At 45.9% G+C, this 46,615-nt stretch carries 50 protein-coding genes, 2 pseudogenes and 1 CRISPR repeat array; of the genes and pseudogenes, 24 read left to right on the top strand and 28 right to left on the bottom strand.

Going from position 1 to position 46,615, the window contains the following annotated elements:
• Nucleotides 1-334: 334 nt before the first annotated feature.
• From cas2 to PMG71_RS05785, 3 genes and pseudogenes are all read right to left on the bottom strand, one after another.
• Nucleotides 335-445 (bottom strand): annotated as a pseudogene (gene cas2 / locus PMG71_RS23835) (CRISPR-associated endonuclease Cas2); the annotation flags it as partial.
• 66 nt (nucleotides 446-511) lie between these two features.
• Entirely contained in the window at nucleotides 512-1,600 is a 1,089-nt protein-coding gene (gene cas1, locus PMG71_RS05790; protein ID WP_283752704.1) for a CRISPR-associated endonuclease Cas1, read from the bottom strand.
• Between the two features lie 5 nt (nucleotides 1,601-1,605).
• Nucleotides 1,606-2,601, bottom strand: a complete 996-nt coding sequence (locus PMG71_RS05785; RefSeq protein ID WP_283752703.1) for a reverse transcriptase domain-containing protein — start codon at nucleotides 2,599-2,601, stop codon at nucleotides 1,606-1,608.
• A 103-nt stretch (nucleotides 2,602-2,704) separates the two neighbouring features.
• Between PMG71_RS05785 and PMG71_RS05780 the strand changes: the two genes are divergently transcribed.
• Nucleotides 2,705-4,075 (top strand): CRISPR-associated protein Csx3, encoded by a 1,371-nt coding sequence (locus PMG71_RS05780; protein WP_283752702.1) that lies wholly within the window; start codon nucleotides 2,705-2,707, stop codon nucleotides 4,073-4,075.
• Nucleotides 4,076-4,115: 40 nt separating this feature from the next.
• On the opposite strand, the gene PMG71_RS05775 is transcribed toward PMG71_RS05780, so the two are convergent.
• The 8 genes from PMG71_RS05775 to PMG71_RS05740 all read right to left on the bottom strand — a co-directional run bounded on the left by PMG71_RS05775 (nucleotide 4,116) and on the right by PMG71_RS05740 (nucleotide 9,306).
• On the bottom strand, nucleotides 4,116-5,297 hold the full coding sequence (locus PMG71_RS05775; RefSeq protein WP_283752701.1) for a glycosyl hydrolase 108 family protein: 1,182 nt from the start codon (nucleotides 5,295-5,297) through the stop codon (nucleotides 4,116-4,118).
• A gap of 102 nt (nucleotides 5,298-5,399) precedes the next feature.
• Nucleotides 5,400-5,966 carry a hypothetical protein gene (locus PMG71_RS05770; protein WP_283752700.1) on the bottom strand — a complete coding sequence of 189 codons (567 nt, stop codon included), beginning with the start codon at nucleotides 5,964-5,966 and terminating at the stop codon, nucleotides 5,400-5,402.
• A 166-nt stretch (nucleotides 5,967-6,132) separates the two neighbouring features.
• A complete protein-coding gene (locus PMG71_RS05765) occupies nucleotides 6,133-7,431 on the bottom strand; it encodes a type IV secretory system conjugative DNA transfer family protein (protein WP_283752699.1) in 1,299 nt (432 codons plus the stop codon).
• The gene (locus tag PMG71_RS05760) at nucleotides 7,428-8,063 is read right to left on the bottom strand and encodes a hypothetical protein (protein WP_283752698.1); all 636 of its coding nucleotides are present in this window, start codon (nucleotides 8,061-8,063) and stop codon (nucleotides 7,428-7,430) included. Before PMG71_RS05760 ends, PMG71_RS05765 begins: the two co-directional genes overlap by 4 nt.
• A gap of 83 nt (nucleotides 8,064-8,146) precedes the next feature.
• Entirely contained in the window at nucleotides 8,147-8,332 is a 186-nt protein-coding gene (locus tag PMG71_RS05755) for a hypothetical protein (RefSeq protein WP_283752697.1), read from the bottom strand.
• A gap of 5 nt (nucleotides 8,333-8,337) precedes the next feature.
• On the bottom strand, nucleotides 8,338-8,505 hold the full coding sequence (locus PMG71_RS05750; protein WP_283752696.1) for a hypothetical protein: 168 nt from the start codon (nucleotides 8,503-8,505) through the stop codon (nucleotides 8,338-8,340).
• Nucleotides 8,502-8,771 carry a hypothetical protein gene (locus tag PMG71_RS05745; protein ID WP_283752695.1) on the bottom strand — a complete coding sequence of 90 codons (270 nt, stop codon included), beginning with the start codon at nucleotides 8,769-8,771 and terminating at the stop codon, nucleotides 8,502-8,504. The genes PMG71_RS05750 and PMG71_RS05745 overlap by 4 nt, the downstream gene beginning before the upstream one ends.
• A 145-nt stretch (nucleotides 8,772-8,916) precedes the next feature.
• Nucleotides 8,917-9,306, bottom strand: a complete 390-nt coding sequence (locus tag PMG71_RS05740; RefSeq protein ID WP_283752694.1) for a hypothetical protein — start codon at nucleotides 9,304-9,306, stop codon at nucleotides 8,917-8,919.
• A 474-nt stretch (nucleotides 9,307-9,780) separates the two neighbouring features.
• Between PMG71_RS05740 and PMG71_RS05735 the strand changes: the two genes are divergently transcribed.
• From PMG71_RS05735 to PMG71_RS05690, 11 genes and pseudogenes are all read left to right on the top strand, one after another.
• Entirely contained in the window at nucleotides 9,781-10,011 is a 231-nt protein-coding gene (locus PMG71_RS05735; RefSeq protein ID WP_283752693.1) for a hypothetical protein, read from the top strand.
• On the top strand, nucleotides 10,001-10,390 hold the full coding sequence (locus tag PMG71_RS05730) for a hypothetical protein (protein ID WP_283752692.1): 390 nt from the start codon (nucleotides 10,001-10,003) through the stop codon (nucleotides 10,388-10,390). Before PMG71_RS05735 ends, PMG71_RS05730 begins: the two co-directional genes overlap by 11 nt.
• Nucleotides 10,371-10,835, top strand: a complete 465-nt coding sequence (locus tag PMG71_RS05725) for a hypothetical protein (protein ID WP_283752691.1) — start codon at nucleotides 10,371-10,373, stop codon at nucleotides 10,833-10,835. Before PMG71_RS05730 ends, PMG71_RS05725 begins: the two co-directional genes overlap by 20 nt.
• The gene (locus PMG71_RS05720) at nucleotides 10,825-11,022 is read left to right on the top strand and encodes a hypothetical protein (protein ID WP_283752690.1); all 198 of its coding nucleotides are present in this window, start codon (nucleotides 10,825-10,827) and stop codon (nucleotides 11,020-11,022) included. The genes PMG71_RS05725 and PMG71_RS05720 overlap by 11 nt, the downstream gene beginning before the upstream one ends.
• 580 nt (nucleotides 11,023-11,602) lie before the next feature.
• A complete protein-coding gene (locus PMG71_RS05715) occupies nucleotides 11,603-14,446 on the top strand; it encodes an AAA family ATPase (protein WP_283752689.1) in 2,844 nt (947 codons plus the stop codon).
• Nucleotides 14,443-15,300, top strand: a complete 858-nt coding sequence (locus PMG71_RS05710) for a hypothetical protein (protein ID WP_283752688.1) — start codon at nucleotides 14,443-14,445, stop codon at nucleotides 15,298-15,300. Before PMG71_RS05715 ends, PMG71_RS05710 begins: the two co-directional genes overlap by 4 nt.
• Before the next feature lie 121 nt (nucleotides 15,301-15,421).
• Nucleotides 15,422-17,335 carry a UvrD-helicase domain-containing protein gene (locus PMG71_RS05705; RefSeq protein WP_283752687.1) on the top strand — a complete coding sequence of 638 codons (1,914 nt, stop codon included), beginning with the start codon at nucleotides 15,422-15,424 and terminating at the stop codon, nucleotides 17,333-17,335.
• A gap of 42 nt (nucleotides 17,336-17,377) precedes the next feature.
• Nucleotides 17,378-17,626 carry a hypothetical protein gene (locus PMG71_RS05700; RefSeq protein WP_283752686.1) on the top strand — a complete coding sequence of 83 codons (249 nt, stop codon included), beginning with the start codon at nucleotides 17,378-17,380 and terminating at the stop codon, nucleotides 17,624-17,626.
• Between the two features lie 330 nt (nucleotides 17,627-17,956).
• Nucleotides 17,957-18,487, top strand: a complete 531-nt coding sequence (locus tag PMG71_RS05695) for a hypothetical protein (protein WP_283752685.1) — start codon at nucleotides 17,957-17,959, stop codon at nucleotides 18,485-18,487.
• A 251-nt stretch (nucleotides 18,488-18,738) separates the two neighbouring features.
• Nucleotides 18,739-18,888 (top strand): annotated as a pseudogene (locus tag PMG71_RS24285) (competence protein CoiA family protein); the annotation flags it as partial.
• Nucleotides 18,889-18,930: 42 nt separating this feature from the next.
• Entirely contained in the window at nucleotides 18,931-19,845 is a 915-nt protein-coding gene (locus PMG71_RS05690) for a hypothetical protein (protein WP_283752684.1), read from the top strand.
• Here the strand turns inward: PMG71_RS05690 and PMG71_RS05685 are convergent.
• The gene (locus PMG71_RS05685; protein WP_283752683.1) at nucleotides 19,777-20,439 is read right to left on the bottom strand and encodes a tyrosine-type recombinase/integrase; all 663 of its coding nucleotides are present in this window, start codon (nucleotides 20,437-20,439) and stop codon (nucleotides 19,777-19,779) included. The two genes, PMG71_RS05690 and PMG71_RS05685, sit on opposite strands and share 69 nt — an antisense overlap.
• A gap of 69 nt (nucleotides 20,440-20,508) precedes the next feature.
• Between PMG71_RS05685 and PMG71_RS05680 the strand changes: the two genes are divergently transcribed.
• The 4 genes from PMG71_RS05680 (at nucleotide 20,509) to PMG71_RS05665 (ending at nucleotide 22,240) form a co-directional block, all read left to right on the top strand.
• The gene (locus tag PMG71_RS05680; protein ID WP_283752682.1) at nucleotides 20,509-20,979 is read left to right on the top strand and encodes a helix-turn-helix domain-containing protein; all 471 of its coding nucleotides are present in this window, start codon (nucleotides 20,509-20,511) and stop codon (nucleotides 20,977-20,979) included.
• Nucleotides 20,979-21,536 (top strand): PIN domain-containing protein, encoded by a 558-nt coding sequence (locus PMG71_RS05675; protein WP_283752681.1) that lies wholly within the window; start codon nucleotides 20,979-20,981, stop codon nucleotides 21,534-21,536. The genes PMG71_RS05680 and PMG71_RS05675 overlap by 1 nt, the downstream gene beginning before the upstream one ends.
• A 97-nt stretch (nucleotides 21,537-21,633) precedes the next feature.
• Nucleotides 21,634-21,933: a type II toxin-antitoxin system Phd/YefM family antitoxin gene (locus PMG71_RS05670; RefSeq protein WP_283752680.1), complete on the top strand. Its 300-nt coding sequence runs from the start codon at nucleotides 21,634-21,636 to the stop codon at nucleotides 21,931-21,933.
• Nucleotides 21,908-22,240 carry a type II toxin-antitoxin system RelE/ParE family toxin gene (locus PMG71_RS05665; protein ID WP_283752679.1) on the top strand — a complete coding sequence of 111 codons (333 nt, stop codon included), beginning with the start codon at nucleotides 21,908-21,910 and terminating at the stop codon, nucleotides 22,238-22,240. The genes PMG71_RS05670 and PMG71_RS05665 overlap by 26 nt, the downstream gene beginning before the upstream one ends.
• A 104-nt stretch (nucleotides 22,241-22,344) precedes the next feature.
• Here the strand turns inward: PMG71_RS05665 and PMG71_RS05660 are convergent, their stop codons facing one another.
• Nucleotides 22,345-22,659 carry a hypothetical protein gene (locus PMG71_RS05660; RefSeq protein WP_283752678.1) on the bottom strand — a complete coding sequence of 105 codons (315 nt, stop codon included), beginning with the start codon at nucleotides 22,657-22,659 and terminating at the stop codon, nucleotides 22,345-22,347.
• 151 nt (nucleotides 22,660-22,810) lie between these two features.
• Here PMG71_RS05660 and PMG71_RS05655 point away from each other — a divergent pair, with 151 nt between their 5' ends.
• From PMG71_RS05655 to PMG71_RS05635, 6 genes are all read left to right on the top strand, one after another.
• Nucleotides 22,811-23,473, top strand: coding sequence for an AAA family ATPase (locus PMG71_RS05655; protein WP_283752677.1), 663 nt, complete (start codon nucleotides 22,811-22,813; stop codon nucleotides 23,471-23,473).
• Nucleotides 23,460-24,392, top strand: a complete 933-nt coding sequence (locus tag PMG71_RS05650) for a ParB/RepB/Spo0J family partition protein (RefSeq protein WP_283752676.1) — start codon at nucleotides 23,460-23,462, stop codon at nucleotides 24,390-24,392. Before PMG71_RS05655 ends, PMG71_RS05650 begins: the two co-directional genes overlap by 14 nt.
• Before the next feature lie 649 nt (nucleotides 24,393-25,041).
• Nucleotides 25,042-25,263 (top strand): hypothetical protein, encoded by a 222-nt coding sequence (locus PMG71_RS05645; RefSeq protein WP_283752675.1) that lies wholly within the window; start codon nucleotides 25,042-25,044, stop codon nucleotides 25,261-25,263.
• Nucleotides 25,264-25,280: 17 nt separating this feature from the next.
• Nucleotides 25,281-25,769 (top strand): sigma factor-like helix-turn-helix DNA-binding protein, encoded by a 489-nt coding sequence (locus tag PMG71_RS24085; protein ID WP_430540997.1) that lies wholly within the window; start codon nucleotides 25,281-25,283, stop codon nucleotides 25,767-25,769.
• Nucleotides 25,770-25,771: 2 nt separating this feature from the next.
• The gene (locus PMG71_RS05640; RefSeq protein ID WP_283752674.1) at nucleotides 25,772-29,056 is read left to right on the top strand and encodes a helicase-related protein; all 3,285 of its coding nucleotides are present in this window, start codon (nucleotides 25,772-25,774) and stop codon (nucleotides 29,054-29,056) included.
• Between the two features lie 75 nt (nucleotides 29,057-29,131).
• Nucleotides 29,132-29,491, top strand: coding sequence for a hypothetical protein (locus PMG71_RS05635; RefSeq protein WP_283752673.1), 360 nt, complete (start codon nucleotides 29,132-29,134; stop codon nucleotides 29,489-29,491).
• Between the two features lie 118 nt (nucleotides 29,492-29,609).
• On the opposite strand, the gene PMG71_RS05630 is transcribed toward PMG71_RS05635, so the two are convergent.
• Together PMG71_RS05630 and PMG71_RS05625 are read right to left on the bottom strand one after the other, a co-directional pair.
• Complete coding sequence (locus PMG71_RS05630) at nucleotides 29,610-29,999, bottom strand: hypothetical protein (RefSeq protein ID WP_283752672.1); 390 nt, start codon at nucleotides 29,997-29,999, stop codon at nucleotides 29,610-29,612.
• A 139-nt stretch (nucleotides 30,000-30,138) separates the two neighbouring features.
• Complete coding sequence (locus PMG71_RS05625; RefSeq protein WP_283752671.1) at nucleotides 30,139-30,450, bottom strand: DUF2513 domain-containing protein; 312 nt, start codon at nucleotides 30,448-30,450, stop codon at nucleotides 30,139-30,141.
• 468 nt (nucleotides 30,451-30,918) lie between these two features.
• Between PMG71_RS05625 and PMG71_RS05620 the strand changes: the two genes are divergently transcribed.
• Nucleotides 30,919-31,089 (top strand): hypothetical protein, encoded by a 171-nt coding sequence (locus PMG71_RS05620; RefSeq protein WP_283752670.1) that lies wholly within the window; start codon nucleotides 30,919-30,921, stop codon nucleotides 31,087-31,089.
• Nucleotides 31,090-31,136: 47 nt separating this feature from the next.
• Here PMG71_RS05620 and PMG71_RS05615 read toward each other — a convergent pair whose 3' ends face one another.
• From PMG71_RS05615 to PMG71_RS05570, 10 genes are all read right to left on the bottom strand, one after another.
• Nucleotides 31,137-31,352, bottom strand: coding sequence for a putative peptidoglycan-binding domain-containing protein (locus PMG71_RS05615; RefSeq protein ID WP_283752669.1), 216 nt, complete (start codon nucleotides 31,350-31,352; stop codon nucleotides 31,137-31,139).
• 557 nt (nucleotides 31,353-31,909) lie between these two features.
• Nucleotides 31,910-33,130, bottom strand: a complete 1,221-nt coding sequence (locus PMG71_RS05610; RefSeq protein WP_283752668.1) for a putative CRISPR-associated protein — start codon at nucleotides 33,128-33,130, stop codon at nucleotides 31,910-31,912.
• Between the two features lie 9 nt (nucleotides 33,131-33,139).
• Nucleotides 33,140-34,387, bottom strand: a complete 1,248-nt coding sequence (gene csx2, locus PMG71_RS05605) for a TIGR02221 family CRISPR-associated protein (RefSeq protein ID WP_283752667.1) — start codon at nucleotides 34,385-34,387, stop codon at nucleotides 33,140-33,142.
• A 54-nt stretch (nucleotides 34,388-34,441) separates the two neighbouring features.
• Entirely contained in the window at nucleotides 34,442-36,118 is a 1,677-nt protein-coding gene (locus tag PMG71_RS05600) for a hypothetical protein (protein ID WP_283752666.1), read from the bottom strand.
• 58 nt (nucleotides 36,119-36,176) lie between these two features.
• On the bottom strand, nucleotides 36,177-37,784 hold the full coding sequence (locus tag PMG71_RS05595; RefSeq protein WP_283752665.1) for an RAMP superfamily CRISPR-associated protein: 1,608 nt from the start codon (nucleotides 37,782-37,784) through the stop codon (nucleotides 36,177-36,179).
• Between the two features lie 12 nt (nucleotides 37,785-37,796).
• Nucleotides 37,797-38,039 (bottom strand): hypothetical protein, encoded by a 243-nt coding sequence (locus PMG71_RS05590; protein WP_283752664.1) that lies wholly within the window; start codon nucleotides 38,037-38,039, stop codon nucleotides 37,797-37,799.
• A gap of 34 nt (nucleotides 38,040-38,073) precedes the next feature.
• Nucleotides 38,074-38,493, bottom strand: coding sequence for a hypothetical protein (locus PMG71_RS05585; protein ID WP_283752663.1), 420 nt, complete (start codon nucleotides 38,491-38,493; stop codon nucleotides 38,074-38,076).
• A 47-nt stretch (nucleotides 38,494-38,540) separates the two neighbouring features.
• A complete protein-coding gene (locus PMG71_RS05580) occupies nucleotides 38,541-39,359 on the bottom strand; it encodes an RAMP superfamily CRISPR-associated protein (RefSeq protein ID WP_283752662.1) in 819 nt (272 codons plus the stop codon).
• 76 nt (nucleotides 39,360-39,435) lie between these two features.
• The gene (locus PMG71_RS05575) at nucleotides 39,436-40,611 is read right to left on the bottom strand and encodes a type III-B CRISPR module-associated Cmr3 family protein (protein ID WP_283752661.1); all 1,176 of its coding nucleotides are present in this window, start codon (nucleotides 40,609-40,611) and stop codon (nucleotides 39,436-39,438) included.
• Entirely contained in the window at nucleotides 40,590-42,275 is a 1,686-nt protein-coding gene (locus PMG71_RS05570; RefSeq protein ID WP_283752660.1) for a Cas10/Cmr2 second palm domain-containing protein, read from the bottom strand. The genes PMG71_RS05575 and PMG71_RS05570 overlap by 22 nt, the downstream gene beginning before the upstream one ends.
• Nucleotides 42,276-42,510: 235 nt before the next feature.
• Here PMG71_RS05570 and PMG71_RS05565 point away from each other — a divergent pair, with 235 nt between their 5' ends.
• Complete coding sequence (locus tag PMG71_RS05565) at nucleotides 42,511-42,942, top strand: hypothetical protein (protein ID WP_283752659.1); 432 nt, start codon at nucleotides 42,511-42,513, stop codon at nucleotides 42,940-42,942.
• Here PMG71_RS05565 and PMG71_RS05560 read toward each other — a convergent pair.
• From PMG71_RS05560 to PMG71_RS05550, 3 genes are all read right to left on the bottom strand, one after another.
• Nucleotides 42,872-43,282, bottom strand: coding sequence for a hypothetical protein (locus PMG71_RS05560; protein ID WP_283752658.1), 411 nt, complete (start codon nucleotides 43,280-43,282; stop codon nucleotides 42,872-42,874). The genes PMG71_RS05565 and PMG71_RS05560 overlap by 71 nt on opposite strands.
• A gap of 71 nt (nucleotides 43,283-43,353) precedes the next feature.
• Nucleotides 43,354-43,926: a LabA-like NYN domain-containing protein gene (locus PMG71_RS05555; RefSeq protein ID WP_283752657.1), complete on the bottom strand. Its 573-nt coding sequence runs from the start codon at nucleotides 43,924-43,926 to the stop codon at nucleotides 43,354-43,356.
• Between the two features lie 155 nt (nucleotides 43,927-44,081).
• Nucleotides 44,082-45,936: direct repeats of the CRISPR family, unit length 36 nt; unit sequence GTTTCCAACTAATCCGATTTAAGCCAATCGGTAAGC.
• 335 nt (nucleotides 45,937-46,271) lie between these two features.
• Nucleotides 46,272-46,615, bottom strand: a 344-nt coding sequence (locus PMG71_RS05550; protein WP_283752656.1) for a CRISPR-associated endonuclease Cas2, incomplete at its 5' end; no start/stop codon positions are given.

Genomic DNA, 46,615 nt, shown 5'->3' with positions numbered 1-46,615 from the left:
GGAGATATCCACCGTTGGACATTGCTCGAACCACAACTCCCAGTACCGTTTTTAGTCGAATACCAGTGTTGCGCGATAGGGGATGCCAATTCCCACTACTCTGTCCGGTGTTGCCACCATTCAGGCTACTTGTAAGTATTTGCTTCACTCGCTCAAAGTCTTTGCTTGTGGGGGCTGTGTTCAGAGTGTTTCCACCAAGCTAACCATTTCGGTTAGCCGTCTTTTAACTGAGTGTCCCACCACTGGGAGTTTCACCCACCTTTAAGGTCAATGTGGCTCCCCTATCTTAACATAAAGCCGTCCTAAAAGGACGGGGTTTCTACTCACATTTTTCGATGAAACACTCAAACACAGAATACTGCACTCGCCGGCCATAACCTTCAAGAAACTTCGCCAGTTTCGTCCGCCGCTTATCGTCAGGAATATCATAAACGACTATTACCATTCTTAGGTGTTACACCTCGCGCCGATACAGATTCATGTAAATACATGCCAAGCAAAGCGTTAGAGATCATCCCTGCCTCAAAAACGGCTCGTAGACTGTCCCATGAACGAGACTGCGTTTATAGCGCCGCACCTGCAATTGAATCGCTTGTCGGTAAGTGACCGGAGATTGTAAATCCGGGTGAGAAATGGCTTCATTCATCCGCTTTTCAAGCTGCTCTAAAAACCTGCGTCGTCCTAATTGATTCAGGTAAATTCCGCCAATATTCCGAATTGGCTCAAAATCTTTTGAGTTGAAACTCTCATTATTAATCACTCTCAACACCAAACTATCAACAATGGGCGAACGAAACTCTTCGATTAAATCAAATGCCAGATAGGGTTTACGGTCTTCTCCATAGTGAAGATTACCAAAATAAGGCGATAAGCCTTCAGCGATAATCAAACTCAGGACATTATTGTGCAAAATTGTATAGCCAAAACTCAACAAGGCATTCACCGGATCTGTTGGCGGGTGGCGCACGCGCTTATTGAAGCTAAATTCTGAATTGGTAATCAACTCACCCCAAGCGGGAAAATACCGCGCTGCACCAATGCCCTCATATCCACGCAATTGGTCGATGTGTTGCACCCGTTCTAAAGAGGCTAAATCAGCACTGATTCCTTCTATAGCTTGGCTCACTTGTTCGACTTTACGCTTCCGATTCAATCGCAACAGCAACTGTTTAGAGTTCAACAGCTTACCCCGAATAATGCTCCGGCAGGTTTCTCGCTGAAAGGGTTCATCCTTATGCTTTTGAATCTGAATGATTTCACTCTCCAGATGCAAGGGATTTAAGCTGCACAAATGCCCGCGATAGTACCCGGACTGGCTCAAAAACAAGACCGGAATGCCCTCTTGCAAACAGGCTCCCATCACTTGAGTGGTGAGTTGAATATTGCCAAACACCAAAATACGCTCGATTTCGCGAATGGGAATTTCTAGTTTGCCACCGGGAGCCATACCGACGACAAATCGCAGATGTTCTTTGTAAACGGTTGTGCCTTGGTCGGTTAAATATAAGGTGGCCATGTCTCGATTCCAAATTTGGTTCCAATGTTGATAAATGGCTTGGGCGCTGAGGTTATTGTCCGATGTTGGGTTTGCCCAGTCCAAAAAGCCTAGAAGATTTTCCAGGGCTGATTTCGGCGCGTTGACCTCTTTTTTTTTTGCGAGTTTCTGGATGGACGGGGAGATTTTTTCTCTTCTTTCTCCTTGGGGGGATCGGCGGGAAAAATGGCGTTTTCTAAAAAACCATGACCGAGAAAACGAAAGCCGCGATTAAAGTTAGTAATTTGGGTTTTCTTGGGGTGCAGCTCTAAGCCAATTTCAGCCAAGTATTGCTGCACTTCAGATAAAGTGGTGACAATGCGATCGCGAGTGGCAGCTAAAATGACGAAATCATCGGCATAGCGCACCAGTCTAATCTCGGAAGCGGAGAACCGGCAATCGAACTCATGCAGGTATAGGTTCGCCAATAAGGGGGAGATGACTGCTCCTTGGGGAATGCCGCGATCTCGATTAACTATGCCTTCCGGAGTAGAAACACCCACAGAAATCAGAGATTTTATCAAACACAAAACTCCCGAATTGTCAATATGTTTTCTCAATTCTTGCAGTAATCTTTGCTGGTCAATACTGTTAAAATAGCGAGCAATATCAGCATCAAGAACCCAGGTATATCCCAAATCGCGCCAACAGGCGACTTTATCGACGGCATTGAGATAGGATAAATTGGGGCGGTAAGCAAAACTGGCTGGGGAAAAGATGTCGTCGAGCAACGGTTGTAGCACATTTAACAGCGCCTGACCGACGATGCGATCGCGAACCGTAGGAACCCCAATTTCGCGGGACTCTCCCCCACCTTTAGGAATTAGCACCTGTTGATAAGGAGAGGGTTGATAGGTACTGTTAGCCACAGACTCTCGCAACTGAGTTAAATTGGCTCTAGCTCGACGGCGAAACTTAGGAATCGTTTCGCCATCAACACCAGCAGAACCTTGTTTTTTAGCCACTTTTTCCCAGGCTTGGCGAAAGTTTTCGGGACGCAGAAAGTCTTCGGTAATGCTCATGAATGGGGAATAGGGAATGGGGAATGGGGAATAGGGAATAGTCATTGACATTATGAAACGACGATAGAAACCCCCCTATCCCTCCATCTCCCCATCCCCTGTCTAGGTCTGTGTCATAGTAGTCAAGCACACCTATAGCACTTGCCATATGAGCAGTACCAGCAGTTACAGGATCGCCTTAGTTGAAGATATTCTCCGGGTTGGCTTCAATAAGGAGATGGCGACAACCGGCGATCGCATTGTCCGGGATGCGATCGCCCAACTCAATGTCCTGATCGATGCCGGACAACTCCATGGGGGACAATTAATCAAAATTAATGGCAAGATGTCTCTGATCGTCAGCTATACCCTCGCCCATTCCTTGATGCATTTATATGGGGCGATCGCCGTGTTCGACCCACGCCTAAAAGCTTATATTGTCGTCAAAAGCGAAACTCCAGACTACCCGATTGCCAGCCGCATCGATGCTGAAACAGGAGAGATAACATTAGTTGAAAGTCACCTTGAGCCTTCCGGCCCCTCTTCCTTTCTACTGAACTGGGACGGTGATATTTTGAAAGCTCAACTCAACGGTCAAGTCACAGCCGAGGGCGATCGCATTGTCCGCGATACCTACCAACAACTGCAAACTTTAATGGAGACGGGACAACTGCCTGGTGGTCAGAAACCGCTTTTGATTAACGGTCGAGCCTCCGTACTGGCTAGTTTCGCGATCGCTTCTCGGTTAGCCCATCTTTACAGCAGTGTTGCCGTTTTCGATCCCAAAGTCGGAGAGGGCGGTTTGAATCAATATGTGGTGGCGATCGCCCATGGGAAGCATCGACCTGGAGAAATTCTCTGCGGGACTTCAGAAGCGTTTGGGCAACAACAAAGCACGACAACCTCCCAAACCCACTCTTGCCCAACTTCGAGAGTCAAAGTCGTTATCTGTGGGTTTCCGAATACGGGCAAAACTAATCTACACAACGGACTTAAAAAACTGCTTTATCAGAGTCCCGACGTTCCCGATGCCTACGTTATCTCCGGTTGTCCCGACGGTGAAGGGTCGTGGTTTTCGGAAACCGTCTGTCACGACGCGCAACTGGCACGACAACTCAAAGATGAATACAAAAGCAAATTTACCCCAGAGTTTGCCCAAGCTAAGGCGCGGGATATTAAGGTTATTTCTAATTCCCTGCTGGTGTTTGATGTTGGAGGAAAAATTTCGTCAGAAAACCGCACAATTATGTCTGAAGCAACCCATGCTATTATCTTGGCTAAGTCCGACGCAGACGTAGAAGCGTGGCAAGCCTTCTGTTGGGAACTGAATCTTCCAGTGGTCGCCATTGTCCAGAGTGACTATCATGGAACCAGCGATCGCCTTGAGAGCGAATTTCCCCTCCTCAAAGGTTCCATTCACCGTTTAGACCGGACTGAAGATGTATCTTCTCGCCCGATGGTGCAAAAGCTGGTGCGGGTGCTAGTGAATTTGGTACTCAAGACTAAAGTTCCAACAAATATAGAGATGAGAGAGAATTGACTCAAGGAAATCGTCATTAAGATCCTATTAACTCTTAACTCTAATCCTTATTGATCCGGCGCTTCAAGTCCTTACTCCGGTTCAACCAACCCTTAAGAAAAACTTCTTGATCAGGCTTACGGGAAACAATATCGCGGTAATAATCTTCTTGGCGCTGCGCGTAGGCGATCGCCTCCTCTTTGGCGCTCCCATCCCCAATCAGCCCATTAAATTCCATCGCCTTCCCTGGCCCAGAGTTTACGGCAGTATTCATGCAGGCTAAACTTAACGGCCACTCAAACTCATTACAACCAGCCGCGTCCCAATAGTCAGAGCGATAAATCTCAGTTGCTTTCTCTTTAGTAATCTCATCTGGAGTAAGCCCGTGTTGCTTGGCCCTTTCTTCCGTAATTCCCATATTGGTACGGCCGCCCGCATCATTGGGATGGTCGCTTAATCCCCCTTCCCACTTAAAGATGAACGCCATGGCTTTATCAAAATCTGAGCCAGGTGTATCAACAAAAGGTTCCAAAGTGCTTCTCAATCTCACCCCTACAGCAAACTCAAACTTAGAGATAGAACGTTTTTGAACGGGTTCGGAAGCAGTCGGGCGATCTATCATTAATCCGTTTCCGATGTAGATGGCGACGTGGGTTATGGTTCCGTCGGGCCAATCGCCATAAGTGTTACTGAACATCACTAAATCCCCTGGTCTTAGCTCGTCTTTAGATTCAATCAGTTGTCCCACATCAGCACCGGCCAAGCTATTGGCATACCCTTCACTGGTGGTATAGCCATCAATCGGGTTAGCTGTTACGCCGGGTTCTAGTCCAGCTTCCGAGAGGACGTGCCGAACGAAGTACATACACTGAGCTGTAGCACCAGGGTTGAACTCTTTGCCGACCCATTGTTCGGCGATCGCTACAATCTTGTTCCCATCAGCAGTGGACATGGCAATTTGCTCTACAGCTACACCGTCAGAGAAGAATTGGCCAAAGGGAGAGGCTTTAACCCAGGTGTTGATATTCGGCTCGAACGTGGCGATCGCTAACCCCAAGCAGATCACCCAAGTGGCTGCTGTTCCTCTGGATCTGGCTCTCTCTCTTCTGGTGATCTCTCCCCACTGCAATTCAGAAGGGGTGAATCGCAAAAGTTGATCGGAAGTTGGGAGGGGGCTGGCATAGGATTGGGTAATAGTTGCTGTACTTCTGAGCTGTTCCAAAGGGTCGTTATATGCGTCCATAATTTATCCTTCCCTATTCTTAAATCCCCATAAAAAAGCCCTAGGCATACCCCTAGGGCTAACCATTGAAACCATCGAATCTTTATCATTTTGGAGTGGTGATTAACGTCCAGATAGACGGGCGATCGCCTCTTGCTGTTGTTGGGTTAACCCTTGAGTGGGTGCTAGAGATTGTCCCCCATCACTGGTCAGGAGAACACCAGAAGAGTAATTATAATTTGCTGGTTGTTGGTTGACTTGAGTCGTCTTAAGCTTCCCATCATTGGCATAAGTTTGGGTTGCCAATTCAGTGACAACCGGACGGCCAAGAGTTGAGCCAACATAATTAACTGTCCTCCCCACGAAATTGCCCATTCTCGCGTACTCGTTTGCCTCGGAAGACAATAGAGCAGGGGCAAAAGAAGCAACCAGAGTATTAACCAAAAAGAGAGGGACAGCAGTAAAAGCGGTAAGTAACCCCAGTGCGTACAACCCCCCTTTAACCTTATTCTTTTTCAGAGATTTCCAAGAGATGATTTGACCATCAATCACTCCTTCAGGAGAAGAGCTGATGATATCAGTTGCCATCTCTGTCCCCTCTTTGCGAGACCTGACAAACCGTTCATAGTCTAGGAGCGCGTTGGGTTCTGCTACTCCATCACGGTTAGTGTAAACTTGCCTTTCAGCCATAATTTATTCCTCATTAATGTTAGGAAAATAGGAGATAAACCCCAGACCAGGGGAGGGAGTTGCACCCGTCCTAGTGGCTTCATACCGTCCTGGTGTAGTGTGTAGCGTGACCTATAAATGGGCTGTAGTGTAACGATGCAACAGGCACTACAGCCCACACTACGCGCTACACACTACGGTATTGGAGGCGATCGCCCTCACCCTGTAGCTCTCCCACTTGATAATCATTAGCTAACTCTTGAAAGCAATCCCTAATCTCATCAGTAGGCGTTCTTTTGAAGTAGTTAAAGTTCTGCTGTTTTACTTCCCTTGCTGTTATCCACTCGTTCCGTTTTCGGGCGAAGTCAACGATAGACTGAAGATAAGGGGGGAGGGCGATCGCTGTGACGGTCTCATCTGGACTTGGTATAGCATAAGATTTCTCTAGTAATTCCCTGGGGTCTTGAGCTTTGGTGTACTCAGAGAAGTCAAAGCTAACGTCAATTTTGGGGATTTTAATATGCTGACGTTTATCTATCGGTTGACCCGGCATTTTTAGGAATGCTTCAAGTCTTGGGATTGGTTCTCCGGTTTCTGGATGGCTATCAACCAATAGTTCAATTTCAGCAATTCCATTATCCCGGACTGCCGCCATACCTTTTGGGTCTCCTAATGCTTGAAGTGTCCGATTGTGACTTATGAAAATAACGCCTAAGTTGATTTTCCTGATATCGGTACAAGCCGCCATAAAGAAATCAGCCGCACTACTGCAACGGGTGGCCCAATTGGTGAATTCATCACAGACCAAGGTGAGTTTAGGCGGGTTGTAGTTAGGGGTGATTTCTGCTTGCTTGTACCGGCTCTTAACTTCCTCATGGAACCATTGCAGCTTCATATCGATTTCTGCGTAGTCCATACCACCACCAAAGACTTCTAATCCTTCCCATTGTCCATATTGTTTATGGGGGTCTAAAACTTGCACGATGTGACCGTTTTCTATCCGTCGTCTCATCAAATAAGCGGCGGTTGAGGTCTTACCACTCCCTTGTGGCCCGTAGACTAAAACGCTTGGGTATTCGTCTAAACGGTTTAGAGGATTAGGGGTCACATTAGACTGTGTATTGGCTCGTTTAGCGCCCCCATTATTGACCGGCTTAGGGGGTGTGGGGATGGTTCCATCGGTGGGTAAAAGTGCCGGAAAATTGGTACTTTGAGCTATTTCGTCAGAGCGATTGATGATGACTGTACCGGCGATCGCAAACCCAACAGACAAACCACCATAGAGCAGTGATATGGGGTTTTTGTGAGTTGTGCCGGGGTCAACGATGATATGGGTTTGGGTCTTATTGAGGGCCATCTGTTGGACACTCTCAACGGTGCGGGTGATTGAGTCTTGATCGGGTTTGGTTGCGGTTGCTGAGGTGATGCCAGCGATCGCCATTAGCGCTGCCAGTGAATAGCACCCTGCTGCTACATAATTCTTCATAATTCTGGCTCCTGATATCTGTATCGGTTTCCCTGTAACTGCTGCACTGCTGGCTTTTGAGCCAAGTTGTAGTGCCGATATAGTTGATTCTCAAAATTCTCGATCAGCGCCGGGGCAATGTAGGTGGTAGGGGCTGATGTTGGAGTAACTCCCCCAAAACGGGCTTGGTTAACCGCCGCGTAACGGAATAGGGCCGTCGCCTTTTCGGTCTCAGTTTGAGCAGCCGCCATCTCCTCTAGAACATTGTCAGCAATGGAGTTTAGGCACACCTCCAGAGACTGGTTAAGGCACTTGGGATTCTTGCTATTGCTTTGCTCAACCACTGCCCTAGACTTGATTCTGGCTGATTCACGCGCCACCATTTCCGTTATTAGCCCAGGTCTCCCCGTCTCTGGGTCTTTGTTCCAGAGTCTGAGGGTTAGTTGCTCGTGGCACTCCTGGATGGGTTGATTGTCGCAATAGGTGGGGCTGTTCTCCCATGCTTGGTCTATGGTGGGAACTTCAGGACGGGCTATGGGAATCTCTAGGGGTTCGTGCTTGGCAGGGATTAGAGCGTAGGCGATCGCCGTCAGTCCAGGAATGCAGGTAAGGGTGGCGATAACTGCTATCTTCTGTCGTTGGGTAAATTTCATGGCAAAATGATGATGTGAATCGCGGATTTTTCCGTGGTGGAGAGCGATCGCCGCGAGTGGTATTGGGGCGATCGCTTCTCTGTTTAGTGGTACGGCTTGAGTTGGATAGGATAGTCTTCCGAACGCAAGTCCATATAGGTCTGGAGCCGATCCAATTCCCGGCACGCTTCCCTAAAGACTTCCACCTCCTCCGGTAATTCAAGTTTTTTTAAGGCTTCGATTGCCAATTCTCGGTAGTGTTGAATGCGTTCCCGACAATGGTCAGTCATGTTAGTTAGTCCTCCAGTCGAATGTGCATGGTGGTTCGGATTGCTGACCGCAAATCATTGGCATCGTGCCCATTCTTAATAAAGTATTGAGCCAATTCTAGAGCTGTTCCAATGGTTGCTAACTCTTCTGGGTTACGGGCGGTAATCTCGATGGTCTGGGATTTGGTTCTCATGTTGCATTCCTCCTTATCTCCTCAATGATGGTGTCAAGGTCTAGGAGTTTGGTTTCACCTTCCGCGTAAATTGTCATCAAGCGATCGAGAACTGATTTTGCCTCTTTTTCGTCATGTGTCTTATAGAGAATTTCGTATCCGGGAAAATGGTCTTCTGTTCCCGAGAAAAACGGATAGAAAGCCTTAACACAACATGGACTAAGCTCTACACAAAAGTGAGAAAAGCGATCGAGATTATAATAATCTCCTTTCGATTTCAAAATCATCGTTAAATTCCTCCCAACGGGCTAAGGATAATGGGACTACTGTACTCTAGCATGGGTAAAGCTTCCGGCATTCGGAGAGCCTCGGTAATTGCGGTAAAGATGCGGGTTAACATGGGTGATTGTTGGTTAGTTTTCAGGGTCAGAATTAATCGGCAGAGGGTAAAGCAAAGTAGTTCTTGTTCGGCTTGGTTGGTAGCAAGTTCTGCTTGATAGTTTCCCCTGCTGCAATGTCCAAAAAATCCTGAGAGTTCCAATCATCTGCCAGTGCTTGCATCGCCGCTTGGGTCATCTCTCCCGAATAACCTTGATTGAGGTATGCCATGGCTTTGCGGTAAGAGGCTGCTTGGATAGCATCAGCTAATTGTGCGCCACGGCGATCGCTTGCAGCTTCAATGAAAAATCGGTCTTGCTCCTGGCTTTTGTTGCCGGGTTTTGGTTTGTTGGTGCGTTCGGTTTTGGGATTAGGGCGATGAGGCTCCGCATCACTGGCGTGACCGCCATTGTTGTTCAAAACTTGGTTAACGTTCGTTGCCATTGTTTGGGTACTCCTGTTTGATTTGTTGAATTGCAAGTCTTACCCCTGCAACCGTCACTAACTCGCGATACCTTTTGAGGATTTCAAAGGCGATCGGGCTAAGAACTGGGTCGCGTCGGTAATTGTCAAAATCTTGGGTTATTAGCTCCCTATCTCTCAGGGTTCTAAGTATTCGCAGATCTATTGAATATTGGCTCCTGGATACACCTAAAGAAGTCATAGCCTGAGCATTTGTGATGAAAAGGTTCTCCATGCTTAATGCATACATTGAGCCTCCTGGAGTGCATTATGTGGGCATCTGTTGGGCATAAAGTAGACATAAGGGTTACGTCTTCCATGGCGCTACATGGTTTCCCCCGGTTGTCTACCTGATGTGTATGCACGTATGTTATTATAATTTCTAGATTGTATGCAATAAATTTGTTTATGGCTGTATGCAATCGTGTAACTACCATAGGTTGAGAGTATGTTATTATGGAATTAGATATGTATGCAGAGACAGATGCTAATGAAATGGGAAAACGAGACGACCCAAACTATTCCCAGTGCTGTGGGATGCTTCCAAGGTCTTTGGTGGCTGATCTTAAATATGAGTGTTTTAAGCAGGGGATTACTCAATCAACAGCCCTAGAGCAAGCAGTAAAACTTTGGTTGGCAGCACAGGGGGTAAAAGAAACAGAAGAGGTGGGAGCCAATGAAACGTAGTGCCACGGCGATCGCCCTCACCCTTAGCCTTGCTTTCATCCCTAGCCCCGCCAAACCCAACCCAGCAGCGACTTTAGCCATACCCGCTTGCGCTTCCTTTCTCCCTGGATGTGTCGTTCTGGGTACAGTGGCGATCGCCGGTTCCCTTTATTGGGTTTACCAGGACGCTAAAGGGTTATGGGTTGCCCCAATTATTGACCCAGAAAACCCCGAAGGCTGGGAGCTTGGGGAGGAGATGACCGTAACTGCTGAGAATGAACGGGAGGCAAGAGACCTGTGTAAACGCGCCGCTCGTAGATACGGTAAAACTTACCTTGGACTAAGAGAAGCAGGAGAAACTATAGGAGGAGGAAAAACCTATGTTTGTCGATTCCGTTAAAGAAAGACCAGCCAACCTACCAGACTTCGCGGTATGGCCACAACCAGACAACAGCACAAAGATTTTATTGTGTGGACATGAAGAGGAGCGCGGGTTTATTACCCCCTCCCTGCCCTTACCACCATTTGAGGACGTGCTAACGTTGGCGATCGCCGATCCGTTCGAGGGAATTGAGGACATGAGTGATGAGGACGCTTCTCGATATCGGAGAGAGGCTAAGGAGTTAGACCGTAAGCTAACCATTATCGGTGGCATCTTTGTTCGCCCAACATTCACACTTCCTTGGGACAGAACTCGACTGGCTCATTACAGGGGACTGATTTATAAGAGTGAAGCTGCCGATGTAGTCGCCAAACTCATTAACGCCGGATGTCCTCTGGACATGATTATCCTGGTTGACCGCGATGGCAATCGAGTCGTTGAGGGTGAGAAAGTTGAGACGTAACGTAACACGCCCCCAAGGAATGCCAGAGCCTCCTGCGGAGGAGCTTCGCTATCGCGTAATTCATCCCCACCCTGACCTATCTAAGTCAATCTCATTCAAGTGCTGGGATTGCGATCGCGTTTGGCCAGCGCAAGAGAAATTTCTAGAGGGATATTACCCCCATCAACACTTTGCCGATCGCCCCTAACCCTTGCAGTCTGCGGTTTTTATATACTAAATATGTTGTTTTTAACACTTTTAGCCAAAAATCCAGCCAAGTCCTACTGCTGTCTCAATTTATATTTTTCTCAGTTTTAGACTAGATGTTAGTTGGGTAGGGAAAAATCTTGTGTAAATATAAGGAGTCAGAGTCAAAGGCAATTTTCAGAAAGGATATGCCTTGATTCTGTTCTAAAATAGACACACAAGTTGAGACATAACTTTGCAAGATTACTCTGTCAGTATTGAATTTAGCGTCAATTCTTGTTGAACAGCTAGGATTCAGAGTGGGAGCGATCGCCCAGCCTTTTGGGGGGAACTTGGAATAAAAAATCAAAGATGTATAATTGTTGGAGAGGACTTTAAAACTCGAATCCCCACCAAGATCTGACCTTCGGTGGGGACTTAATTCGAGATTTTGAGAACTCTAAAACGCCGAAAACCCTCTGGCGGGAGGGATTTGAGGCGATAAATTAGACGGGTTGCCGATACAAAACTTACCCTTATTGTAACAGATATCGGCAACTTGTCACCCACATCCCGCCGCATGATGTATATGGTGCCGAAAAATGTATATAGATCTAGAACAGTATTCACTCGACTGGCCCCTTACTCCGGTTAGGGAGAAAAAAGCCTATAAGACGAAATGGCAATCGGGAACAGCACGGAAGGCGATCGCTGCTGACCTAAAAAATAACCGGGCTGATGGAGTGGCCCTAATCCTTGGCGAGAAGTCGGGGATTGTGGCGGTTGATTTAGACGGCTCAGGGGCGATAGGCCTGTGGCAACAATGGGAGCAGGAGAACGGAAAGACCAAAACCATTGAATGGACATCTGGACGGGAGGGGCGTAAATGTCTGATTTTCGTTATCCCTAGTATGTTCTGGGGGCAAGTCAGGAGCCAGAACTACAAAGGGGAGAATGGGGATGAGATAGAAATCAGATGGGGAAACCGGAACCAGACATTACCCCCATCGATCCACCCCGAAACCAAGGAGCCTTACTACTGGATCAACTCACCGGCTGATACGGAAGTGGCTACAGCCCCCAACTGGCTAATCGAGAAGATGCTGGTGGAAGAGGAAAAACCCCAACCATTACCAGCGCCGTCCCGTCCCCCTGTTTTCCAGGATGGTGTTGTGCCTATCCCTATTGAGGTTTGCTTAACTAAATGTGATCGGGACGATCTAGCCAGGGGAGTAGCTGAGGGTGGACGGAATCAAGCGGCCTTCAGGATTGGAGTCAATGCCATTGCAACAGAGAGGGAATTGCAGCGCCTGGGTTACTCAACAGCAAATACAGCAGAGCAAATCTACTGGGATTTTTGCCGGTTATGTGGTCTTGACCAAAAGAAAGAGGAAATCCGGGAAGCACGAGCCACTTGGCAATCAGCACTCAAGAGCTGTGATGGGGCCAGCCTGACTGAGGAAGCCTTAATCAATTGTGCCAACGCCTATATATATAGGGAGTCTCGTCAGGTTGTCGGGGGGCGATCGGTTTTGGTTCAGGGGCGATCGGGGACTAACCTTGTAGCACTGCCTAAAAAAGATGAGCTGACTTTTGAGGAGACGGTAAAGGCTGTTAAGGAGGTCTTAGGGCAGCAGTTGAACGACATTGACGAGTTAGGACGGTTGATAGAGATTGAATCCCGTTCTGGTTTGTCTGGATCTAAGTTTAACGCCGTGGTTAGGGCCTGTCGTTCTCAATCCCGTTCTGAACTATTGGAAGAGGAGATCAAACGCTATAGAGACGAGACTGACCCGATTAAGCGTATGAAGCTTAAATCACGGATCTGTGGGCAGTACCAGTTATCAGGATGGGACTTGAAGCAGTTAATTGAGGAGACAGAGCGGAAGGAGAAAGCCCCCAAAAAATCAGTTTTCACAATGTCTGAACTGATGGCGATCGAGACAAAATCGATCGATTACTTAGTTCCTGGTTTATTGCCCAATGGGGAGATGGTTGTATTAGCAGCATTGGCCAAAGTAGGAAAGACTCTATTAGCGGCGGATCTGGCCCATGCTGTTGTCTCTGGTGGTGAATTCATGGGAGAGAGGGTTAGGCAGGGGAAAGTGTTGGTCATCTGCTCTGATCAATCAGACCGGTCTACAGTGATCAGGCTAAAGCTAAGGGGAACCTCTGATATAGACGGGATAGACGATCGTTTTCGGTTCATGAATTACCTGGATGTGGGTGACTTGTCTGAATTGGAGAGGGTTCTATCTGAGTTTAGGCCTGATTTAGTTGTCATTGACTCTCTGACCTCTATTAGCCAAAACTCCAATGTTTCCGAGTATGACCCCGCGATCGTTAAACCGTTAATCGTGATGCGTGACCTAATTCAGTCTTACGGTGCATCCTCAATTCTGATTCACCACGAGGGCAAAAGCCGCGATCATGTGGGGATATCCAAGATTAGCGGTAGCGCTCGGATACCTTCTATCGCCTTTTCCGTCTGGCAGTTGTCAGGCACGGTTAACAAGGAAGGGGATATCGTTGGGGATTCAAGATTTTTGAAGATTACTCCACGGGATGGAGAACGGACAACACTATCCCTCAGCATCAAGCCTAGAGGGGAATGGTTGACAGGGATGTATGAGTTTGAGGGTGAGCATGGAGTTGATGATGAGTCTAAGAGTTTAGGCGATCGCGTAACTGCCCTGCTTCGGACTTACTCTCCCAAGGGTCTTGAGTTTTCAGAAATCAATCAGCACCTAAATGCAGAAACGTCATCGCTCTATAAAGCGCTAGACCGGCTAGAGGATCGCCAGGTGATTGGACGTAGAAAATCCCAGGTTGATAGGCGTAAATGGGTGTACTACATCGGGGGGAGTGAGACTGACGATGTAGTACAAAAATCGACCGATCCGGTTTTAAAATCACCCCCCCCCTCTCCTATTTATCCTGAAAATGTCCAAGAATATGATCAAACCCATACACAGAGAGAGATACAAGAATTAGACATTTATTCGACAGATATTAGACACCCTAATTGGGATGAACCCCCTGTCGAATATTTGAAACCCTTACCCAGTAATGAGTCTAGGGAGTTATTAGACACTACCCCGAAAAAGAGGGGGGGGGGTGAAAAATCGGGTGTTGATGAATCAATCAATAAGGAAGATGTAGCACTACATCCTGCCCCTAAATCAACCCAGAATTGCAATGATCGCCTAGCTAGTGCTGCCCCTTCTGGTGGGAAGCCTGCCACCGGAACCGGTCTTTGTGGGGTGGAGATGCCTGAGCTAGATAACAAAATCATCGTAATGACAGAGGATGGCGATCGCCTGACGACCATCATTAGGATGTCTGAATCTGGATCGTCTCCCTTTCCGACATATCACACCCCATTAGGTGACTTCACTTTTGATCAAGTTTGTTTCCCTGAACCCCAGGAAGGGGGTGTTAAATGAGCGTATCAACCCCCACAAAACAACCCATCCAAAGTGAATTGGACGTTATTAGCAATCGGCTATTGAAGGCAACTACCCAAGAGGAGTTACACGATATCAGACGGTTACAGAGAATGAGATGGGATGAATTTACCATAGAGCGGGCTAATCGCTCTCTGACTCTGGATCAACGAAGGAAGATCGCATCCTTGCCCAACGGGACTAAACAGGAAATGCTCAAGGCTCAGACCTGGGAAGACAAACGGAAGATTTGGAAATATCTCCGAACGGTCTACGGTGAGCAAGCTGGGACTAAATACAACGAAGCCTTTAACCAACTTTCCCCAGAACAGCAGCAGAGATTTAAGGCGATCGCCAAGCATAAACCTGAACCACAACCCAAACCCGAGCCACAACCCGAAGCTATAGACCCCAGACAGTACCGCCAAGCCACCGAGAGAGATCTACATATTGAGGTCAGGGTGGTAACAGACCATCATCGTTATGAGAGAGTACCTGGCAAAGTAGTGGCAATCGAGCCAGCAGGGAAAGGGAATCGCTCCAACCGCTATGAGGTCATGTTGGACGGCTATGATGACGGGAAGATGTTCAGAGCCATTGATTTGATGGTCAAGGATGAATCTTTAGCGATCGCCCCTGAACCAGAAGATACGAATCCAGCACCAGCAAACTTTAACAGAGAGTTGACTGATGATGACTATCGCGAGGATCTGCTTAAGGCTCAATGCCAGCAAGACATTAACGACTTGGCCGAGTATCTCGGAGAAGAGCGGTTTACCCGGATTTGGGAATCATTGGACAACAGCACCCGAACATCCTTAAACGCCTTACCGGAGTTTGATGCGGATGAGTAGCGCTCGATACGATCTCTGTTAGGGTAAATTTTTCCTTAATACTTTTCTGGTAAAGGGTTACAGCTATCGTTAACCCTTTACGCTTGTGGTATAATATGGGTATCACTACAGAGAAGAAATAATGAAACTATCCAAATATCAAGAGGAGATTTTAGACTGGTTACAGCATGGCAAAGGTAACGCCACCTGTAACGCTGTGGCCGGTTCCGGTAAGTCAACGACGCTAAGATATGCAGCCGAAGCCTTAGAGCGTTCTGGCGTTTCGCCCAACCGGATTAAGGTCTGTGTCTTTAACAAGAGTGCTGAACAAGACTTAAAAGCTAAATTCGGAGCATCTTGGCGGCGGTCAATTTCTACTATCCACAGCGCCGGGTTTACGATTCTTAAGGAAGGATTGGGGATTGATAAGGGCAAGAAGATCCCCGATATTCCTAAAAACAAGTATCGCCGCATTGCTGAGGATATGGAGTTGATCGCCTCTAGGCGTAAAGGGGGACGGATCACCGGATCGCTCAAGAGTGCCGAAGCTATCGAAAATGATGATGATTTCCTTAAGGTGGTTGACTTGCTACGATTAACCCTTGAGCCACCGACATCGGATTCGGTTCTTTACTTCCGTTCTCACTTTGAGCTACCAGACCTCTATGAGCCTCAGACCATAGCCCGCGCTGCCAAACGGGTCATAGAAGAGGGTGAACGGATGGCTGAAAAAGAATACCTATTCGATTTCACCGATATGATTTATCTGCCGGTTACCTGGGAATTTGAAACGGAACCCTATGATTTTGTACTGGTGGATGAATGCCAAGACCTCAACCGATGCCAGCTAGAACTAACACGAATGATGGTAGGGAACCGTGGGCGATCGCTCTATGTGGGTGACCCTTACCAAGCGATCTATGGTTTCGCCGGTGCGGATTGTAGGAGTTACCAGAATATCGTAGAGCGGATTAAAGCCACTGAATTACCCCTATCACTGTGCTATCGTTGCCCTCCCAACCATATCGCCCTAGTCCGGTCTGTCTTTCCAAATATCCCTATAGAGGCGTTCAGAGAGGATGATGGAGAACTCCTATCAATCAAGGATGGGGAATTGTCTGATAATCCGGAGAAGTGGGTCAAAGAGGACGATCTAATCCTCAGCCGCAAAACAGCGCCATTGGTGAGTTTGTGCATTAAGTTAATATCCAAAGGTTATCCGGCCAAAGTAAAGGGAAGAGAGATCGCCTATCAGCTTAAAAACCTTCTGACAGAATTTGACAAACTCAGATACCCCTACGAGGATCTGATTAAAAGCTTAGTTGACTACATCGACATCAAGGTACAAGCCTACAAAGGACGGGACAATGAGGAGGAGTTAATCGAGCAATTGACTGACAAAATTCAAGCTATCCAGGCGATATACAGCGCCAATCCCCAATCAAAAAGCTACGAAACCTTGGGACAATGCATTGATGAAATCTTTGACGATAAGCGATCGCCGATAACCCTCTCCACGGTTCATAGGGCCAAAGGACTAGAAGCTGATAGGGTGTTCATCATCAACCCCAAGGATATGCCCATGACCTGGAAGAACCAGCAGGATTGGCAGTACCAGCAAGAGCGGAACATCCTTTATGTAGCGTTGACACGGGCTAAGAATGAGCTATATATCTGCGGGTCACCTTCGTGGATGCCCAAAGAGGAAGAGAACGAAACCGAGACAGAACAAGACTGTAACCCCTTAGCGCCCACTACCCAACGTGAACCAGAAGCGTTAGTTGATAATGGGGATGAAGAGTTAGAGGAAGAGGATTTACACGACGTGGAAGCGATTAAGAGAGCCATTAATAATTTGACTTTCATTGACCGGTGTCGGTTGCTGTTGGATTTAACCAATGAGGTGAACGATGAGAGAGAGCGACGAGTGAAGAGCGCCATTCTAAGCTATCCAGGCAAGAGCGATAGAGCGATCGCCAGAGAATTAGGATTTACCACCAACGTAACTGTCTCAAGAATTAGGAAGCAGATGAAAGCCGAAGCGGATACTCTTTAAGGATGACTAAAATCTAGAAAGGGTGTCCATTGCGGCTGTGGTGTGTCGTTGGTGGATGCCCTCCCCAAACTCACCCAAACTTCACCCAAATTCACCCAAATTATGGGGGAAATGGCCAACAATTTGTGGGAACCGGTGAACATTTGTGGGAAATGCCAACAATTTGTGGGAATTGGTAACCGGCGATCGCCCCTTTGCCCACAACAAAGGCGACTGGAAAATACCATCGTCGCCTTTGTTGCCCGCAAGTGGCCAACTTGTGGTGGGTTTTTTAAGTTTTCCCCAAACTAGATTCCACTTAACGTTCTTCTACTGCCTTAAGGAAGTGGATTCTAAGGATGATTTTACCATCATGAGACTCATCCGGCGATCGCCCTCCAGAATTACCGCTTTTACCGGTTTTTACCGGTAATCGCCCCTAACTTCCCGGCTGCCTATCGCCCTCACCGCTTGGTTTTGGGGCGTTTTGGTGAGGTGGATCAGGCGGTCGGCAAAATGCACCATAATGTACCATCCCCACTTGGGCATAATGTCTGATGATGTCTAATGGTGTCTATGGCGATCGCCCTTAGCGCTTGATATTGGCTAGGCTAAAGGTGAGTTACCCCCAATTTACCCCCAATGGTCAGCCAGAAGGTTAGAACGCGCATAGACTCAATATTTGACCGCTTCAAGAGGGGGGAGAAGAGCGATCGCGGTTTTGCTGATGAATTGGGCATAGATAAGAAGACTTTCCAGCAGTACAGGCGGGGTCAGTATTGGGCCAAACTGGAATCAGAATGGAACCAGCAGCAGGCGAAATTAAGGAAGGTAGAGATGGAGAGAGAACGAGACCACATAGAAGCTTACGGCGATCGCTACCGGCAAGATTTGGAGAAGATGCAGCAGCGCCTCTCTGAACTGAGCAATGCCCATGTAGCGATCGCGGAAAGGGAGATAGCGATTGTGATTCTGGCGATGAAGAAAATTCAGGAGGAAATTAACCGGGGAGACGACCCCATAGAGGCTTGCCACCGTATACAGCGCAAGGGGGTGAGTGCTACGGCGATCGATTCGGCAAAACTGGCCAAGGAAGCGCGAGAAGAGTTTGGAGAAGCTTATGGACTAAGGGAGCTGCTCGATCGTCTGGAGGCGGTTCTAGAGCGGTTGTAGGGGCAAACTCCACTAGACCTTTCTCCCTTAATGACTGAATGACTAAAAGAGTTGTAGAGATAATGCTCCGCATCGCTGTCGCGATCGTTGATTTCTTCTATACTGAAGGAAAACATTAATGCTGTATGAAGAAAGCTGCTAACGGGGCCGTTATAGCATCTTTTCCCGACAGTACCCTGGCTGCATAAATGGCATAGACGGGAAAGACTCACCTCAGCTAAAATCAAGAAAGCGTATCAACAAAAGGTTCGATGTGGCTGACATTCGGTGAGGACTCCAACCATAATCTTGTGCCGGTAAGTCAAGTATCGAGAGGGAAAACCCAACTGCGTTGCCCCTACTGCCAAGGATTCCTTATAGCCAAAAAAGGGAGAGTCCTTGCTCACCACTTTGCTCATGCTGGGGAAACCTGTCGGCAAGTTCAAGATCCTCGCACTCTTCCTGTGTTGCCTTGCTATGACAAATTTGACTTGCATTTATCAGGGAAAGCTTATCAGGAGTTGATTGAGTTAAGTGAAGATGGCTTCTATGAACCAGAGTGCTACAGAGAGTTGGAAGGGAAGAAGTGCATTGAGTTCAATGAGTACAGGACTAGATACAAGTGGCAACTAACGAAGCTGGGTAAGATGGCCAAAGGGTCTTTATCACTGATGCTATTCAATCAAATACAGGAGCCTCTACTAAGCGATCGCTTAACAGAGCTTGAGGATACAGTTATTTCTGCGAAGCGAAAGAAGTTAGATGCTCAGTTAGCTGATGCCCTAACTGATTTAAGGCTCTACCGCGCTCAATACCAGCGAATTCTTAATCAAATGCTTTATTTCCTGGAGATTAAAGCTGACGGGGAAAGCTTTTATAAGATTGGTGTAACTACCAGGGACATAAGCGATCGCATCCCAGAAATTGAACAGGACTTAAAAAAGTATTACCAGGAAATAAAAATAAAATGCTTGGGCACTTGGCAGTATAGGGGAAATGTTGAACCATATTTTAAATACCGTTACCGCGATTGTCAGAAGAAGATTGGTACATTAACTGAATACTTTGATTTTCCTGAAACAAAACCAGTGTTGCGCGATTTGCGGCGAATGAAACCCAAGGAAATATCTGAAGTTGAAGAGAAGCTATTGACTGATGATTTTGCTAGAGTGCGGCGATCGCTGCTCACTCGCGCTGGAATGCTTAATGCGTCTAATGTAGGGAGACCCAAAGAAAAGCGTTATGCCCCCTTGGTAAAATACCCCGAAGTAGTTAAACTGTTAGAGCAAGGGATGTCGCTACGCAAAATATCAGAACAGACTGGAGTCGCCATCAACACTATCCGCAAGGTCAAGAGCTGCATGAGGCTTCTTTCCTAAGTTCAACGCACTCAACGCCGAAACTGCCCCGCGCACCTGGTCGGGATGCACTTCAAGATATCGTTGTAATTGTTCCAAGTTTCGGTGGCCTGATATTTCCTGTATTACGCGCAAAGGAATTCCAGCATCGCTCATTCGAGTTAGGGCTGTTCGACGGAAGGAATGGGTACTTGCACCAACAATGCCTACTCGACTGCAAGCCTTGCGAAATACTCGTGAAGCTGAGTCAGGATGCACATGGCTTCCTTTGAGTCCAGGGAAAAGAAAGCGGGAATTACCAGGATGATACTCTAACAAAATGCTGCGTAACTCCTCAATCACAGGAATAGCACGGGTAGCAAGTTTTCCTTTAGTGTTGCCTTTCCTGAAGATTATTTCTTGGAGTACAATTCCCTTGCGTAGGTACACATCCTTGGTTAATAATGTGCAAGCTTCTCGAATACGGCAGGCACTGTAGAGACAGATGCCGAATAGGGCGCGATAAAACTCCGTTTCGCTACCGCGATCGCGGTTGGTCTGCAACCCCACCTCAAATAATCGCTCCAGTTCGTCAGAGTTGAGGATTTTTGCTTGTCCATGGCGATCGATTTTCATGGGGGGTCGCACCGCTCGTTGCTATCCCGATCTAGATTACACTTATTACAGATACAACAGGAGAAAATTATGGTAGCTAAGGGGAAAACACAGAGCATCCCCATATTTGAGGCATCGGGTATGGAGTCAGAAAACTTAGCCCGCTTGGAGCAATTACTCACAGATGCTCACCTAAAATTAATTGGGGTGGATGGAGAACCGATCGAGTTACCAGAGTCGATTTATCAAATACTGCGATCGGTGACTCCTCTGTTAGCTGAAGGGAAGCAGATTACATTAGTCCCTAGCGAGCATTACCTGACGACCCAAGAAGCTGCTAACATCCTGAATATTTCTCGCCCCTATCTGTACCAGTTACTCGATCGCCAGGAAATTCCTTATACCCAGGTGGGGACTCATCGGAGAATTAAGGTGAAAGATCTGTCGAACTATAAGGAAAAGCGCGATCTCCAGCGCGGACAAGATTTAGCTGAATTGGTGGCTATAGGAGAAGAGTTTGGACTTTATGAAAGCGAGCAGGAAACAGCAAACCAGAGTTAATGGCAGTATTTCCAGTTATTCTTGATTCTTGCGTACTCTATCCCATGTATGTTAGGGATACTCTACTGTACGCTGCCTATAGAGGTTTGTATCGCCCTCATTGGTCAGAGGAGATTCTAGATGGGGCGTTTCGTAATCTCCTGCAAAATGATGAGCGCATGACTCCAGAAAAAGTGGAGCGCATACAACGGCAGATGCAAAAGTCTTTCCCTGAAGCATGGGTGGCTGTAACTGAACGTTTGCTTCCCTGCATGGATAATCATGAAGGCGATCGCCATGTCCTAGCTGCTGCTTTGATTGCCAAAGCCCATGTGATCGTCACCAACAACCTGAAGCACTTTCCTGAAAGCGCTCTAGAGCCGCTAAATATAACGGCTCAAACTGCTGATGATTTTCTGTTGTCTCTGTTGGATTTGTCTCCAACGGAAATGCTTGACTCGTTACAGTACCAAGCAGCCGCCAAAAATAACCCTAGGTTAGAGGTTGGGGATCTGCTCTCTCGGCTTGAAGGACAACTCCCTAAATTTGTGGCCCAGGCTCGTAGTGCATGGCGTTAATTCCCTAAAGCTTCACTTGCTTGATTTCCTTGGCAAAGCATTTATGGAGAAACTCATGTTAACATTAAATTGAGTGCAAATTGAGTGAACATCTATTATGCTCAACCTAAGTCGCGATATTCAGTCTCTTTCTAACTTCAAGAGAAATACATCTGAGTTTATCGAGCAGATGAAACAAACGGGCAGCCCCATGGTACTGACTGTTAATGGCAAAGCTGAATTAGTGGTTCAAGATGCAGCGTCTTATCAAAAACTTCTAGAGGCGATCGAATACTTGGAAACCCTGAGTGGTATCCATCAAGGGTTAGACGATCTTAACGGTGGACTCGTTCGACCTTTGGAAGCATTTAAGCAAGAAATGCAACAGAAACATGGAATTCCAAGTTCAGATTACTAAAAGTGCGGAAGTGGAAATTGAACGCGCTTATGAGTGGTTAAAAGAGCGGAACCCAAGCTACGGCGATCGCTGGTTTCGGGAATTGATGGATAAACTGGCTACATTACAGGCTCAACCCCGACGCTGTGCTTTAGCCATTGAAAATGATGTATTCCCCGAAGAAGTCCGACAATTACTCTATGGAAAGCCTCCAAATGTCTATCGTATATTATTTGTAATTCGTGGTGAGCTGGTCTATATTATTCATGTTCGTCATAGTAAACAAGCACTCCTAACGGCTGAAGATTGGGATGAAGAGGAAGAATAGAGTGCGATACTACCCATCACGCGATAAAACTCCGTTTTCGGCTGTCGCCGACATGAAACGCTATCGCGATTGCATCACTTGATGTTCATTGATAAACCTCAGTATTACCATAGCTCTAATTGTCCTGGAGAAACATTGCCTCTACGGTTTTGGTGATAACCTAGATGGCAACCTGTACACAGAGCTACTAAATTTTCTAATCGGTTGTCCTCTGGCTTAAAATTACGGTGATGAACGTTCAATGTCCTGGCCCGACGCTCTGAAACCGATAGACCTGGGGTCTTCTCTTGGGGGCGAATGCATTGCTTTCCACATTTCTGGCAACGCCAAGAGGCAGCCGCTTTAATAGAAGCTGAGAGTTCATTCCAGTTTTCAGGGTAGCGATCGCGTGAGCGATGCGTAGCATTATCAAGAGACATTGCCAGTAGATAATCTCCTTTTCCAAGTGTAAGGGCAATGTTTAAGCAGTGGTCATAACGTTATGACCAAAGGCAATATTTAAGCAGTGGCCATAACGTTATGTCCAAACCAAAGGCTTTAAGATAATTAGACTCAACACCAAGGAAGAATATGACTTCTGTAAAAAATACCCAACCGATAACAATTGGGTTTGTCAACCAGAAAGGGGGCGTAGGAAAGACCACCCTAGCGGTTCATTGCGCTTACTGGTGCAGTAAAAAGGGGTCTGCGATCGTGATTGATGCTGATGCCCAGCAAAGTAGCTCCAATTGGCTCAAAGATCTAGAAATTCCCTGCAAAGTGGTCAACGATCCAGAAGATCTCTTAGATGCGCTGGCTGTGTTGCCCGAACAATATGATTCAGTGATTGTGGATGGCCCTGGAGGAATGAGTGAAGTCACCAAAGCGATTCTCTATGGTGTGGATATCGCTCTTGTGCCCTGTAAGCCTTCCGCCCTAGATACCCACAGCAGCAGCCGCATTATTCGCATGATTCGCCAAGCCCAAAAGATTAGATCGGGAAAACCTAAATCGGTGATGTTTCTCAATCAAGCGGTCAAGGGGACGTTGTTGCTGCGCGACTCTCTTGAGATGTTGAATAATTTTGGTTTTCCTTCTCTGAAGAGCATTATTTACAATCGGCAAGCGATTTGCGATGCTCCAGGGCAAGGGACAACGGTTTGGGGTATTTCTGGTAGTGCGGCAAAAGCGGCTCGTAAGGATTTTGAGGCCCTGTTTCAAGAAGTTATAAAATTAGCCCATGAGCAAGAGTAGGCGATCGCTGCTGGAATTTACGTTTCGGGCTGACACGGAACCGGGGGCGCTGATTCCCTTAGAACTGATTCGTCTACCCGAACAACAACCCCGACGATACTTCGATCCACAGAAGCAGGATCTGCTTACTGAATCGATCAAGCAACATGGCATTTTAGAGCCTTTATTGGTGCGGCCTCATCCGGAGGATAAGGGTAAGTATGAATTGGTAGCAGGAGAGCGCCGGTATCGGTCAGCAAAAGCTGCGGGTCTGGGAGAGGTTCCCGTGGTGGTGCGTCAATTGAACGATCAAGAGGCGCTACAAGTGGCGATCGTTGAAAACCTGCAACGGGAAGATCTTAATCCGATTGAAGAAGTGGAGGGAATTCTACAGATCCTGGCGATTGAACTGAAGGTGGAAGTGGGCGCGGTCTCTCCCCTGCTCTATCGACTCAGGCATAGTGTTACGTCTTCTGGCCATAACGTTATGGCCAAGCCAGAGAGTTCGTCCTCTGGCCATAACGTTATGGCCAAGCAATTAAGTCAAGTCGAGAAGGTTTTTCAGGGATTGGGGATGTCTTGGAAATCCTTTACCACGAATCGCTTGCCTCTGTTGAATTTACCAGAAGAACTGCTTCTAGCGCTGCGATCCGGGAAAATTGCTTATACCGGAGCATTGGCGATCGCCCGAATCAAGGATGAACCCTTGAGAAAAGCGCTTCTTTCCGAAGCCATAACCGAGAAGCTGTCCCTGCAAGAAATTAAGAAACAGGTGAAAACTATCAATAGCACTCCCCCAGAAGAGAGCAAGCAACAGGATCTCAAGAAAAGGCTAGACAAAGCATTTCGGCGAGCGCAGAAGGTAAAAGCCTGGGACAATCCCCAAAAATGGCAGCAAATTGAAGAAGCCTTAGATCGCTTAGAATCTTTACTGGAGTAGAAGCAAGAAACAAGGAATGCTACGCTACTGAAACAAAACTTGTTTCTTGCTTCTGTAAGCAGTGGCGCGAGTTGCCATCAGGCTGAGTGCAGCTAGAGAGGAGAAGGGCAACTCCTATCAGTAAGGTTTTGTTGGGTCTGTAGTCCTGTAACATTGTGGACAAGAACATTTACGTTATTTCATTCTATGTCAGAGTGTAGAGTGTAACGTTAAAAAATCCTAAGATCCATTCCTAAAATCTGACTGAGCAAAATATACTGAAGGAATCAGCATAAGTAATTTACTAGACGCTTTCATGTCGGCGACAGCCGAAAGAATTATCAACGCTTGGAGTCTTGTTAGTGACTTAGTATTGGGTTAACTCACGCAACCACATAGAGCTTGACATATGCCTGGACGGTATCTACAGCTTGATGATCTAAGACGACTAAATTCACCAGAACAGATTACTGATGTATTTAGGAAACTGGGTTACAGCCCAATTGGTGAGTCGTTGGATGTTACAGACCTTCAGTTATCCCCTCGTAACGCTGAAGCAGTGATGCCAAAGGTCAGGGGGTTGAAGATTGGGAAGCAGAGATAGACGATCGCGTTGCCCATCTGTATGGGTTAACTGCTGAAGAAATGAAGATTATCAGGGGAGAGTGACATGCTTAAACTCAATCTTAAACTCAATGATTTGTCTGACATTCATGATGCGACAGATCTAGCTAACTTATTTGTGAGACTAGGGTACGAACACTGCTTTGGTCAATTGAACACAGAAGATTTACAATTATCACCAGTTTTAGAAGAATCAATCTATCGCTCCTATTTACTCGCTTCATACCAAGAGACTAAATTACAAGTGATTTTATTTGAGAAGACTTAGAGGAAGCTTTATCTACACTGAAACCAAAGGAAGTAGACATACTGAAGCAGCGATTTGGTTGGGACGATGGTTGTGATAAATCCTTGCAAGAAATTGGCAACTTTTATGATATAACCCGTGAGAGAGTTAGACAAATTGAGAACAAGAGCTTAGGGAAATTAAGATATCTCATGTCAGCATATTCTAAGGCTTCTACAGACCATTTGAGATCAGAGGGTGAGAAACCAAAGGAAATCCCATCAACAGAACCACCACCAGCACCAAGAACACCAAGCCAATCCAGGACAACCCACGAAGTAAACAACTCCAATAAGACTAATAAGACTCCACTCCCCTCAATTCACGATGAAGTAAAAGTCGAGAGAATTAGAGTATTCAAATGTTCTGGCTTTAGTGACAATAGAATCATCAGCATACTTTGGAAAGTACCACAAGATTCTCCAGAGTTTTACAAAGCCAAACAGGAGTATCAGCAATTGATCAATCCTACTCATAATTTAGTTTAACTATGCCTATCCCTGACTATGTTGACAACCAACAATACAAACTAGAATCGGTTCTCAGACAGCTTATCCTTAGCGATCGCCAACGGAACCTCGATATCGCTACTGGCTTTTTTCGGATTGAAGCCTGGGTAGCATTAGAAGAGGAGATGAACCAGCTCCAGTCCCTGCGGCTACTTATTGGACGTGACCCGACTATCCGTCCGGCTGAGAGCGATCGCCTAGACTTACTCAAATATTTCCGAACCGACTTACGAGACGAACTTAACCAAAAGCAATTTACCCTCAGCTACAAGCAACAGATTGATCGTATTATCGCCTATCTGGAGCAGGAGCATATTCAAGTTAGACTCTACGGAGCGACCACCGGAGAGTTTCTTCATGCCAAGGCTTATATTTTCGATTCCTACAGTATTGTGGGATCGAGTAACTTTACCGTACCAGGAATAAGAAAAAATAAAGAACTCAATATTGTCAACAAAAATGAGGCGATCGCTAGTGACCTCAGACAAAACTGGTTTGAGACATTCTGGAATGATTCGAGTGTTGACCTAGACTATAAAGCTAAACTAATTGAAGCCCTCAATGCTTCCAAGTTTGGCAGTAAAGCCTACACTCCTTATCAAGTCTTTCTCAAGGCTCTCTATGAACTATTTAAGGATGACTCAATTGTTGGAGAAGGAGAACAGACTGCATTGGAACTGGCCAGTTTCCAACAGGAAGGATTTGAGAGGGCAATTAAAATTATTGAACGCCACAATGGTTGTATGGTAGCTGATGCAGTAGGTCTAGGGAAGACTTATATTGGATTGCGTGTGATTGACTATTACTTGATTAAATTACGCCGTCCCCGTTATGTCCCTAAAGCTTTGGTCTTGTGTCCGGCTCAGTTACGAGATTTAGTTTGGCGGAAAAAACTAGATGAATTTGGTTTAAAGGCTGATATTATTTCCCATGAAGAAATGGGGCGTTCTGACTTTGATCGAACTAAATACAGAAACTATGATTTAATTGTCATTGATGAATCTCACAATTTCAGAAACAGTGCGACTAATCGCTATACTAATTTGACCAAAGTTTTAGGAGGTGGGAAGCGCTACAAACGAGTTTTGCTGCTCACAGCTACTCCGATTAACAACAGTCTATTTGACCTTTACCATCAAATCCTACTTCTGACTCGAAATAATGATACTTACTACAGGGAATGGGGAATTAATAACCTGAAAAAATATTTTCAGAACTTAGTCCAAGGTAAAGAGGAAATTACAACTTTACTATTTCAGACTATGGTACGCCGTAGTCGTCAAGATGTGATTAAACGCCTGGAAGCAGGAGAGGAAATCCGTATAGCAGGTCAAGTGATTCGTTTTCCTAAGCGTCAACTTGAAAAGTTTACTTACAACTTTGAAGAAATATTTTCTGGATTATATATTGGTATTGCAGATATTATTGACCAATTGAATCTAGCTCCGTACAACATCAAGTCTTATAAAAAACGTCTTGGGAAAACGGAAAAGATTGAAGTGCAGCGTAATCGTGCCCTCGTCGCTTTGCAGAAAGCACTCTACCTTAAGCGATTTGAAAGTTCTCTGATCGCCTTTGAAAATACTGTAACAAACCAAGCGAGGTTTCAGCAAAAGTTTTATCAACTTCTAACTAAGGAAAACAAACTACTTGATAGTAAGAACTTTCGGAAATTACTTCTAGCCACTCAACTTGACGATGGAGAAGATGCTCTCATAGACATCATGGAGAAGCTAGAAGACATCGATCCAGCAGGTCATGACATTGGGAAATTGACCGAAGCGATTGAAGCAGATATCCAGAAACTCAATGATATCCTAGACCGTCTCCAACAAATTCATCAGTCTGTAGAAGCAGGAGAAGACAGCGATCGCAAACTAATTGCCTTCAAAGATTTGTTACTGACTCTCAAAAACCAGAAGATTTTAGTCTTCAGTTATTTCAAAGATACTGCAACTTATCTCAACCATGAGTTAGAGAAAGATACCGATTGGCGTGAAGCCATGGGCAATCCCACCATTGACCTGATTACTGGGAACACATCAGGGAAGCAACGGGGAATCAAAGTTAAGCGCTTTGCTCCTAAAGCAAATACAGAATCAGAAGAAGAGCGAGAAGCGATCGCCCAAGACTCCATTGATATTCTCATCTGTACCGATGTCCTCTCGGAAGGTCAGAACCTGCAAGATGCTGGGATTTTAGTTAACTATGACCTCCACTGGAACCCAGTACGAATGATTCAACGGGCTGGACGCATTGATCGTTTAGGAACTGATTATGAAAAACTCTATATCTATAACTGTTTTCCAGAAGAAGGATTAGAGTCCCTGCTTAACCTCGTTGAACGGCTTCAAAAACGCATTGCTGATATTGACAACAATGTAGGCTTAGATGCCAGTGTCTTGGGTGAAGAAATTTCTAACCGGTCTTTGGAAGAATTACAAAGACTCAAGCAAGCAGATAGTGAAGCAGAAAAGCAAGCGATTCTAGAGGAACTAGAGCAAGTTTCTGATTTAGTCTCTCTAGATGAGATGCGTCTTCCCTTGTTGGAGTTCATGCAACGGATTGGACAAGAGGTAGTCTCAGAAATTCCCATGGGGATTCACAGCCGTAAATACTTGACTATCAACGATCCACAATATGCAGAGGGGGGTATCTTTCTGGCATTCAAAGCCAGCGATCGCCACTTCTGGCATTTTTATCCTCGTCAAGATGGGCAAATTTGTCTTGATGCGAACCTACTCATGACTAACATGAGGAAAATATTTAACTGGTTAAAGTGCCAAGAGTCAGATTTTCCACACCCTGATACCTTGCCTCCAGTATCTTTCGATAACTCGATTTTTGATGTAGTAGAAGGTGCAACTAAAAATCTACTGCAACACTTCAAGCGCCAAAGTACCGGCTCAAGAATTAAGCCAAAGCTCCAAGGAATTTTACAGAAAATCCACCAAGCTCTGATTCAGTCTACTTTGGACATTGAATGGACAAGTGATGAGCAAGAGATTAAGAATCGTGTCTTGCAAGTCATAGAGAATCGAGAATTACAGACCTATAAACGAGAAACCAAACAACTTTGGGATGATTATAGGAGTCACCATAATGAAAAAGAAATGCTTGCCCAACTAGATGAACTTTTTATTGATAATGAACTCTATCAAGACTTAGATGGCAATAATTTAGAGTCAATTCGGAAAGTAATTAAAGCTGAAGATATAGAACTGGTTTGCTACGAGTGGTTTTACCCAGAAACCCAGAGACCCTGAAGATTGTCAACAGCTTACCCCCATTGAATGAACGGAATTGACCACAGTTAACCTAATGAATACCAGGAGAAATCCATGAAAATTATTAACATCTTGAGAACATCATGGCTACATCTAGAAAAATTTAAGCAGAGACTTTTGAGACTTCCTTTTCAGATCGTCTTTTCCAGAAGATTTCAGAACACTTCTTATTCAGAAGTTATCATGATTATCCTTATGTTTGCTGTAGGAGTCAAACTGTTTGGCTCATTGGTCAGTCTTATTGCAGCAACCAGTACATTCTGGATAGTCATACCGGGGGCAGGAATATTAGTCTTACGGGTATTAGATTGGTTAGTCGCATTGGCAGTAACATGGACAATTGGCTCGTTAATAGCAAGCTCGCGTGGTTTCGGATTGGCAGTACATAACTTACTCAGAGAGTTAGATAACTGAAGGTAGTCAATAGGCAGCAGATAGGATGGGCAATAGAGTGACCCTATCCCTACGGCTCCGGTTCTTAGCAGGACTTAGACAAAAATCAGTTTAGTTTCCATCTATCCTAGCGATCGCCTTAACCATAACTCTTCAGTTCCTCCTCCAATAGCTCTGCCTCGTAGATAACTCTACCAATCTCCTCTAACAAAGACTGCCGTAGATCGCCATCAAAACACTTTGCACTCTGTGGTTCTCTCATCTTAAACTCATGGTTGTCCGAATCGTAATCGATATACACAAATGGTGATTGAATCCGGTAAGAGTAGGGTGGAGCGCCATTCAAGATGATTCTCGTACCCTCATATTGCACCAGAAAATCTGTCAAGTCAGCCCCCAGATGATCGGCAATGACCCCCAAGAAAAATTCGATCTTCTCTTGCTTTTTCCTATACTGTTCTTCCCGCTTTGGGCGATCGCGATCGAATTTGGCTTTATAGGCTTGCCGTGCTAATTCTTTGATGTCCATGGTCGCTTGAGTTGTCTACACTAAACCAAGTCTAAGTTGAGCGATCGCTAAAGTGGAAGGCGATCGCACTAATGATCTTCAGGGTTGTACAACTGGTGAGATTGCCGTGGAACTCGCGGATACCTGTACGTTAGCTTTATCAATCCTGAACAAATCCCATTTTATTTGTGTTAACCCTCTCATTTTCTCTAGAGTCAACTTCACTTCGTATTGAATCTAGAAGATTATACCTCTTCCGGGTTAATCCTGTAGGTATACAACGGGGTTTACTGTTCATTGTATGAGGAGTTAGGTCTCCTGTTATCAATTCTTCTTCATACATCATCATCAAATGTTGCTCAATGATATCTGTTGATGCGTCTTCAAGGGATAGGTTTTGATTTTCCTCTGTATTCTCCATACTTTCTATTTGCAGCAGAATTTGATAAATTAGATTAGGATCTCTTTTCATTTTTTTTTCTAAAATTTAAGATCACATAAAATATGCTAGACATTGCTTTTTTAATCTTTGCAATAACTTAAGATTTTCTGAATTAGAGCGATCGCCGTGATTTTGCCTGATGGTGAAATCACCCCTACCAACTGGAGACTGTAGCCATGAGAGAACCCAACCCCCTCGAACAACAGCAATATCAACGGTTAAGAGAAATCTTTACTCTGGCTCGAAACCGATATCTAGAGGCAGGGGGAAACCTTTAAAAATATTGCAGAACTTTGTAAGCTTGTTAGACGTATACAAAACAGAGAGTGTCGTAATTCATCAGGAGTTAGAGGAATTCCGATATATTTGTATCATGGGGATTTTGGAGGGTTATTTTATTTGGCAATCTTTAGCCCTAATATAGTTTACCATACTCCTATTGACTTCGATGGTGAACAAGGAAATGGAACATGGAATCGTGGTTCTGTAAGGTCTTCTATGTATTTTCAGAGTGTAGTCGCCGAAGTCGGCTTTATTTTTGGTCAACCTTGGAGTGCTTATCATCGATATAACACTCTTGATGCAGCAGATGAACTCCGCCGTCAACAAACATTGGAACAACTAATAGAGCTACAAGGAGAATTTCAAAGGCTCAATAATAGATATTAGAGCTGATTCCTAAAATAATTTATTTCACGACAGGCAATCAACTAATTCTATTCTATGATTCGCTTTAAGTCTGTACTTCGATTAAGCCAACCTTTTAGAAATACTTCCTGGTCTGGCTTACGGCTCACAATATCATGGTAGTAATTCTCCTGGCGCTGGGCGTAGGCGATCGCCTCCTCCCTCACACTCCCTTCACCAATCAACTCGTTGAATTCCTTAGCCTTTCCCACCCCAGAGTTGATGGCGGTGTTCAGACAAGCCATTGCCAACGGGTAATCAAATTCTCCAAAACCCGCAGGCTTCCAGTGGTCTGTGTAGAAAATTTCTGTAGCTATCTCTTTAGACCTTCAACGTCCCTCCCATGAAGCCATTACTCAATCCCTGATTTGGGTAGATGTATTAGATTCCTTAGACGATCGCGATCGCCACTGCTCCAAACCGGCTATTCGCAGTTGCCGTTCCATTGAGACTCTGGAGACCAGCTTAGGTTTACAGCAAGTCACAGTCGAAAAACTTGTACCCTACTCTAGCGACCTATCCTCTCTGCCCCCTTTGTATTTGTCAGGATTATATCTTGGGCTTGGTGCGGTACTGGTTTTTCAGGCAATTATTATCTGGAATGCCATTCGATCTCGTAAACGTCTATAGCCCCTCCTATTCTATTTCAGTCTTCAACCCATTCTTTGAGGTTGGAGGCTGATTTTTTTTGACTCAGCGATCGCGAAGTGATAATACCAATAAGTGAACTTCGATTAGAGCTAAAGAGAAGGCGATCAGTTCCCATTACGGTGTAATTCCTAAGAGAATCCTTACTTTGTACCTAAAGCCAGCCTTTCAATCTTAGATTGAGGTCGGCTATACAAGCTGTATATTGACCGGGTGTTTTGGCTGAAGTTTCGACATAAAATTTGACCGTCCAAGTTCCATTACTGAAAATTCCTTCGATTTGTTCTCCATGCATTTTGAACTGGGTCACTGACGATAAATCCGGGTTCCAATAGTGAGTTCGGCACAAGCGAACGTAAGGACATTCATCAGTTATTTTTTGGAAAAAATTGAGAATTATTTGTCTTGCATTTTTCCAATCATGGTCACCGAGTGAGGGCTTGTCTTTTTGAGCAACAGGAGATGGCAAAACCTCATCTTTGCTGGCATCAAACCGATTTTTGAAGGTATCGTGGAAAATTTGCCCGGTGGGAGACATTTCCACAAAAACTTTACCGTCAATCGTTTCTCGTTCGACAGTTACTTCCATTTTTTCATCCCAATCTTCTTCTAGGCTATCCCAACTGAGCATATCCTCTCGTTCTAAAGCTTGTAAAACTCCGGTATTTTTCTGCCATAACTCGAAGTCCAAGCTAATGGGCATTGGGGGAAACGCAATGATTTCACTAAATCGTTCATGCTTGTAATAGACGGGAATTTCCAAAGCTTGCCCCATCAAAACGGCGATCGCAATTTGCGCTTTGTAGCCTCCCGTCGCATTAATGGCACAAAACTCAGATCCCCTTTCTCGGACAATTTGACTGATTTTTTTCGCTAGATTACGCAGTCCTTTAGTGCGGAAACGCTTGGGATTTTCATCCTGTAAGTCTACAATCTCTTGCGGCAGAGCAACTGGATATTTTTTTGCTCGATAGTAATGAGTCAAAATGGTAGCAATTTGTCGCCCACTGTCAGTTGCCGAATGGCAAAAATAAAGCTGACAATTACTCTGGCAATATTCGCGAGCGATCAGGTCGGAAATTGAGTTGATTTCGGCTCCGCATAACCGGGTTGTTTCCGGTAGCTCTGCAAGCAGTTCGGCAAGAGTTTGGTAAGTGCGATCGCTCCCCGATCCTGGTTTCGCTTCTTCCTGAAGTTTGTCATAGGCTAACCTCAGTTTTTCCACGAATTCAGGCGATAGGTGAGTGCGATCGCTCTCCGGTTGTCGTTGCAACCAATTCTCATACTTGTCGGGAGTCGGTAAATTAACCAGATTGGGATAAAACAAACTGGTTCCTACCGTACAGATTAAAGTATGTCGAGGCTGTAGATTCATCGTTTTTGCTTACCCCATTGTTCCACTTTTCAAGATATCTTCAGCCTGTTTATGGTAGCTCTTCGCATTCTTAATCGCATTGGTATAACTTGACCTCTGACTATCGATTAAAGCATGAGCGATCGCATTACGGGTTGGATTCACCTTAAAGTAAAGTTTTGCTAATGCGGTATGTGAATTTTCATGGAGTAGAGTCTTCATCTTATTGCGAGCAGATTCCGAGCGAATATCTTGTTCGTGCTGTTCGCAAAGATAGGTGATAATTGCTTCGGCTAAGGTAATGTAACCTGTTGCGTAGCGTTTATTATCAAAATACCACTTGGCAAGTTTGAGCTGAAAAACTGATTCTGGCTCCGATCGCTTTGAGAATTGTTGGGTAAATTTTTCCAGAATATTTCTTAAGTGTTTAAAAGGACTACTCAATCCTTGACTTTTCAGGGAGGTTTTGAGATCGATACTGCGCTCTCTAATGGTCGGTACATAGTTGATATTAATGGCTTCAGACAGTGCCTCAATTCGATTCGCAAGTTCTGTTTCTCCTTGTTCGTCCAGAAGTTGCGAAATTAAGTAACCGTTGCCAAACTCTTTTAAGCTGTATGCACCTTTAATCCATTGCGTCAGGTCAAAAAGCGATTTTAGATCGACCACAGGAGCATGTCCTACTTCGCGAATCACATCCAGCATTCCATAGAAGACTCCTTTAATTTTAATATTCCTCTCCTGTTCGAGATCGTTCAGAAAGATGAGAACGATGAATAAAAAGATGGAGAGGGAGCGAAAGGAATGGGTGATATCAATGTACAGTTCATCTCCCGCTTCGAGGTAATCAACAATTTTGAAGATACGGTCGAGGTTTTCCTGAAGTTCGGCTTCGTTGAGTCCATACTTAATTAAAATACATTTTGAGCGATCGCCCAATACCGTTTCTACCGGACTCAAATCGAGAGAGTCCAGAGAACTATTGAGATCCAGTTTTTCAATCTGCTCGGCTAGTCCTATCCATTCATCTTCGTGAAAATCTTTACCTGTTTCTTGAGCAAAAGCGCGATACACCTCCTCCCACATGGACTTAACCGTGCCGATAAAGATAATGCCGTCTAGCTCTAAATGCTCGTAGAGTACCGAAGCAATAAAGCTTTTCTCATAGTCTTTATCGCTATCATTCATGCGGTATTTTGCTGTGCGATAGGCTCGTGCGGCAGCATTATTGCGATCGAGAGAGCCTGCACCTAAAGAGGAAATGAGAATTTTAGCCATAATTACACCTATCTATTTTTGAACTCAATAATTTCTTGTGTTATCTCTCTTTTCTTAGAGATCCTTACCCCAAAGTCGTTGAAATCCTTGGGGTTTCGACTCCAGGAAGTCCAGAAAATCATCTGACTCTGGCGTGCCATTGGGAAAAAACGTCAGCAATTCCCAAAATTTGGGTGTTTTCCTCGCTTGCTTTTTCTTTGGATTGTTGGGGTCTGGGATGACTCGCACGACTGGATACATTCGATGCCATAGATGACCCACTTTACTCACCTGCCCTGTCACCGAAGTTTTGTAAATCGAGCCTTCTGGAATTCTAGCTTCCCGAATGGCTTGTCGATAGGGGCCGTGGAACCACGCGACGGCTTCGCTATCTTCGCGATCTTCGGCTAAACGTCCCCAAACTTGCACTTTGTCGGGATGCCAAGCTTCGCGCCATTGCGTGGCATAGCAGTTATTCGGCTTGACCTCTTGGTGTTGCATCCAAGTTTTGGCCGCATCGCGCACGTGGTCGATGAATGCTCCCACGGAATCTAACTTGCGAATTCTATTGTCGTTGATTAGAGAAGAATCAGTCCATTGCCAGTGACAGCCAATCAGGGCTTTCGATCGCACTCCCTCGTAATATTCTGGATAGAACATGCGATGGTCTACTCGCCGCCAGGACTTGCCAAACCCGCCTAAGAGCATGGCAAACCGCATCAAGTTTTTCAATAATTTGGTGAGTGCTTCTTGCTTTTCTGGAGATAGATTTTGGGTTAATAGCCAATTGAGCTGTCCTTCCACTCCATAGGCGGGAACGGCATAGGAGCCGTCGCCATAGTCTTTAATTTCCAGGCGAGTATCGCGGAAATTCATGGCCAGCAATCCGACAGTGGTATCACCTCGCACTCCTCCAAATAGGGTTTGTACCAATTTTTCTGCTTTGTCAGGAGCGCAGAGACCGCCAAAAATTCGCAGGGCATGACCGCGAATGGCAGCGCGGAATGTGTTGGGACGAAATTCGCCTTCGCCATCCAATAATTTGGGTGCAGCGCCTTGTCCTTTGAGGGTGCAGCGATACAATTTTTGACCTTGGAGTTCTTTGGGTTGTCCGTATCCGGCACAGACGCGACAGCCTAATCCGCGATCGATCGCCTGTTCCCAAAGTCGCCAGACTTCTTCCCAGTTGGTTTTCTCTGGTTTGGTGCTGGAAATGCCGAATCGCAGGGTGGGTTTATACAGAGAAATCATGGCAAATGCGCCACTACTTTTGTCGTTGCTCTTGACTTGCCAATCTTGTTGGGGATGAACGATATCAACTAATCCTTCTTGCCAACTGTCGTCGGTGGGATAGCCGCCGTGAAACCGGAGCATCCCCGGCTCGAAGTCGCCACCGGAGAGTTTTTTGCCGCAGTAGCGATCGCCCTGTTCAGCACTACAAACCCGCCGAAAGGCTCCTTTCATACTGCTTCCAGGGTAGTACGGCAGTCCATATGCACCGATAACGGGGCGAATAATGCCATCATCTTGGCCGCTGTTGGTGACAAACCGCCAGCTCAGAGTGTAGTCTTTGGTGTGGATCTCTTGGCAAGAGGATTGGGGAACCCGATGGGCGCGATCGATCCATTCATCTGTCCACCGTTCTACATCGGACTCGTCACCTTTTGTAATTCGCTGTAACTGGCAGCGTCCGGCAGTTTGCGCCCGAAACATCATGGGGACTTTTTGAGCTATATGGGTAGTCTTAGTCATGGTAATCTTCTATCCATGGGTTACTGCTTCTTTAATTGAGTCATCTAGGGCTGCCAGTTTACGGCTTCTTTCCCCAGATAAGCTTCAGATTTTTCCCCTCTAACTCGTCTGTAAATGGTTTGAGTTGACTGTCTCCATTACCGTTATTGCTTTTCCATTGAGAGCGATCGCCATGAAATACCGTGACAATTTCTAAATACCGGTTGTCGGAGATGGGTAACATCCTGTGCCAAACCGAACTCACGTATTTTGGGCGATCGTCCCCTGGGTTTTTCCCGCCAATGGCTGGAATCGTTTTAAACTTTGGCTCGTGGAATAATTCGATCGCCTGCGATCGCTCTGTCACTGCTGCATAAACCCCTACCCGGTCTCGATGCCAAGCTTCCCGCCAATCCAGCGGCCCGGACTTATTACTACCGCAATAGTCCTGACAAACCTGCTCTAGGCGATCGAGAAACGCTGTTAACTGTTTGGGTTTCTGAATCTCCTCAAGGCAATCTTCATCTGCTTTCCAGTGGCAGCCGATGTCTTTATCGTATTGTCGATTCGGGTAAAATTTTTTATGCCATACCCGCCGCCAAGACTTGCCGAAACCGCCCATAGTATAGGCAAACTGAAACACTGATTGAAGCAATTTTTGCTCTTTAGGTTTTGGGGCGCTCATCCACAGTGTGCCTTTGACATCATATGTTGGGGTTGGCTCAGAGGGTAAGTTGCCATCCCAGTAAATTTCGACGAGAGAAGGTGCTTTCGTGCTGCCAAAGAGTTCCCCAACAAGGCGATCGACTTGTGATGTACAACCAGCTAATAAACGCCGGGTATGACCACGCAATGTTGCTTTAAATATGTTGGGGCGAAATTCAGGGTTTTTGCCCAACAGAACGGGGTTGATTCCTTCACCTCTCAAGTAGGCGCTGATCTCATATTTGTCTTGGGGTTGATAGGCTAATCCATAGCCACTGCTTGTTTTTCCACCCAAACCCGGACGCAGGGCATATTTAAGGATACCTTGAATCTTTTCCCACTTCTCCTTGCTCAAGGCTTTAGAGCTACTAATCTCAAAAACCAGCATCGGTTTATACAGGCTAATGAGAGCGCTGGCATTCTTTTTCCGAGAAGGTTTGCCAATTTGCCAATCTTGCTGGGGATGAACCACATCTACGATTCGATATATAGAGCCATCTGGGTTTTTCTCCTCAATTGTTCCAGCCCAATCCCCTACAGGATAAGCTCCATGAAAGCGCAGGATTCCGGGTTCGAGATTTTCTGTATCCCCACAGTAAAGATTCGTTAGCTTTTCAGATTCGGTTTTTTTGCGATCGCGCCTCTGACATTCACGGCGAAATAGTCCTTTGATACTGCTACCGGGAATGTGGGGAATTCCCCGAACGTCGAGAACTGGACGAGCAATGCTATCCTGCCCACTATTGGTAAATACCCGCCAGGGAAACTTAATTTTCGTGCGGAAAAAGTATCCGTCTGCCAACACATTTTCGGGTTCTTGGTGCTGATGGCTGGGTTGGGACTCCTCTGATTGGCAATTGAGTAATTCTTTTGTCCAGCAATCTCGATCTGAAGAACTGGCAAACTGCAAACTGCAACGTCCAGATGTCTGGGCGCGAAACATCATGGGTACTTTTTGAGCAATATGGGTAGTTTTAGTCATGGTAGTATCGAGTCATTCGCTATAGATGCTGTCACGACCAAGTGCAGAATCGGGTAAGTTAGGACTAATAGTTCCGGGTTGAGCGACGGATTCGCGCCACTTAGCTGCACGCTGTGCGGGTGTTGTTGTTTGCCATAATGGAAAGCTATCTTGTTTGGCCGTAAATTCGACAAATGCAATAAAGTTAGCAACTTGTTGTAATTGATCTTCATTCAAACGATCTAATTCTTGTTTCAGGGTTTCTTTGAGTGTCATTATCTTGTCTCTGGTCTGATTAACTGGCACAGTTTTAATTCTTATTAGCGGTTTCTTTTTCTCCTTTATATCGTTGCGTCCACCAGACCAAACAATCGCAAAGTTGGGTTAGTACAGCGATCGCTACTCGTTGGTCTTGCAAGTTCACCTCCCACAGTTTTTGTGCCATTTCCTGTACCTTGTCGGTTTGGTTCGCCTTCACCGAATCGTTAGGAATTGTTACCCCTGCATTTGTCATCAGTTCCACCAGTTTGTCCCAGGTAGCTTTCCAATATTGGGACTTAGCAGTTTCTTTTCCTTGCAAGCGCAGGTGTTCGCCCCAAAAGCGTTCGAGTCCATAAGCGACTGCTTCACGCATTTTAAAGGCTTGGTTCAGAGAGTCGCGATCGCGCTTTTTGGCATCCAACACCAATTTTTGCGCCGCCTGATCCAAACCGTAGTATGTCCATCCCATTAGTTCTCTCTCCTTATGTAACGTCTAAGTTCTAGGCTATAACTGGATTAGGCAAAATAATTTCCAGCCAAGGTAACACGACAGCGACCGAAACCAATCGATTCCAAACCGCCGAAATATAACTCTTCCGTGAGGGTTTCGCCAAAAGGCTGCCATCCCGCGTCTTTGATCGCGATCGGAAAGACTAAAACGCTTCCCTCCGGCAAAGCTTCTACATCAAAAAATGCCCCTTGTTTGGCTTTCTTTTGGTTGGGTTCTAAGGAAACTCGACTCTGACGGTACAAAGCCATATCGTGAAGCATAGAGATATCATTATCAGCAACCACCACCAAATTTTCCGCCGATAAATCTGCACCGGTAGGAATCCACGACGTGAGGTCTACTTTATGTTCGATCTCCAAAAAGCCCAAATTGAAAAACAAGACAGTTTTGTTATTGCCCACATTGCGCCCGACTAGAGAAGGTGAAGCGGTGTAAGGCTTGGGAATCCCAGCCTGAGCAACGCCAGAAATTTGCTTATACCGTTTCAGTAAGCGCGGACAGCTCACCCAAACGACCGGTTGTCCCGGACAAAAGACAGGCAACCATACGAGGGACGCATACTCAAACTTAACTTTGGCTTCCGTAGTTCCGCCATCGGTTTGTCCAGAAACGGCTTCGTGTCCGTACCAGTTATGGGTATCTGAGTCTGATTTAACGCGCATATCGGCTCGGAACCGGCCGCGTATGGAGCTACCGGGAATCATGCCAGTTTGCGTAAACTGGTCGCGGAAAATCAGGTTGAGATTGCCCGCTTCTTCTCCGGCACTAGCTCCGACATGCAGGGGTGCTAAGGTTTCCATAATTCCGTAGGCTTTGTGATACATAGGTGTAATGGGTTAAGATACTGACTACTTTAATCGAGGGGTGGAAAGGGATATTTCTACCTTGGGAAATCAAACATCAATTTTCCCCTCCTGAATTGTTGCTGCTAATGGCACTCTCCAAGGGCAGCGCTAAACCACATCCCCAACGTTTGAACGAATACCCTTCTGTGGGAAACCATGCCTCCTCCCAATCCTGCCAAGTGCGATTGAGTGGGGATTCGAGAATGTAAACGCTTCCGCCTGCAACGGCATAGCGACCACGGGAGAGTAAGCGGGGTTGGTGGGTTTGATGACCATCTGTCCGTTTGCCCAGACGGTGACGCTGGGGTGTAGCTCGTTGGGTCAGGAGTGCGGCGATCGCCGATTCCCAAGCCTCGGTAGGGTTCGGATCTTCGGGTTGCCTCCGCCATGCAGGAATCCAGGTATGCCCATTGCGAACCATCGGTTCGCGGTAGGATAGGCGGTTCGATCCCCAAAGGGCTGGAGCGATCATGGCAAAACTGCGATCGATCTTTTGATTGAGTAACGTTTTCACGGACTCATCCAAAGGCAGGCATTGTATCTCTACCAGGTGTCCTTCTCCCCCAAATCGATACCATCCGTCAGAGAGTGAAACATTTGATAAGTACACCAAACACGCATTAGGATCGAGTTGGACGGCGTTTTCCAGAAATAAATCCCCTTCTTTGGTCGTGCGTTCATCTGCCTTCAATCGTGGATGCAGGTGGGGCACAAACTTCCAAGGTGAGGTGCGAACTTCTGGATACGTGGGTAAGGTGTGCCCATCTTGCTGCACGTTAAAATGCTGCCAATCATTGAGCGCTATCCATGTCCCACTTTGAAACTTATCGTTGGGTGGAGTATCCCATTTCCCTTCCCGGTAAGTTTGCCATTTCCGGTCGCGCCAAGACATTTGATACTTGATTTGGTTGTCTTTGACCAAACAGTGGATGGGGGTGGGAACATAGAAATTATCCGGAGCGTCTTCTTGCGCCCAAAAGGGGCCAGCGAGTTGCAAGTTACTCAACTGGGTATTTTCGGCTCCGAGATGGTGGGCAAATAACCCAGAGAGGGCAGCAGCACTGGGCGGAAAGCTGTTACCAGAACGACCAACTAGGTTGTCTGGCGACAGGAAACGTCCAGCACTCCCGTAGAGCAGTCCAAGGGGACGAATGACAACGAGGTACTCGAATAAAGTTTCACTCGCTCGATAGTTTGGCTTTTTGCGGTCTAGCTTTGTTTCTGCTGACATAAATGAAATCCTACTTTGGCAAGGTTGATAATCCAATCGTTCAAGGCGTTGTTAACTGCTGAGTCATCAAGTTGACCTTCTTGACCTTCTTGACCTTCTTGGTAGTAGTTGTCTTTTTCTCCCAAAATGCCGGTGTGTTTTGTTTCTTTGTCATTCCACCACAATTGGAACTTGTCTAGATTGACGGAACTATTTTTGTTCTTTTTGTTTTCTTCAGTGAAGTAAAGTTTGAAGAGGTTGAAAGCTATCTGATGTTGTCCTTGGAAGGCATGACGGGATTGGAGAATGGCGACATCGTTATAGATATGTGTCCAGCTTTTGCCGCCGTCACGATCGCAGTATCCCTCAAAAATCGGTTTCAGCAACCACCAAGGACACACCCATTCCAAATGGTTGCCGCTATTGAAGAGAATCCGTAAGGCAATGCGATCGCGACCATTACTTTTCGCTGACTTTTCCGCTTCCCGGCAATGTTGCAGCACCTCCCGTTGCGGTACACCTGGTGCAGCCCAAACAAATCCGACACTAACGGTAATTTTTTCCCCGTGAGATTCCCAAATCTCTGGAAATCTATAAAACCAATTTAGGCATTCGGATGCCGTTAGTGTAGGCTCACTGTTGCGATAAAGTACGCCGAGGAAGTCGTCACCCCCTGCGTAGATAATGCGTCCCTCGCGTTTATTGGTCTGTACGGCTTCGGGTAAGGTGTACTTGAAGTTTTTGCCCCAATCCATCATTGCTTGGCTAAAGTCGTGCAGCGCGTCTTTTTCACTTTTTTCACCGCGATCGACCATGGCTTTGAGATAATCGCCAATCTTATCGCCATCTCCTTGAAACCAACCCGTCCAGCGATTGTCTTCTGGGTTTTCTTTTTTGCGGTTGATATCGACAAAGCTTAGGGGAATTTCGACGCTGGGTAAATCTTGTGGGTTAATATTAAGTTTGCTGGAAACTCGATCTAAGGTAATCAGACGCTTGATGAGTTCTGGGATGCTCAACTGTTCCGTAGGATCGAGGATGGATTCGCCCAATGCGCCACTCAGGTCTCTGTAAAAGTCACGGATTTTCTCTGTGATTTCGCTGGCTTTCGAGGTTTTCGGATGCATCTGATCTTCCATTCCGTACCAGGCGATCGCATCTGCTCCCGAAAGTGTTGAGCTTTCACCCACCCAGTTAATTCCCGTCCAATCCCGCGATCGCTTGATTTCATTCAACTTTTGCCGTACATCACTGATGGTTCCTCCGGGTTCTCCTGCCCCATGAAAGAACTCCCAGGCGTGATTTGCCCAAGCCTCCCAACTGCGCGACCAACAGTAAGAATAATTAGGCAGAAGGCGTTCAATTTCCTGACGGCAGACTCTGACTACAGCTCTCCAAGCGCGATCGAACTCGGCTTTAGCTTCATTTTTGGGAAAAGGTCGATCTCCGGCAATAATAATTTGATTGGGTGTTCCTTGGGTCAGATTAATTAAGGCTGGAGAAACGATGGGATCTTTGGATTTATCAGGTAAGTAATTGTAGTAACTCCGTGCTGCTTCGCAAATGGAACGGGCTAAATACGAGAGTAAAAAGGAACTGCCATATAAATCTCGTAACTTGCGCGACTTCTCGATAAAGCCCTGTACGGGGGCAAATGTAATTGCCGTGTAAATTGTTTCCGTCATAATTCCTTCAGATTAGCAAGTGAGTTCACCGTAACACTAAGGTGGAAACGGGGATTTCCAAAGGCTCCTACAATAGCTAATGAGTATAGATTTTGAACAATAATTCCCAATCCTTGCTATCGTTTCTTGCCCTGGGGCGTGGAAATGATGCTTTGTTACCTTGTTAACGTTATACAATAAAAAGACTAAACATCCGTACAAGTACACTTTTTGTTACAAAAATTAGAAATAAGATATGAAACGGCGCAACCCAATTGTCGAATTAATTACAGACCCAACCAAAAATTTCTTATCATTTTTCGCGGTTGGGACAGTGCTTTTTACTGTTGTTGCCAATGGAGTCTCTGAGCTATTTTTTGCTGTGAGCGGGATTTGGCTACAAAAACGATTGGGAATCAACAATCTATTAGTGTTGCAAGCGATCGCGATCGCCGTCCTCATTGTACTGATCCTATTTATCATCTACATCACGCCTTTTTCTCTGTGGTTCAAGCGCCGCCTGTTCGACCTATTTAGAGGCAACGAACCCCTAGAACTTGAAACGAACGCCAAACCCCTAAAGGAAACCTTCCCCGGTTTGATTGCCCTCATGAGTCCTAATTCCCTAGTTCGCGCTCGATCGCACCTTTGGAAGATTCGACAGCGCAAGAGGGACTGCGAAGCATAAAGAAATTTGCGGCGTTTAAGCCTAGGCTGGAAGCCAAAACAACCCAAAACAGACGACTGTAAATGGTTCGCAGCTTTTGCACGGATAAACCGATCGCATGAATTTGTTGTACAGACTCGCCCTGGGGTAAGCTTGGGGCGATCGCCTGTTGGCTCTCTAGGCGATCGCATTTGCGATCAATTTCTTCGACGAGTTGTTTCACTTCATCGAATTCGGAGGCGTTGACGATAATCAGTTTGCCGTTAATGGTGTGCATCATGGTTTGGGTGAAGGTGTGAATGGGAGCAAGCATGGTTCCAGAAAAAGTGAGAAGGGTTTGGGGAAATTTCATCAAGTTCATGGCGTTCTATCCTTGTACGGTTTAGGGTTTATAACTCAGTCATTGCGTTTGGGCTTCGCGGACGATCGGTATCAATCGAAAATATTGGCACTACCAATGCGGTGGTAGTCGCGATCGCTTTTTTGAGCTTGAAAGCGATCGAAAATACCAATTAAATCAATGACGCTACTAGCTGCCATTTTCAGATCGTTGCCGAGAGATTGTTCTACGGAAGCGACTTCGACTCGGATTCCGCGCCGCCGCAATTTTTCGGCAAGATAGGCGAAATCGGAATCTCCGGTGACTAAAACGACGATATCGGGACGGACTTCGATGGCGAGTTCGATGGCATCCATCGCCATGACAATATCGATATTGGTTTCGTATTCATTGCCCTTGGTTTTGCCTTCTTTGAGAACGACTAAAAACCCGTTACTTTTTGCCCAATAGACAAATTTCTCTTTTGTTTTTCGCTGTTCTTCAAAGCGCTCTCGCCCTGGCGGAAGTCCGACGTAAATCACCATTTCAATCAGTTCTCTGCCTTCCTTGGGGTCGGCTAGATAATCGCGAATTTTCTGCCAGTCCAGGCGACGGTTAAAGCTTTGGGCAGCTAAAAAGGTGTTGTCGCTATCGGCGAGAATTAAGACGCGACGAGAGGTTTTCACATTGCAAGTCCTCGCTGGTGGTTTGCTTACTTCCCATTAAACACTCACCCTATACAATGCCCTTTCCAGTTCTAGCCCTACTGGTTCTGCTGCGGCTTGAGGAGTTGTTGCTATTCATAAAAAAAGGTGGAGCATCTCCACCTGGTTATTTCTCAGTTTTTCACTAATCCGATTTAAGGCAATCGGTAAGCATTCTGCCTGTTCTATTTGTCTTGCATGGCTTTTGGTTTCCAACTAATCCGATTTAAGCCAATCGGTAAGCCTGGCTGATATAAAAGTTTTTCTTGTCAATCAAAAAATTGTTTCCAACTAATCCGATTTAAGCCAATCGGTAAGCGTGGCCGAGCCACCGAGATGTGGCAGGCAGTCCGCATGTTTCCAACTAATCCGATTTAAGCCAATCGGTAAGCGTTGAGAATGACTTGCAATTGATAATGGATCTTAAGTTTCCAACTAATCCGATTTAAGCCAATCGGTAAGCTGTACTCCAATCCCTTGGTTGAGGTGGTTGCGGAGGAGGATAGTTTCCAACTAATCCGATTTAAGCCAATCGGTAAGCCTTACCATAAAAATAGGATGGCTGTTTTTGGCGGTCATCGTTTCCAACTAATCCGATTTAAGCCAATCGGTAAGCTCCAGTGCTTGAGGATGATGTTAAGTCTGCTGGAGTGAGTTTCCAACTAATCCGATTTAAGCCAATCGGTAAGCAATACAATTTGGAGGTAAATATGAGTTGCCCCGTATGGTTTCCAACTAATCCGATTTAAGCCAATCGGTAAGCTCATCCTCCTGTCTTTCCTCACTTATTCCGTGACAACGTTTCCAACTAATCCGATTTAAGCCAATCGGTAAGCTTACTACCGTCGAAAAAGACAATGAGGGCTACTACAGTTTCCAACTAATCCGATTTAAGCCAATCGGTAAGCCCTTCGCTGTTATGGTATTTACACTTTCAATTCTAGGTTTCCAACTAATCCGATTTAAGCCAATCGGTAAGCCGACGGGCATAACGTGGGATCGGTGAAGGTGACAAAGGGTTTCCAACTAATCCGATTTAAGCCAATCGGTAAGCTACGAGAACGAAAATGTTCCAGAAAGCTTTACTGTCCGCGTTTCCAACTAATCCGATTTAAGCCAATCGGTAAGCCCGCAGAAATTTCAGCCCAAACAGGGATGGATATTTCGTTTCCAACTAATCCGATTTAAGCCAATCGGTAAGCGTTTCATTGATTGTTTTAAGGGGAGGAGAACAGTGTTTCCAACTAATCCGATTTAAGCCAATCGGTAAGCACTGGGCTACAGGCGAGTACCACGCCTGAGAGCGTGTTTCCAACTAATCCGATTTAAGCCAATCGGTAAGCTTGAGTTTAACATGCTAAAATCTGACTTCTTCATAAGTTTCCAACTAATCCGATTTAAGCCAATCGGTAAGCTTGCTTTATTGTTTTTTAGGAGATTACGAAATGCTGAAGTTTCCAACTAATCCGATTTAAGCCAATCGGTAAGCGTGGGACTCCCATCTACAATGATGACGGAACTTACAGCGTTTCCAACTAATCCGATTTAAGCCAATCGGTAAGCTGGAGGAGAAGTTGCAGAAGCCATGCAGATGAATGGTTTCCAACTAATCCGATTTAAGCCAATCGGTAAGCATTCATGTCATGGAGGTAAAACACATGACTTTAGGTTTCCAACTAATCCGATTTAAGCCAATCGGTAAGCTCCAGAAGGTGAAGATCGCTTATGTGTAGGCAATAAAGGTTTCCAACTAATCCGATTTAAGCCAATCGGTAAGCCGGAATATTTCTGCCAGTATAAGGATCCAGAAGGTGTTTCCAACTAATCCGATTTAAGCCAATCGGTAAGCCTGGGTGCATCTGGGGCAAGGCTGCGGCCAGCCTGTTTCCAACTAATCCGATTTAAGCCAATCGGTAAGCGCTCTCTATGCCCTTGGCATTCTTGCTGCTGGTGGAGGTTTCCAACTAATCCGATTTAAGCCAATCGGTAAGCTGCTCGTCTGGGAGACCAGACAGAGTAAGGGTTTGAAGGCTGCGATTCTACACACCTCCTGTAAATAGAGTAAATCGCTTGTGCAAGAGAGTCAAATATTAGCCTTAAACCCTTACGGAGTAAGGAGTCTACACACCTCAACGAAATCATGGGACTTTCGGCGATTGTCCGAGGTGTGTAGATGGAGAGGCTCTGGTTGGTAATATCGGCTAAGACCATTATTCTATAAAGATTAGAGGCATTATAGAGCGCTATTCTACTCCCCAAAAAACCCTCCTACACACCTCCAGGGAAAATAAACAGAGATGGAAGTAGGGGGTTCCAGAGCGATCGCCCTACAAAACATAGTAAGTTGGTGGTGCTTCAGGGGGTTTGCTGCCCAGGGTGAGAGCATTCGATGCTGCTTCTGGAGATAACCAGTAAAAACGGACATTATCCTCTTCCAACTTGATCTTGGTTTTGACCTTGGCATAGAGTAAGCGCATCTCATCCAAACTGTTGACACTCCTCGACCTAAAGGTACGAGGATTCTTTAAAAGGAGATATCCACCGTTGGACATTGCTCGAACCACAACTCCCAGTACCGTTTTTAGTCGAATACCAGTGTTGCGCGATAGGGGATGCCAATTCCCACTACTCTGTCCGGTGTTGCCACCATTCAGGCTACTTGTAAGTATTT

The organism is Roseofilum acuticapitatum BLCC-M154 (assembly GCF_030068475.1).
Lineage (GTDB): Bacteria > Cyanobacteriota > Cyanobacteriia > Cyanobacteriales > Desertifilaceae > Roseofilum > Roseofilum acuticapitatum.
The sequence above is the reverse complement of the archived record's forward strand: the minus strand, read 5'-3'. Positions and strand labels throughout refer to the sequence as shown.

Bases quoted from the DNA above. Each gene is read 5' to 3' on its own strand.
- PMG71_RS05745 (WP_283752695.1), bottom strand. From the start codon at position 8,771: ATGATTTTGAAATCGAAAGGAGATTATTATAATCTCGATCGCTTTTCT.
- PMG71_RS05750 (WP_283752696.1), bottom strand. From the start codon at position 8,505: ATGAGAACCAAATCCCAGACCATCGAGATTACCGCCCGTAACCCAGAA.
- PMG71_RS05580 (WP_283752662.1), bottom strand. From the start codon at position 39,359: ATGTATCACAAAGCCTACGGAATTATGGAAACCTTAGCACCCCTGCAT.
- PMG71_RS05760 (WP_283752698.1), bottom strand. From the start codon at position 8,063: ATGAAATTTACCCAACGACAGAAGATAGCAGTTATCGCCACCCTTACC.
- PMG71_RS05640 (WP_283752674.1), top strand. From the start codon at position 25,772: ATGCCTATCCCTGACTATGTTGACAACCAACAATACAAACTAGAATCG.
- PMG71_RS05725 (WP_283752691.1), top strand. From the start codon at position 10,371: ATGTTTGTCGATTCCGTTAAAGAAAGACCAGCCAACCTACCAGACTTC.
- PMG71_RS05715 (WP_283752689.1), top strand. From the start codon at position 11,603: ATGTATATAGATCTAGAACAGTATTCACTCGACTGGCCCCTTACTCCG.
- csx2 (WP_283752667.1), bottom strand. From the start codon at position 34,387: ATGGCTAAAATTCTCATTTCCTCTTTAGGTGCAGGCTCTCTCGATCGC.
- PMG71_RS05780 (WP_283752702.1), top strand. From the start codon at position 2,705: ATGAGCAGTACCAGCAGTTACAGGATCGCCTTAGTTGAAGATATTCTC.
- PMG71_RS05565 (WP_283752659.1), top strand. From the start codon at position 42,511: ATGAAACGGCGCAACCCAATTGTCGAATTAATTACAGACCCAACCAAA.
- PMG71_RS05670 (WP_283752680.1), top strand. From the start codon at position 21,634: ATGCTCAACCTAAGTCGCGATATTCAGTCTCTTTCTAACTTCAAGAGA.
- PMG71_RS05635 (WP_283752673.1), top strand. From the start codon at position 29,132: ATGAAAATTATTAACATCTTGAGAACATCATGGCTACATCTAGAAAAA.
- PMG71_RS05620 (WP_283752670.1), top strand. From the start codon at position 30,919: ATGTATTTTCAGAGTGTAGTCGCCGAAGTCGGCTTTATTTTTGGTCAA.
- PMG71_RS05610 (WP_283752668.1), bottom strand. From the start codon at position 33,130: ATGAATCTACAGCCTCGACATACTTTAATCTGTACGGTAGGAACCAGT.
- PMG71_RS05615 (WP_283752669.1), bottom strand. From the start codon at position 31,352: ATGGCTTGTCTGAACACCGCCATCAACTCTGGGGTGGGAAAGGCTAAG.
- PMG71_RS05595 (WP_283752665.1), bottom strand. From the start codon at position 37,784: ATGACTAAAACTACCCATATTGCTCAAAAAGTACCCATGATGTTTCGC.
- PMG71_RS05625 (WP_283752671.1), bottom strand. From the start codon at position 30,450: ATGAAAAGAGATCCTAATCTAATTTATCAAATTCTGCTGCAAATAGAA.
- PMG71_RS05695 (WP_283752685.1), top strand. From the start codon at position 17,957: ATGGTCAGCCAGAAGGTTAGAACGCGCATAGACTCAATATTTGACCGC.
- PMG71_RS05785 (WP_283752703.1), bottom strand. From the start codon at position 2,601: ATGACTATTCCCTATTCCCCATTCCCCATTCCCTATTCCCCATTCATG.
- PMG71_RS05710 (WP_283752688.1), top strand. From the start codon at position 14,443: ATGAGCGTATCAACCCCCACAAAACAACCCATCCAAAGTGAATTGGAC.
- PMG71_RS05665 (WP_283752679.1), top strand. From the start codon at position 21,908: ATGGAATTCCAAGTTCAGATTACTAAAAGTGCGGAAGTGGAAATTGAA.
- PMG71_RS05645 (WP_283752675.1), top strand. From the start codon at position 25,042: ATGCTTAAACTCAATCTTAAACTCAATGATTTGTCTGACATTCATGAT.
- PMG71_RS05730 (WP_283752692.1), top strand. From the start codon at position 10,001: ATGAAACGTAGTGCCACGGCGATCGCCCTCACCCTTAGCCTTGCTTTC.
- PMG71_RS05655 (WP_283752677.1), top strand. From the start codon at position 22,811: ATGACTTCTGTAAAAAATACCCAACCGATAACAATTGGGTTTGTCAAC.
- PMG71_RS05775 (WP_283752701.1), bottom strand. From the start codon at position 5,297: ATGGACGCATATAACGACCCTTTGGAACAGCTCAGAAGTACAGCAACT.
- PMG71_RS05560 (WP_283752658.1), bottom strand. From the start codon at position 43,282: ATGAACTTGATGAAATTTCCCCAAACCCTTCTCACTTTTTCTGGAACC.
- PMG71_RS05735 (WP_283752693.1), top strand. From the start codon at position 9,781: ATGGAATTAGATATGTATGCAGAGACAGATGCTAATGAAATGGGAAAA.
- PMG71_RS05585 (WP_283752663.1), bottom strand. From the start codon at position 38,493: ATGGGATGGACATACTACGGTTTGGATCAGGCGGCGCAAAAATTGGTG.
- PMG71_RS05705 (WP_283752687.1), top strand. From the start codon at position 15,422: ATGAAACTATCCAAATATCAAGAGGAGATTTTAGACTGGTTACAGCAT.
- PMG71_RS05650 (WP_283752676.1), top strand. From the start codon at position 23,460: ATGAGCAAGAGTAGGCGATCGCTGCTGGAATTTACGTTTCGGGCTGAC.
- PMG71_RS05740 (WP_283752694.1), bottom strand. From the start codon at position 9,306: ATGGCAACGAACGTTAACCAAGTTTTGAACAACAATGGCGGTCACGCC.
- PMG71_RS05570 (WP_283752660.1), bottom strand. From the start codon at position 42,275: ATGACGGAAACAATTTACACGGCAATTACATTTGCCCCCGTACAGGGC.
- PMG71_RS05755 (WP_283752697.1), bottom strand. From the start codon at position 8,332: ATGACTGACCATTGTCGGGAACGCATTCAACACTACCGAGAATTGGCA.
- PMG71_RS05600 (WP_283752666.1), bottom strand. From the start codon at position 36,118: ATGACTAAGACTACCCATATAGCTCAAAAAGTCCCCATGATGTTTCGG.
- PMG71_RS05630 (WP_283752672.1), bottom strand. From the start codon at position 29,999: ATGGACATCAAAGAATTAGCACGGCAAGCCTATAAAGCCAAATTCGAT.
- PMG71_RS05660 (WP_283752678.1), bottom strand. From the start codon at position 22,659: ATGTCTCTTGATAATGCTACGCATCGCTCACGCGATCGCTACCCTGAA.
- PMG71_RS05770 (WP_283752700.1), bottom strand. From the start codon at position 5,966: ATGGCTGAAAGGCAAGTTTACACTAACCGTGATGGAGTAGCAGAACCC.
- PMG71_RS05675 (WP_283752681.1), top strand. From the start codon at position 20,979: ATGGCAGTATTTCCAGTTATTCTTGATTCTTGCGTACTCTATCCCATG.
- PMG71_RS05680 (WP_283752682.1), top strand. From the start codon at position 20,509: ATGGTAGCTAAGGGGAAAACACAGAGCATCCCCATATTTGAGGCATCG.
- PMG71_RS05590 (WP_283752664.1), bottom strand. From the start codon at position 38,039: ATGACACTCAAAGAAACCCTGAAACAAGAATTAGATCGTTTGAATGAA.
- PMG71_RS05575 (WP_283752661.1), bottom strand. From the start codon at position 40,611: ATGTCAGCAGAAACAAAGCTAGACCGCAAAAAGCCAAACTATCGAGCG.
- PMG71_RS05765 (WP_283752699.1), bottom strand. From the start codon at position 7,431: ATGAAGAATTATGTAGCAGCAGGGTGCTATTCACTGGCAGCGCTAATG.
- PMG71_RS05685 (WP_283752683.1), bottom strand. From the start codon at position 20,439: ATGAAAATCGATCGCCATGGACAAGCAAAAATCCTCAACTCTGACGAA.